Source organism: Streptococcus sp. 68, assembly GCF_013277415.1.
Taxonomy (GTDB): domain Bacteria; phylum Bacillota; class Bacilli; order Lactobacillales; family Streptococcaceae; genus Streptococcus.
Window position 1 is genome coordinate 69,143 of the sequence record NZ_VMMX01000003.1, and the last position, 57,671, is coordinate 126,813.

The window sequence follows — 57,671 nt, forward strand, 5'->3', positions numbered from 1 at the left end:
TAATGCACTCTTTCTAGCCCAGCAAGGTTTTGATGTGACGGCTGTGGATCAAAATGAACTGGCCCTTGAAATCTTACAAAGCATTGTGGAGCAGGAAGACTTGGACATGCCTGTTGGTCTTTACGATATCAATTCAGCTAGTATTGGACAAGAGTATGATTTCATCGTTTCGACAGTAGTTCTGATGTTTCTGCAAGCAGACCGCATTCCTGCAATTATCAAAAATATGCAGGAGCATACCACGGTCGGTGGCTATAATCTTATCGTCTGTGCCATGGACACGGAGGATTATCCTTGCTCAGTGAACTTCCCATTCACCTTTAAAGAGGGAGAATTGGCTGAATACTACAAGGATTGGGACTTGGTCAAGTACAATGAAAATCCAGGCCATTTGCACCGTCGCGATGAGAATGGTAATCGTATTCAACTACGCTTTGCGACCATGCTAGCTAAGAAAATTAAATAAACATGAATGAAGATTAGGAATTTTTCTGATCTTTTTTTTCTTTTTTTACGAATAGATAAGATAGAAGAATTGACAAAAATACGCATTATAAGTATAATTTTAGCTAGAAAGGTGACAATGAATGCCAATCACAGGTAAGGAAATGGTAAAATTAGCTCTTGCAAATGGATGGATTGAAGTTCGTAAGAGAGGAACTCATCATCATTTTAAGAAAGAAGGAGTTCCCTATCTTGTCACTATTCCAGTTCACGGTAATGATGATCTAGGAAAAGGGTTAGAGAGAAAAATATTAAAAGATTTGGGATTGTAGTTGATTTGGAAATTGTGGAGGTGTATTATGCTAAAATCTTATCCTGCTATTTTTCATAGAGAAGGCACTGGATACTGGGTTGAATTTCCTGAATTTGGAGGTGGGACAGAGGGAGCAACGCTTGAACTTGCAATGAAAAATGCTCGGGAAATGCTTGAGAGTGTTTTAGCTTCTTATATTGATGAAGGACTGGATTTGCCTACTCCTAGTGACATTTCTATGTTGAAAGCTCCTGATGGATTTGTGACTTTGATTCAAGTCAATCCCTTGCCTTTCGTGAAGAATAATAAAGCGATTAGAAAAAATGTTACGGTTCCAGAGTGGCTAGTCAGACTTGCAGATCGTGAGAAAGTGAACTATTCTGAAGTGTTGACACAAGCTCTTGAAAGTCGCTTGCAACTCTAAAATTATAGAATGATGAAGATTAGGAATTTTCCTGATCTTTTTTCTTTTTTTCGAATAATATAGAAAAGGAGGGAAATCATGTTTGTTGCGAGAGATGCTAGGGGAGAGTTGGTAAATGTGTTAGAGGCTAAGCTTGAGAAGCAAGAATACACCTGCCCAGCTTGTGGAGGGCAACTCCGTTTGCGTCAAGGACCAAGTGTCCGAACCCATTTTGCCCACAAATTCCTAAAAGACTGTGATTACTCCTTTGAAAATGAAAGTCCAGAACATCTGGCAAATAAAGAATCACTTTATCACTGGTTGGAAAAAGAGGCAGAGGTGCAATTAGAATACCCTCTTCCAAAGCTTAAACAGATTGCAGATGTATTTGTAAATGGCAATCTAGCTCTAGAAGTTCAGTGTAGTCCCTTGCCTCAAAAAATTCTTAAAGAGCGTAGTGAGGGCTATCGTAGTCAGGGTTACCAAGTACTGTGGTTGCTGGGTCAAAAACTGTGGCTCAAGGAGCGTTTGACTCGTCTGCAACAAGGTTTTCTCTATTTCAGTCAAAACATGGGATTTTATGTTTGGGAAGTAGACAAGGAAAAACAAGTTTTAAGGCTTAAATATCTCATCCACCAGGATCTCCGAGGCAGACTCTATTATCAAATCAAGGAATTTCCCTATGGTCAAGTTAGTCTACTGGAGATATTACGTCTTCCCTATAAGAAACAAAAAATATCTAGTTTTAGTGTTTCTCAGGATAAGGACATCTGTCGTTATATCCGGCAACAACTGTATTATCAAAATCCTATTTGGATGAAAGAACAAGCAGAAGCCTATCAAAAGGGGGAAAATCTCCTGACTTATGGGCTGAAAGAATGGTATCCACAAATTCGACCACTAGTAGGTGATTTTTGCCAAATTGAGCAAGATTTGACTAGCTATTATAAGCATTTTCAAACCTATTACCAACAAAATCCTCAAAATGATTGGCAAAAGCTTTATCCACCAGCCTTTTATCAGCAATATTTCTTAAAAAATATGGTAGAATAGAAAGGATGGAGGAATCTAATGGTATTACAAAGACATGAAATAAATGAAAAAGATACATGGGATCTATCAACGATTTACCCAACTGACCAGGCTTGGGAAGAAGCCTTAAAAGATTTAACAGAACAGCTGGAGACAGTAGCCAAGTATGAAGGCCATCTCCTGGATAGTGCGGATAGCCTACTCGAAATTACTAAATCTTCTCTTGAAATGGAACGCCAGATGGAGAAGCTTTACGTTTATGCTCATATGAAGAATGACCAAGACACACGTGAAGCCAAGTACCAAGAGTACTATGCCAAGGCCATGACTCTCTATAGCCAGCTAGATCAAGCTTTTTCATTCTATGAGCCTGAATTTATGGAGATTAGTGAAAAGCAGTATGCTGACTTTTTAGAAGCTCAACCAAAATTGCAGGTTTATCAACACTATTTTGACAAGCTCTTGCAAGGCAAGGATCACGTTCTTTCACAACGCGAAGAAGAATTATTGGCTGGCGCTGGAGAAATCTTTGGTTCGGCAAGTGAAACCTTCGCTATCTTGGACAATGCGGATATTGTGTTCCCTTATGTTCTTGACGATGATGGTAAGGAAGTGCAACTCTCTCATGGGACTTACACACGTCTGATGGAGTCTAAAAATCGAGAGGTTCGCCGTGGTGCCTATCAAGCACTTTATGCGACTTATGAACAATTCCAACACACCTATGCCAAAACCTTGCAAACCAATGTTAAGGTGCAAAATTACCGTGCTAAAGTTCGCAACTACAAGAGTGCTCGTCATGCAGCCCTCGCAGCGAATTTTGTTCCAGAAAGTGTTTATGACAATTTGGTAGCAGCAGTTCGCAAGCATTTGCCACTCTTGCATCGATACCTTGAACTTCGTTCAAAAATCTTGGGAATTTCAGATCTCAAGATGTACGATGTCTACACACCACTTTCTTCTGTTGAATATAGTTTTACCTACCAAGAAGCCTTGAAAAAAGCAGAAGAGGCCTTGGCAGTCTTGGGTGAGGATTACTTGAGCCGTGTTAAACGTGCCTTCAGTGAGCGTTGGATTGATGTTTACGAAAATCAAGGCAAGCGTTCAGGTGCCTATTCTGGTGGTTCTTACGATACCAATGCCTTTATGCTTCTCAACTGGCAGGACAATCTGGACAATCTCTTTACTCTTGTTCATGAAACAGGTCACAGTATGCATTCAAGCTATACTCGTGAAACGCAACCTTATGTTTACGGAGATTATTCGATCTTCTTGGCTGAGATTGCCTCAACGACTAATGAAAATATCTTGACGGAGAAATTATTGGAAGAAGTGGAAGACGACGCAACGCGCTTTGCTATTCTCAATAACTTCCTAGATGGTTTCCGTGGGACAGTTTTCCGCCAAACTCAATTTGCTGAGTTTGAACACGCTATCCACCAAGCAGACCAAAACGGGGAGGTCTTGACAAGCGATTTCCTAAATAAACTCTACGCAGACTTGAACCAGGAGTATTATGGTTTGAGTAAGGAAGACAATCCTGAAATCCAATACGAGTGGGCTCGGATTCCACACTTTTACTATAACTACTATGTATATCAATATTCAACAGGCTTTGCGGCGGCCTCAGCCTTGGCTGAAAAGATTGTCCATGGTAGTCAAGAAGACCGTGATCGCTATATCGATTATCTCAAGGAAGGTAAATCTGACTACCCACTCAATGTCATGAGAAAAGCTGGTGTTGATATGGAGAAGGAAGACTACCTCAACGATGCCTTTGCAGTCTTTGAACGTCGTTTGAATGAGTTTGAAGCTCTTGTTGAAAAATTAGGATTGGCATAAGATGGTTGAATCGTATAGTAAAAATGCCAACCATAACATGCGTCGCCCTGTCGTCAAGGAAGAAATTGTAGACTTGATGCGTCAGCGTCAAAAGCAAGTCACAGGTTCCTTGAAAGAATTGGAAGATTTTGCCCGTAAGGAAAATATTCCCATTATTCCCCATGAAACGGTTGCTTATTTCCGTTTTCTTATGGAAACCATGCAACCTAAAAACATTCTGGAAATTGGGACGGCTATCGGTTTTTCTGCCCTCTTGATGGCAGAACATGCGCCGAAGGCCAAGATTACAACCATTGACCGCAATCCAGAGATGATTGGTTTTGCCAAGGAAAATTTTGCCCAGTTTGACAATCGCAATCAAATTACGCTCCTAGAAGGAGATGCGGTAGATGTCTTATCAACCTTGACAGAGTCTTATGATTTTGTCTTTATGGATTCTGCCAAGTCTAAATACATCGTCTTTCTGCCAGAAATCCTCAAACATTTGGAAGTTGGAGGTGTGGTTGTCTTGGATGATATTTTTCAAGGTGGTGATGTTGCCAAGGACATTATGGAAGTTCGTCGTGGCCAGCGAACCATTTATCGAGGCCTTCAAAGACTATTTGATGCAACCTTAGACAATCCAGGACTCACCGCAACATTAGTACCTCTGGGGGACGGCATTCTCATGCTTCGTAAAAATGTAGCAAATGTTCAATTGCCTGACAGCGAATGATTTTCAGAAAAATTTAAGAAAAAATAGTAAAATAGATAGAGTAACACTTATCTCAAAGGAGTAGACATGAAGAAAAAACTATTGGCAGGTGCCATTACACTATTATCAGTAGCAACTTTAGCAGCTTGTTCAAAAGGTTCAGAAGGGGCAGATCTTATCAGCATGAAAGGTGATGTTATTACAGAACACCAATTTTATGAGCAAGTAAAAAGCAACCCTTCAGCCCAACAAGTCTTGTTAAATATGACCATCCAAAAAGTTTTTGAAAAACAATATGGCTCAGAGCTTGATGATAAAGAGGTTGATGATACTATTGCCGAAGAAGAAAAACAATATGGCGAAAACTACCAACGTGTCTTGTCACAAGCAGGTATGACTCTTGAAACACGTAAAGCTCAAATTCGTACAAGTAAATTAGTTGAGTTGGCAGTTAAGAAGGCAGCAGAAGCTGAATTGACAGATGAGGCTTACAAGAAGGCCTTTGACGAATATACTCCAGATGTAACGGCTCAAATCATCCGTCTTGATAATGAAGATAAGGCCAAAGAAGTTCTCGAAAAAGCCAAGGCAGAAGGTGCTGACTTTGCCCAATTAGCCAAAGATAACTCAACTGATGAGAAAACTAAAGCAAATGGTGGAGAAATCACCTTTGATTCTGCTTCAACAGAAGTACCTGAGCAAGTCAAGAAAGCCGCTTTCGCTTTAGATGTAAATGGCATTTCTGATGTGATTACAGCAACTGGCACACAAGCCTACAGTAGCCAATATTACATTGTAAAACTCATTAAGAAAACAGAAAAATCATCTAACATCGATGACTACAAAGAAAAATTAAAAACTGTTATCTTGACTCAAAAACAAAATGATTCAACATTTGTTCAAAGCATTATCGGAAAAGAATTGCAAGCAGCCAATATCAAGGTTAAGGACCAAGCCTTCCAAAATATCTTTACCCAATATATCGGTGGTGGAGATTCAAGCTCAAGCAGTTCATCAAAAGAATAGTCCAAATCAATGAGTCAGGGAAAAAACTCGACTTCAGGAAAAAATGAAGTAAATCTTCCCACAATAAAACGCATAGTACAAGGTTTTCAATACCTGATATTATGCGTTTTTTGGTTTTAAAGACTTTTTGACTAGCCTCATTTTTTTAACTTAATACTCAGTGAAAAGCAAAGATTAAACTAGGAAGCTAGCTGTAGGCTTCTCATAGAACAGCTTTGAGGTTGCAGATAAGACTTATGAGGTCACCAACATATATAATGTGAAGCTGACGTGGTTTGAATAGATTTTAGAAGAGTATGAGTTGGAAGTTTTAATGGATAATGCAAGATTCCATAGAATGGGTAAGCTAGAGTTCTTATGTGAAGAGTTTGGCCATAAACTTTTACCTCTTCCTCCCTACTCATCTTATACTCAATGAAAANNACGAAGTCAGTAACATATATACGGCAAGGCGACGTTGACGCGGTTTGAATTTGATTGTAGAAGAGTATTAGTATAGAAAAGTGAATCTGAACTAGTACATCACTGCTTCTAAAACATTCTTATAAATTGATTTAAATTCTCAAATCACATTATTCAGTTCTTATTTCATTTTGCTTTACAATCCTGTTGAGAAGACACGTGTTCATATCAAAAAGGTATTGGCAAGTTGCAATACCTTTTTACGAGGCTCTTTTGTCTTATTTTTGTTTCAACTGACTATATCTCCTATGGTTCTAGTTCAGAAGACTAGGCTATAATTATGATTGATAGGAAGTATCATTCCAAGTATCGAGAGTAAATGTTTCAAAATCATGGGTTTCTAGAATGGTTAGGCTGGCATTTGCTAGACCGCCATCTTTACGAAGAAGAGGTTCTTTATATCCTAGAAGAGTACGAAGACTGGCAGTAAGATTAGCACCGTGACCGACAATTAGAATACGCTCAGCTGGACTATCTTTTAATGATTTGATAAATTGGATAGTTCGTTGTGTTGTGCTATAGAGGGATTCAGCTCCGAACATTTGAGTGTCAAATTGAGCAAGATTTGAACGAAAAGCCTGGATTTGTTGCGGGTAAATAGCTTCCAAGGTTGCAATCTTTAAACCTTCTAACTTCCCCAGTTGCCATTCACGGAGATTCGGAACACTTTCTAAAGGACAGGGTGTCTTGAGTTGACTTTGGATAATCTCAGCAGATTTGACCGCTCGAGGTAAATCACTTGCATAAATCTGATCAAAAGGAATTTCCTTGAGATATTGGCCAAGTTGTTTTAGGGTTTCAATGGATTCAGGAAGAAGGGGAGAATCTCCACTAGCACCTTGAAAACGCCCTTCTTGGTTCCAGACGGTACGACCGTGGCGGACAAAGTAGAGTTTCATTACTTGCTGTCCTCCAAAATATCGGCAAAGTCTGCCTTTACAAAGCTAGCCAAGTCTTGTGGCGCGACGATAATGCTGTGACCAACTTCGCCAGCAGAGACAATCATTTGATCCAAGTCTAGAGCAATTTTATCGATAAAAATGGGATAATTGTGTTTCTGACGAATTCCGACAGGATTATTGGCTCCATGAATGTAACCTGTTGTTTTTTCCAAGTCCTTTTGTGGAATCATGCTCACTTTTTTATTGCCAGAAATTTTGGCTAGTTTCTTTTCAGACAAGTGTTGGTTGATAGGGACAATTCCGATAATCGGTCCTGTTTTATCTCCCAAAAGAGCCAAGGTTTTGAAAATCTGATCTTTTTCATAACCTTGAGGAAGTTCTCCTTCCAGGGCATTGATTTGAATCCCTTGATGTGGGATACCTGCTTTAGATAGGATTTGTTCCACCAATGTTTTTTTGATTTTAACTTTTTTTGCCATTATTTATACTTATCCTCCAATTGGCTCATCCAAATACCAAGCCAGATTCCCAGTGCAAAGAAGAAGGCGATGATGACATACCCAACAAGAGAAAGGCCAGTGTATTGGATACTTTCAGCGTTTCCTGCATTTGGAATCAAAATCAAAAGGGTACTTGAAAGGACGATACCGATGATGAAATGATAGACGCGTGAGTGGTAGTTGTTTAAGGCATAATCCATCAATTTTGAAAAAATAATGAGAGTTGCTCCTGCTCCGATTCCAATCGGGAAGAAGGTTCCCAAGAGGTCAAAGGTTTTAAAACCAGTCAACATAGGAGCATAGAGACCCAAAATCAAAAGTAGATTTGATGGACTGAGGCCAGGAACCAATACGCCAAGAGCCAGCAGTGCACCTGCTAGGACCAAATTAAGAAAGTTAGCACTTAAGGTTCCAACGACAAAATTTAAGGCATAGAGTCCTAATCCAGAAATGATAAAGGTTACCCAGAACCAAGCTAAATCAATCTTGTCTCGGTCAGATTCTCGAGTTGATTCTTTGAGGAGGCTAGGAACCGTACCAATGATGGCACCCGCAAAACTCCATAAGACAAAGACCTGATAATTTTCAAGCAGGTATTCAATCGGATAAGAAAATAGGCCAATTCCCAGAAGCATACCGATGGCAACTGGAATAAAGTACAAAACATTTTCTTTAAAGTCTTTAAAAGGATGAGCCAGAAAGCCAATCATCCGTTCATAAATGCCTAAGATTGCTGCTAGAACTCCTCCGGAAATTCCCGGTAAGATAAATCCAAGAGCAATCACAATCCCTTTAATAAGGCGTGCTAACCATGAGAGCATATATTTCCTCCAACTATTTCTATTTCAAAAAATCCTTACTATATTGTATCACAATCAAACACAAAAAGAAAAAGCAAATGCTAAACAAATGCTTTTAAGGTTTTAAAAAGAGTTTTCTAAAGGTTTCTTCTTTGTTTTTTAAGGGAGAGATGACGTTTATATCCAAATTGTGGTCAAAGCCGGCAATTTTTCCTTTAGATGTGTATTGGTGAATATCATAATCTAAATCAGTTTTAGGACTGCTCTCCAAAAATCCTGAGTCTGAGCCGTAGGACGGAATCCAAACAGAGGTAAACTTGCCTGTATCAATACTGTGTTCTTCCATGAAGTAGACCCCAACGTAGATTCCGATGTTTTTAGCACCTAGTGATGCTAGTTTTGCTCGAAAGGCTTCAACACCCTCGTTCATATTGGACATGGTTTTGTCTTCTACGTCTAGCCAATAGTAACTAGGGCTGTAAGGAGAGGCAGCATTGTAGAAAACTTCGGCAGCCTTTTCCATTTCTTGGACACTTTTTCCAGCTACATAAGCGTAGACCCCAACTGGGACATTCCGCTTTTGAAGTTCAGTGATATGACTCTTATAGGCCTTGTCTATTCCATTGATAAAGGAAGCATCATTTTCTTTTGTCGTTTGAGCACCACTGTGAACACGAACAATAGCGCCTGAAATATTTTGTGAGAGGGCATCGTAGTTGATTTCCTCAGGACGCTGCCAGCCAGAGAGGTCAATAATCGGTTTGTCTAAGTGTTTCAAAGCCTGTGCTTCAATCTGTGCTATATTGGATTTTGTTTTAAACGATTGGTTGTCATTAAGTGGGCGATTGATGATTAAAATGAAAATTATAATCCCAAAAAAACTAAATAAAATAAGTGGATGAATTTGTTTTCTCATATCTCATAATTTTACCCTAAAAATGAAAAAAATCAAAAAAATGGGTTAAGGAAAGGACTTTGGAGCATTTTTTCATTCAAGAGCGCGGAATGATTTGAAATATGGTATAATAAAAGGGAATTTCTACAGAAAAGAGAAGATTATGTCAAATTTTGCCATTATTTTAGCAGCGGGTAAAGGGACTCGCATGAAATCTGATTTGCCAAAAGTTTTGCACAAGGTTGCGGGTATTTCCATGCTGGAACATGTTTTCCGTAGTGTGGGAGCTATCCAACCTGAAAAGACAGTAACAGTTGTCGGACACAAGGCGGAATTGGTTGAAGAGGTCTTGGCTGGACAGACAGAATTTGTGACTCAATCTGAACAGTTGGGTACTGGCCATGCAGTTATGATGACAGAGCCTATCTTAGAAGGTTTGTCAGGTCACACCTTAGTCATCGCAGGAGATACTCCTTTAATCACAGGTGAAAGCTTGAAAAACTTGATTGATTTCCACATCAATCATAAAAATGTGGCGACTATCTTGACTGCTGAAACGGAAAATCCTTTTGGCTATGGACGAATTGTACGTAATGACAATGCTGAGGTTCTTCGCATCGTTGAGCAGAAGGATGCTACAGATTTTGAAAAACAAATCAAGGAAATCAACACTGGAACCTATGTTTTTGACAATGAGCGTTTGTTTGAGGCTTTGAAAAATATCAATACCAATAACGCTCAAGGCGAATATTACATTACAGATGTCATTGGCATTTTCCGTGAAGCTGGTGAAAAAGTTGGTGCTTATACTTTGAAAGATTTTGATGAGAGTCTTGGAGTCAACGACCGTGTAGCTCTTGCGACTGCTGAGTCAGTCATGCGTCGTCGCATCAATCATCAACACATGGTCAATGGTGTTAGCTTTGTCAATCCAGAAGCAGCTTATATCGATATTGATGTTGAGATTGCGCCTGAAGTTCAAATCGAAGCCAATGTTACCTTGAAAGGGCAAACGAAAATTGGTGCTGAGACTGTTTTGACAAACGGTACTTATGTAGTGGACAGCACTATTGGAGCAGGAGCTGTTATTACCAACTCTATGATTGAAGAAAGCAGTGTTGCAGACGGTGTAACTGTTGGGCCTTATGCCCACATTCGTCCAGGTTCAAGTCTGGGTGCCCAAGTCCATATTGGAAACTTTGTTGAGGTGAAAGGTTCTTCTATCGGCGAGAATACTAAGGCTGGTCATTTGACTTATATCGGAAACTGTGAAGTGGGTAGCAAGGTTAATTTTGGTGCAGGAACCATTACAGTCAACTATGACGGTAAAAACAAATACAAGACAGTCATCGGTAACAATGTCTTTGTTGGTTCAAATTCAACCATTATTGCGCCAGTTGAGTTAGGTGACAATTCCCTCGTTGGTGCTGGTTCAACTATTACCAAAGACGTGCCAGCAGATGCGATTGCTATTGGTCGTGGTCGTCAGGTCAACAAAGACGAATACGCAACACGTCTTCCTCACCATCCTAAAAATCAGTAGGAGCCTATCATGGAATTTGAAGAAAAAACACTTAGCAGAAAAGAAATCTATCAAGGACCAATATTTAAACTGGTCCAAGATCAGGTTGAATTACCAGAAGGTAAAGGAACTGCCCAACGGGATTTGATTTTCCACAATGGAGCTGTCTGTGTTTTAGCAGTAACGGATGAACAAAAACTCATCTTGGTCAAGCAGTACCGCAAAGCCATCGAGGCTGTCTCTTACGAAATTCCAGCCGGAAAATTGGAAGTAGGAGAAAATGCAGCCCCTGTAGCAGCAGCTCTGCGTGAATTAGAGGAAGAAACAGCCTATACAGGGAAATTAGAACTCTTGTACGATTTTTACTCAGCCATTGGCTTTTGTAATGAAAAGTTAAAACTATACCTAGCTAGCGATTTGACAAAGGTGGAAAATCCGCGCTCGCAGGACGAGGACGAGACCTTAGAAGTTCTTGAAGTGAGCCTAGAAGAAGCTAAGGAATTGATCCAATCAGGTCATATCTGTGATGCCAAGACAATTATGGCTGTTCAATATTGGGAATTGCACAAAAAATAGAGGAGGTCAGTATGGGTAAACCTTTATTAACGGATGAAATGATTGAAAGAGCTAATAGAGGCGAAAAAATTTCAGGTCCTCCTTTGCTAGATGATAATGAGGAGACTAAGATTTTACCAACCTCTTCTTCCCGTTTTGGTTATGCCAATCCTAAGGATCATGGATTTAGCCAGGAAACCTTGAAGATTCAGGTCGAACAATCTATTCATAAAAGCCGTCGCATTGAAAATACCAAGAGAAATGTCTTCAATTCTAAGTTGAATAAGATTTTATTTGCAGTCATCTTTCTCTTGATTTTGCTTGTCTTAGCAATGAAACTTTTGTAATGGAAAAGGAATTGAAATGAAAATAGGAATTATTGCGGCTATGCCAGAAGAACTGGCTTATTTGGTCCAGCATTTAGACAATGCCCAAGAGCAAGTTGTTTTAGGCAATACCTATCATACAGGAACCATTGCCTCTCATGAAGTCGTTCTTGTAGAAAGTGGAATTGGTAAGGTCATGTCTGCTATGAGTGTGGCGATTTTGGCTGATCATTTCCAGGTGGATGCTCTTATCAATACAGGTTCAGCTGGGGCAGTAGCAGAAGGTATTGCTGTTGGGGATGTCGTGATTGCTGACAAGTTAGCCTATCATGATGTGGATGTCACAGCTTTTGGCTATGCTTATGGACAAATGGCGCAACAACCGCTTTATTTCGAATCAGATAAAACCTTTGTTACCAAAATCCAAGAGAGTTTATCTCAATTGGATCAAAACGGGCATCTTGGTTTGATTGCTACAGGAGATAGTTTTGTTGCAGGAAATAACAAGATAGAAGCGATTAAGTCCCATTTCCCAGAAGTTCTAGCTGTTGAGATGGAGGGGGCAGCGATTGCTCAGGCAGCGCATGCTCTTAATCTTCCAGTCTTAGTCATCCGAGCTATGAGTGACAATGCCAACCATGAAGCAAACATCTCTTTTGATGAGTTTATTATTGAAGCTGGACGTCGCTCTGCTCAAGTCTTGTTAGCCTTTTTGAAGGCTTTAGATTAAGCGGAAATTTGACAGTTTTTCTAGCTTATGATAAGATTTAAGTAAAGAAAAGCTAGAAAACGTTTCAGAGGATATTATGAGTATTGAAATGACCGTCAGTGAGATTGCAGAGGTCTTAGGATTATCTCGCCAAGCAATCAATAACCGTGTCAAAGAATTACCAGAAGAAGACACAGATAAAAACGACAAAGGGGTAACAGTCGTTACCAGAAGTGGCTTGATTAAGCTAGAAGAAATCTATAAAAAAACGATTTTTGAAGATGAGCCTGTCAGTGAAGATGTCAAGCAACGTGAACTGATGGAGATTCTGGTTGATGAGAAGAATGCAGAAATTCTTCGTCTCTATGAACAATTAAAAGCCAAGGATCGTCAGTTATCAGAAAAAGACGAGCAGATGCGTATCAAAGACCGTCAGATTGCTGAGAAAGACAAACAACTGGATCAGCAGCAACAATTGACCCTTCAAGCCATGAAGGATCAAGAAAATCTTAAGCTAGAGCTGGACCAAGCAAAAGAAGAAGTCCAATCCACTAAGAAAGGCTTTTTTGCTCGTTTATTTAGAGGATAATCAAGGAGCTGTTTAGGTTAAATGCTAACCTGATGGCTTCTTTTATTTCTGAATAGTATAGTTGCTCAAGTAATACTCAATGAAAATCAAAGAGCAAACTAGGAAGCGAGCCGCAGGCTGCTCAAAGCACTGCTTTNNACATGTTTTTGAGGTTGCGGATAAAACTGACGAAGTCAGTAACTATATCTACGGTAAGGCGACGCTGAGTGGTTTGAAGAGATTTTCGAAGAGTATAAAATAACAGTATAGGAGAGGTAGAAAATGGAACGATTAGAAGATTACATTGCTTTCGATTTAGAATTTAATCAACACGAAGGACAAACACACTTGATTCAAGTATCGGCAGTGCGTTTTAGAGATGGTCAGGAAATCGATGCCTATGATTCCTATGTCCATACCAGTGTACCTCTAAAGAGTTTTATCAATGGTTTGACAGGGATTACAGCTGAGACCTTAAAAGATGCTCCCCCAGTGGAGGAAGTTATCAAAGAATTTCAAGAGTTTGTGGGTTCTTTGCCGATGGTTGGATACAATGCTGCTAAAAGTGATTTGCCTATTCTAGCAGAGCATGATTTAGATTATAGCCAGCAGTATAAGGTGGATTTGTATGATGAAGCTTTTGAACGCCGTAGTTCGGATTTACATGGTATTGCCAATCTCAAGTTGCAAACTGTTGCCTCATTTCTTGGATTTCAAGGTCAGTCCCATAATAGCTTGGAGGATGCTCGGATGACGGCGCGTGTGTATGAGTCTTTCCTAGAATCAGATCAAGCTAGAGAATTGTTAGAGACGGAAAGTAGCTTATCAAACAATCCTTTTGGTGGCTTGGACTTGTCTCAATTATTTGACTAGGAGTGCCTATGAAACCTGAAAAACCTAAAAAATTGGGTTTTAAACAGATTTATCTCAATCTTGATAAAATCCTCTTTCTCTTTTTCTTGATTTTTATGATAGTGGAGTATTTGTGGGTTCCATTCAATTCATGGTTGGCTAGCTTCTTATTAGATCAGACAGGTTATCTTTTTATTTCCTATAACAATGTCTTAGCCATCCTCACTCATTCTCCATTGATTAGTCTAGCTTTTTTGGCCTTGATTATCATTAACCTGCTGGTCGCTTATTTTCAAATAGGACTTCTCTTTATCGGAGCTCGCCATCTCCTCTATCATGAAAAGCGAAGGCTAATTGAGTATATCCGCAAGGTTTTCCATGAAAGTTTTGGATTTATGAAAAAGCTAACTTGCGCTAAAGCTTTGTTTATCTTTTTCTATATAGCTATGCTTTTTCCTTTTATACGGAAAATGCTGAAGATTTATTATCTCAATAAAATCGTCATTCCAGAGTTTATCCAAGATTATTTAGAAGATAAATATTGGATGTGGTGGCTGAGCATCCTACTTCTATCTCTTATCTTTCTCTATGTCTCTGTCAGATTGATGTTTGCCCTTCCGAAGATTGTATATGATCAGCTGACTGTTCGAGAAGCAGTGATGTTTAGCTTGGAGAAAACCAAGAAAAGAGTTGCTTTTTATGCTTGGAATTTATTTTATATCTTGCTCAAGGCAAATTTATTATTTTATCTTCCTTTGATTCCTTTGTTATTGGTTCAAACTTTGGTAGATGACATCACTCAGAGAGAGTCTCTGATTCTTGGTATTTTGAATTTTGTTGTGATTAAAAATCTTTATTATATGGCTCTGACTTACTTTTTGGTTAAATTTGTTTCATTTTTGACAGGAAAGGAGCTGGATATGCTTCCTCGGAGAGAAAAAGATCACATCATGCGATGGGGAGTCATGACTTGTGCCAGTCTTTTCTTTGCCTTAGAAGGTTATATTTATCTGGAGGTTCCCATGGTTCATCTACCTCAGCTTATTTCTCACCGAGGGGTTTCCAATGCAAATGGGATTCAAAATACAGTAGAATCCTTAGAAACTACAGCACAACTCAAACCAGACTTGGTGGAGACGGACGTGCAGGAAACAAAAGATGGGCAGTTTGTCATGATGCATGATGCTAACTTGAAAAATCTAGCAGGTATCAATAAAAGTCCTCAAGACTTAAACTTGGAGGAGCTTAAAGGGATTGATATTTTTGAAAATGGCTACCAGACTAAAATTTCAAGCTTTGAAGACTATCTCAGTCGAGCCAACGAACTTGGTCAAAAATTACTAATTGAAATTAAAACCAGTAAAAAAGATAGTCCAGACATGATGGACCGCTTTTTAGCCCGTTATGCTGCAAAGCTCAAGATTTATGGACATCAAATCCAGTCTTTAGACTACCATGTTGTTGAAAAAGTAAGACAGTATGATGCCGAACTGCCAGTTTATTTTATCATGCCCTACAATTCTGTCTTTCCTAAAACAAGGGCGACAGGATATACTATGGAGTACTCAACCTTGGATGAATATTTTGTAAGCAAACTATGGACAACGGACCAGAAACTTTATGTCTGGACTGTCAATGATTCAGAAGCTATTAGCAAATCTCTTCACTTAGGAGTAGATGGAGTGATTACAGATGATTTGGAAAAAGTTCAGTGGGAAATAGAAGTAGCCCAAGAAGATCCAGAATATACGGATTTGCTCTTGAAAAAAGCTCTGGAATTCTTTGAATTTTAGTAATAAAAAAGAGGAACAACTATTCCTCTCATGATAGGTAAGTATTCTTGTGAATGCTTGCTTTTTTGTGGTTGCAATTCGTTTACGATAAATGTATGTCTTGTTTTTATTTCAATCAACTTTATAGTAATTTGAGATTGGAATAGTACATTACAACTTCTAAAATGGTACTAAAAATTGGGAAAATTCCTTTATTCTCTATATCCATTAGAAAGAATTGATTAAAAATTAGGAGACTTTTAATTTCTTTTCCGAATAAATAGATAGAAGCATCAAATCTAGTAAATTAGATTAAAAAATGTGCTATAATGAGAGGAGAAGAAATATGACTGTACGTCATCCGGGCATCAGCCCAACTAATGACTTGGTTGCTAAGAAAATTTTCAGCAATCCAGAAATCACTTGTCAATTTATCCGCGATATGCTGGACTTGCCAGCAAAAAATGTGACGATTTTAGAGGGGAGCAACATTCATGTCTTGCCTCCCATGCCCTACTCGGCCCAGGACTTCTATACAAGTATAGATGTTTTAGCTGAACTAGATAATGGAACCCAAGTTATCATTGAGATTCAAGTCCATCATCAGAATTTTTTCATCAATCGCCTGTGGGCTTATCTGTGTAGTCAGGTCAATCAAAATCTTGAAAAAATTCGCCAACGAGAAGGTGATACACACCAGAGTTACAAACATATCGCACCAGTATATGCCATCGCAATCGTGGACAGCAATTACTTTTCAGATGACTTAGCTTTTCATAGCTTTAGTATGCGAGAAGATACGACAGGTGATGTTTTAACCATTACCAACAATGGTCAGGAAAACCATCTAGTCAAGATGGCATTCTTGGAATTAAAAAAATACAGAGAAACCAGCAAAGACGAGGTTCGCAAGCCATGGTTGGAGTTTTTCGGGAACAAACCCTTTACCCAGCAACCTGAGCGTGCCATCAGCCAAGCAGACCAACTGCTAGACTACAAGAGCTGGTCCGAGGAGGACAGGAAGATGTTTAGTCAACTACGTATGCGTGAAGAACAAGCCTTGTTGGCACAGGACTATGCCTTGGAACAAGCTGAGGAAAAAGGCTTAGAACGTGGTCGTGCAGAGGGTCGTGAACAAGGACGAGAAGAAGGCATTGAAGAGGGATTAAAAGTAGGTTTAGTAAATCTAGTACGCCAAGGTCTCCTGACTTCTGAGGTTGCCAGTGAGCAATTAGGCATGACCGTCGCTGAGTTTGAAGCGTTGTTGGCAAGACATGAGTGAGAAATCTGTAAATATTATACGATATGAAAACAATTAAAAAGAATAGCTAAATTTCTTGATGGAAAAGAGATTAGCTATCTTTTTTGTTAGGAAAGTTTGAACTTTTCAATTTCTTTTCCGAATAAATAGATAGAAGCATCAAATCTAGTAAATTAGATTAAAAAATGTGCTATAATGAAAGGAGAGAAAGAATGATTCTCAGACATCCGGGCATTAGCCCGACCAATGACTTGGTTGCTAAGAAAATCTTTAGCAATCCAGAAATCACTTGTCAATTTATTCGCGATATGCTGGACTTGCCAGCTAAAAATGTAACCATTTTGGAGGGGAGCAACATTCACGTCTTGCCTTCCCTGCCGTACTCAGCGCAGGATTTTTATACCAGTATAGACGTCTTGGCAGAGTTGGACAATGGCACTCAAGTTATCATTGAGATTCAGGTGCATCATCAGAATTTTTTCATCAATCGCCTGTGGGCTTATCTGTGTAGTCAGGTCAATCAAAATCTCGAAAAAATTCGTCAGCGAGAAGGTGATACCCACCAGAGCTATAAACACATCGCACCAGTTTATGCTATCGCAATTGTAGATAGCAACTACTTCTCAGATGACTTGGCTTTTCATAGTTTTAGTATGCGCGAGGACATGACAGGTGAGGTTTTAACCATCACCAATAATGGACAGGAACATCATCTAGTCAAGATGGCGTTCTTGGAATTAAGAAAATACAGAGAAACCAGCAAAGACGAGGTTCGCAAACCGTGGTTGGAGTTTTTCGGGAACAAACCCTTTACCCAACAACCTGAGCGAGCTATCAGTCAGGCGGACCAACTGCTAGACTACAAGAGCTGGTCCGAGGAGGACAGGAAGATGTTTAGTCAACTACGTATGCGAGAAGAACAAGCATTATTAGCACAGGACTATGCCTTGGAACAAGCAGAGGAAAAAGGTTTAGAGCGTGGTCTTGAACGCGGTCGTGCAGAGGGGATTGAACAAGGTTTAGAGCGTGGTCTTGAACGTGGTCGAGCTGAGGGTCTTGAACAGGGACTGGAGCGTGGGAAAGTCGAAGGAAGTTTGTCCATGCTACTAAATCTAGTCCGTCAAGGTATTCTAACTTCTGAGGTTGCCAGTCAGCAACTGGGCATGACTGTCTCTGAGTTTGAGACATTGTTGTAAAATCAGCACTAACATTCAGGAAAATCATCTGGTCAAGATAGGGTTCTTGGAACTAAAAGACAGGCAAGCGTTTTTGCTTTAGTCTCTTTATCCTTTATCTCTCCTTTGGCTTCTATGGTATTTGTAGGAATTTTGGAGAGACTTTGGGTATGATTTTGCTGTCGGCCTTTCTCTTTGCTTCTTTCCTATATTTATCTGGGCTTTTACGAGTCTGGCTATGGCTGATTTTTGTCATGGTTAGTCTACCTCTGCTACTCGACACAGCTGGGAGAGCCTACATCAAGTGATTTGGGATAGGAGTTATATCAAATAATATCTCAGGTTTTCTGATTTTTCGGAGAGCCTGTTTTTTTATTTGCTGAGTCTAGGATAGGTCTTTCTGGCGATAGATAGCAAGACGAACAGTTCCGTTCGAATGTCATATAAATTTAAAATTTCTGAAAATAATGAAAAATATACTAAATTTCCAAATAAGGAGCCTCTAAATCCTTTAAAATAAGCAGCATGCATATATATATATATATATATATATAATTATCGATTTTCTAAAACAAAGTGAGGTTGAAGGAAGGGAACTAAGTTGATATAATTAAGTGTTAGTAAATAATGGGCTTTTTGTCATTTGTTTAAGATGAAAAAGGTCATGTTTTCCTGTTTTTATTGCGAGTTGATGCCTGCATGAACATGGCTAGAGGAGCAAAGACAGGGTAGAAAGAAAGGAAAAACTATGAAACAGTTTAAAATGAATGAGCGCCAACGCTTTTCTATACGCAAGTTTTCAATCGGAGCAGCCTCAGTCTTGCTAGGGTCTGTCTTTTTTGTGGCTAATCCAGCGACAGAAGTGCAGGCGGCAGAAACGAGTACAGAAGTGATCGCTCAGGATGGAAATGGCAACACTGGGAATCCATCTGTCTTACCGCCATCAGATACAAGCAATCAAAATCTTAACGTAGAACAAGAAGGAGCTAAACCAAACACTCAAGCGACAGAGAGAAAAGAGCAAGACAGCCAAGCTAAAGTTGAGAAAACGAGTACTGAAGGCAACTCTAAATTAGAATTAAATAAAGAGATAGCAGAAAAACAAGATCAACCAAAAACAGATATTGAACTTAGTAGACAACTAAATACTCAGAACTTAGAATCGCTATTAACTGAAATTGATGCCATAAAAACAGAAAACTACACAGAAGAATCAGTAGCAGCCTTAAAAGCAAAAACCGAAGAAGCGAGACAAGTCCTTGCAACGGCGCAAAATCAAACAGAAGTAGATGCAGCCTTTAGAACATTAGTAAGTTATAAAAACACTGGCTTAAAACGTGTTAAGAAGGATGTAGAACCTAAGGCTCCTAAACTTGATACAACAAATGGTAAAGCAACGGTCGGTCTAAAGGCAGAAAATACTGAACCAAACGGTATCAACATCGCAGGGCATAACCATAGCTTAGCTGGAACTACACTGCCTGAAGGTAGTGGGTTGAGGACGACGCCGGAAGGGTCTAGTTTGAAAGTAGGAGCTGCAAAAGGGAGAAGTGATAATCCTATATTTTCGAATGAAACAATTATCCCTACAGATGGTCACCCTATAGGAAACAATATTCGTTTATTAGCGGAATCATCAAGTGGTAAAGGAATAAGAAGTATTACAGTAAAAGCTTATGATCCACAAGCGAATAGTGGACAAGGTGGATTCACAGAAGCTGCTGTTAAAAATAAGTTAGGTTTGACAACTTCGGGATTAAAAGGAAGTGGAAGTAAAAGATGGGTAGATTTAACTGGAGATATACCAAGTAATAGATTCGGAATAAATAATATCGTTGTCGAAGCTGAAGATTCGTCAGGACATAAAGAAACAACTACAGTTAGAGTTACCAGACCTTTACCTCAAGCTAGCTTTATAACAAAAACAGAAGAATTGAATGGAGCAGCAAATAAAACAGGCAACGAACGTCCAATTGTTAGCGGTAAAATACCTTTTCCGATTGAAACTAATAATATTCCGAATGATGCAGATTTAAAGGCTTATTTAGTGACTGGTGGGAGAGTTGATAACGATCGTTACATTCCTGGAGCATCAGACTATACTACTATAGCTGTTACACGAGTAAAAGCTGATGGAACATTTACATTTGATCCAAGTACATATAATAAAAATACTATAGGGACAAACGAACTTAGACTTGTTGTAAAATATGCAAGAAAAGGAACAAATGACACTTATTATGAAGGGCTAGAATCGTTATTTTCAGCTGATAGCCGTCGAGCGACAGAGCCGGAGGTGAATAAGCAAGCTCTTCAAGATTTAGTAAATGGTGCAGAAGCAAAACGCAAGACGCATGACTACTACAATGCAGAGCCAGGTAAGAAAACAGCGTATGATGACGCGATTACTAAAGCAGACGCAGTGTTGAAAAAAGCGGGTGTCACTCAAGCTGAAATTAACGCAGAAAAAACCAAAGTCGAAACAGCTCTCCAAGGTTTACAAGGAGCAGAGACTAATAAATCTGAACTTCAAACGCTAGTAGATGAAGCAACCAACACGGTTCTAAGTTACAAGTATCACAATGCTGACAAAGATAAGAAAGATACTTTCGATAAAGCGATAGAAAAAGCTAAGGCTGTTTTAGCTGATTTATATGCTTCTCAAAAAGCAGTTGATGACGTTAGGGATAATCTAAAACTAGCTAAGGAGTCTTTAAATGGAATTTACATACCACCGTATACTCCGCAAGCAGATCAACCTCAACCTTCTACCCCTACTAAGCCAGACCAAGGAGGCACAGAGACTCCAACAAGTCCATCTGAGCCAGCTCCACAACCGTCTCAACCAGCTGCTCCGGGTCAACCTGCAAGTTCTGCTCCAGCTCCAAGTTCAGCTCCGACTCAAGCACCTAGAGTGGCAGCAAGTCCTTCAGCTAGCTCAACGAGCACGCAAGCTCCAGCTCAAGAGCAAGTTGACAAGTCTGAACTTCGTGCCTTGACTCAAGAGTTAGACCAACGCTTGAAAGCTTTGGTAACAGTATCTGATCCGAAAATCGATGCAGCCAAGGCGGTCCTCCTAGATGCTCAAAAAGCTCTGGAAGATAGTGCCTTGACAGAGCAAGGTCTACGTACTGCAGTAGAGTCTGTGAAGGCTGCCTTGGACTCTCTCAAAGATGTGAAAGCAAATGCTAGCGACAGCAAGCCTGCACAGGACAAGAAGGATACTAAGCAAGGAACGGAAGATAGTAAGGATTCAGATAAGATGACTGAAACAAACTCAGTTCCAGCAGGAGTGATTGTAGTCGGTCTACTCGCCCTTCTAGGCGTGATTGCCTTCTGGTTGGTTCGCCGTAAGAAAGAGTCAGAAATCCAGCAATTAAGCACGGAATTGACAAGAGTTCTTGGACAGCTAGATGCAGAAAAAGCGGATAAAAAAGTCCTTGCCAAAGCCCAAAACCTTCTCCAAGAAACCCTTGATTTCGTGAAAGAGGAAAATGGCTCAGCAGAGACAGAAGCTAAACTAGTAGAGGAGCTTAAAGCAATCCTTGCCAAACTCAAGTAAAACATGATTTATGAAATGTCAGACCTAAAAGACATTTCCGTTCACAAAAGCAGCGACGAGTAACCTTGTCGTTGCTTTTTGGCTATTTTGGGGATAAGATCCGCCTTGACTAGCGAAAGAAAAGATTAGTCCAATAGTGCCCGATACGATTTTGCGTAGCAGAAAGCTTACAAATAAAATTGAATATAGTAAAATAGGATTAGAAATCTTAAGAAAGTTGGTCCTTTATTGGAAACGATAGTATTTTCAATCTCCGTTTTTTTAGCAGGGATTTTGTCCTTCTTTTCCCCTTGCATTTTTCCTCTGTTACCTGTTTATGCTGGGATTTTATTGGATGATCAGGAAAGCGCAAAAAGTTTTTCTTTGTTTGGGAGAAAGGTTCTCTGGTCAGGTTTGATTCGAACACTTTGCTTTATCGCAGGTATCTCTCTCATTTTCTTTATTCTAGGCTTTGGTGCAGGTTACTTTGGTAATATTCTCTATGCAAATTGGTTTCGATATGTTATGGGAACAATTATTATCATTTTGGGACTTCACCAGATGGAAATTTTTCATTTTAAGAAATTAGAGGTTCAAAAAAGCTTTACTTTTAAGAAATCAGAAGCCAATCGTTATTGGTCAGCCTTTTTACTCGGTATTACCTTTAGCTTTGGTTGGACGCCTTGTATCGGTCCAGTTTTAAGTTCTGTTTTAGCACTTGCGGCTTCTGGAGGAAATGGCGCTTGGCAAGGAGCTATCTATACTCTCATTTACACTCTGGGCATGGCCCTTCCTTTCTTGGTTTTGGCTCTAGCTTCTGGTGTAGTCATGCCTTATTTTAGTAAAATCAAGCGTCATATGATGCTACTAAAGAAAATTGGTGGTTTCCTCATTATTTTAATGGGAATTTTGTTAATACTAGGACAAGTAAATGTTCTAGCTGGAATTTTTGAATAAAGGAGAAAAAGATGAAAAAAGTAATGTTTGCTGGCTTAAGTCTCTTGTCATTAGTTGTATTGATGGCCTGTGCTGAGGAAGAGACTAAAAAAACTCAAGCTCCACAACAGCCAAAACAAGAAACGACTGTACAACAAATAGCAGTTGGAAAAGAGGCTCCAGACTTTACCTTACAATCCATGGATGGTAAAGAAGTTAAGTTATCTGATTTTAAGGGTAAAAAGGTTTACTTGAAGTTTTGGGCTTCATGGTGTGGTCCATGTAAGAAAAGTATGCCTGAGTTGATGGAATTAGCTGCAAAACCAGATCGTGATTTTGAAATTCTTAGTGTCATTGCACCAGGAATTCAAGGTGAAAAAACTGTTGAGCAATTCCCACAATGGTTCCAAGATCAAGGCTATAAGGATATTCCCGTTCTTTATGATACTAAAGCAACCACCTTCCAAGCTTATCAAATTAGAAGCATTCCTACAGAATATCTGATTGATAGTCAAGGGAAGATTGGAAAGATTCAATTTGGTGCTATCAGCAATGCGGATGCAGAAGTAGCCTTTAAAGAAATGAACTAGAATCGATAAAATCTGATTACAAGATGTAGTCAGATTTTTTTAGGAAAATGTTTTATAAATATTCACAAATCTCCTATATTTATGGTAAAATAGAATCATCATTTGATTTTGGAGAAAAAGATGAATATATTTAGAACAAAGAATGTAAGTTTGGATAAAACGGAGATGCACAGGCATTTGAAGTTATGGGATTTGATTTTGCTGGGTATCGGAGCCATGGTAGGGACAGGTGTCTTTACAATTACAGGTACTGCAGCTGCTACGCTTGCTGGTCCAGCCCTAGTGATTTCAATCGTCATTTCTGCCTTGTGCGTGGGATTATCAGCCCTCTTTTTTGCAGAATTTGCTTCACGAGTACCTGCTACAGGTGGTGCCTACAGTTATCTCTATGCTATTTTAGGAGAATTTCCAGCTTGGTTGGCTGGCTGGTTAACCATGATGGAATTCATGACAGCTATATCTGGTGTGGCTTCGGGTTGGGCAGCTTATTTTAAAGGCTTGCTTTCTCAATACGGGATAGCTCTTCCTCAGGCATTAAATGGTACCTTTAATCCTCAAGCAGGAACGTTTGTTGATTTATTGCCTATTCTTGTCTTGGTATTGGTGACCTCGCTTGTTTTACTCAATGCTAAAGCAGCCTTACGCTTTAATTCTATTCTAGTTATTTTGAAATTCTCGGCTTTAGCTCTCTTTGTTTTAGTAGGAATTTGGCATATCAAACTTGATAATTGGAGTAATTTTGCTCCTTATGGTTTTGGACAAATCTATGGTGCTAGTACTGGTATTATGGCTGGTGCCTCCTTAATGTTCTTCGGTTTTTTGGGATTTGAATCCATCTCTATGGCTGTAGATGAGGTCAAGACTCCTCAAAAAAATATTCCTAGAGGGATTGTCTTATCGCTTTCTATCGTAACCATTCTTTATGCCTTGGTGACGCTTGTCTTGACTGGTGTGGTTCACTATAGTCATCTAAATGTCGATGATGCCGTTGCCTTTGCCCTTCGTAGTGTTGGGATTAGTTGGGCAGCCAACTATGTGTCATTAGTGGCTATCTTGACCTTGATTACAGTTTGTATTTCGATGACCTATGCCCTATCGCGTATGATTTACAGTTTAGCGCGTGACGGCTTAATGCCTGCTGCCTTTAAAGAACTGACCAAAACAAGCAAGGTACCCAAAAATGCGACTATCTTGACAGGTCTAGCTTCAGCAGTAGCAGCAGGAATGTTCCCACTAGCTAGTATTGCAGCCTTCTTAAATATTTGTACCTTGGCCTACTTGATTATGCTGGCTTACGGTCTGATTCGCTTACGGAAAGAAAAAGGAATGCCAAAAGCTGGGGAATTTAAAACTCCCTTGGTACCCCTGTTACCGATTTTATCAATCATCATTTGTTTATCCTTTATGTTACAGTATAATATGGAAACCTGGATTGCTTTCTTGATTGCCTTGTTGATAGGAAGTATTATTTACTTCACTTATGGTTATAAGCATTCTACCATAGAAGAATAATACTCTTCGAAAATCTCTTCAAACTACGTCAGCTTCGCCTTGCCGTATGTATGGTTACTGACTTCGTCAGTTTCATCTACAACCTCAAAAACNNCTATCTGCAACCTCAAAGTCGTGCTTTGAGCAGCCTGCGGCTAGCTTCCTAATTTGCTCTTTGATTTTCATTGAGTATATAAAGTGAAAATCTGTTGAGTTGTTGAAACTCAGCAGATTTTTATATGTGAAAGAAATTTCAATTTTTTTCTAAAAATATCTTGACAGATTAAATTTTTAGGAGTAGAATGTTTACTAGTTAATTAAACGGTTAAGGAGTTGTTCATGAAGAAACAAAATTTATTTTTAGTCTTGTTAAGTGTTTTTCTTTTATTGCTAGGAGCCTGTAGTCAAAAGGAAAGCCAGACAGGAAAGGGGATGAAAATTGTGACCAGTTTTTATCCTATCTACGCTATGGTTAAGGAAGTATCTGGTGACTTGAATGATGTTCGGATGATTCAGTCAAGTAGTGGGATTCACTCCTTTGAACCTTCAGCGAATGACATCGCAGCCATCTATGACGCGGATGTCTTTGTTTACCATTCGCATACGCTAGAATCTTGGGCAGGAAGTTTAGATCCCAATCTAAAAAAATCTAAAGTGAAGGTTTTAGAGGCTTCTGAGGGAATGACCTTGGAACGTGTCCCTGGACTAGAGGAAGTGGAAGCAGGGGATGGAGTTGATGAAAAAACGCTCTATGACCCTCACACTTGGCTAGATCCTGAAAAAGCTGGCGAAGAAGCTCAGATTATCGCTGATAAACTTTCAGAGGTGGATAGTGAGCATAAAGAAACTTACCAGAAAAATGCGCAAGCTTTTATCAAAAAAGCTCAAGAATTGACTAAGAAATTCCAGCCTAAATTTGAAAAAGCGACTCAGAAAACATTTGTAACACAACATACGGCCTTTTCTTATCTAGCGAAGAGATTTGGGCTTAATCAACTTGGTATTGCAGGCATCTCTCCTGAACAAGAACCAAGTCCAAGACAACTAACAGAAATTCAGGAATTTGTTAAAACCTATAAGGTTAAAACAATTTTTACGGAAAGTAATGCTTCTTCAAAAGTAGCTGAAACTCTTGTCAAATCAACAGGTGTGAGTCTTAAAACTCTAAATCCTTTAGAGGCAGACCCACAAAATGACAAGACTTATTTAGAAAATCTGGAAGAAAATATGAGTGTTCTAGCAGAAGAATTGAAATGAGGAAAGAATGAAAATCAATAAAAAATATGTAGCAGGTTCAGTGGCAGTCCTTGCCCTAAGTGTTTGTTCCTATGAACTTGGTCGTTACCAAGCTGGTCAGGCTAAGAAAGAGTCTAATCGAGTTGCTTATATAGACGGTGATCAGGCTGGTCAAAAGGCAGAAAATTTGACACCAGATGAAGTCAGTAAGAGAGAGGGAATCAACGCCGAACAAATTGTTATCAAGATTACGGATCAAGGTTATGTGACCTCTCATGGAGACCATTATCATTACTATAATGGCAAGGTTCCTTATGACGCTATCATCAGTGAAGAACTGCTGATGAAAGATCCGAATTATCAGTTGAAGGATTCAGACATTGTCAATGAAATCAAGGGTGGTTATGTTATTAAGGTAAACGGTAAATACTATGTTTACCTTAAAGATGCGGCTCATGCGGACAATATTCGGACAAAAGAAGAGATTAAACGTCAGAAGCAGGAACACAGTCATAATCATAATTCAAGTACAGATAATGCTGTTGCTGCAGCCAGAGCCCAAGGACGCTATACAACGGATGATGGTTATATCTTTAATGCCTCTGATATTATAGAAGATACGGGTGATGCCTATATCGTTCCTCATGGCAATCACTTCCACTATATTCCGAAGAGTGATTTGTCTGCCAGTGAATTAGCTGCTGCCCAAGCCTTCCTATCTGGAAAAGGCGGTCAATTAAGTACGGTTGAATATCGTTCTAGCAGGGGAGAAACAAGATCTAGTGTGAGAACGAGTCAATATGGAACTCCTCAAAATCCTGCAACAGATTCTGAAAGTCAAAGTGAGGATTTAGCTAGTCTCCTTCAAGAATTGTACGCTTTGCCACTTAGCCAACGTCATGTGGAGTCTGATGGATTAGTATTTGACCCAGCACAGATTACAAAACGTACTGCAAATGGGGTCGCAGTTCCTCACGGGGATCATTTCCATTTCATCCCTTATTCGCAAATGTCTGCCTTGGAAGAAAAATTGGCTCGAAATCTACCAATTGGAGCTCAGCCAGTTCAAAAGCATTCTGATAATACGAAACCAAGCAGTACAGATAAACTAAGTTCAACACCAAGTTCAATCATTAAACCAAACTTTAATCTCAATACGCAAGCATCGAATCGAGGAACTGGAGGCGCCTATACAACGGATGATGGATATGTATTTAGTCCGACAGATGTGATTGAAGATACAGGAGACGCTTTTATTGTACCGCATGGCAATCATTTCCACTATATACCAAAAGGCGCTTTGTCTGCAGGGGAATTGGCTGCAGCCCAAGCCTATTGGAATGGGAAGCAGGGGTCTCGTCCTTCTTCAAGTTTTAGTCATAATGCAAATCCAGCTCAACCAAGCTTGTCAGAGAACCACAATCTAACTGTCACTCCAACTTATCATCAGAATCAAGGGGAAGATATTTCAAGCCTTTTACGTGAATTGTATGCCAAACCTTTGTCAGAACGACATGTGGAATCGGATGGCTTGGTATTCGACCCAGCACAAATAACAGATCGTACAGCAAATGGTGTTGCTGTGCCTCACGGAAATCATTATCACTTTATCCCTTATTCACAAATGTCTGATTTAGAGCAGAAGATTGCAAGAATGATTCTGTTAAAAGGGCAAAATGGTGCAGTCGTGCCAGGAATGCATTATTTGAAACCAGCACCAAAACCGCAAGCTCAACCGTCAACTGAGAAAAAACAAACTAATTTTGCAGTAGAACAGGTTGTTAGAAAAGTTGGAAAAGGCTATGTTGTGGAAATTGCTGGTGTCAGTCACTATGTTTTTGCTAAAGACTTGGCTAAGGATAAGATTGATGCTATTGAAAATCTCTTGTCTAAGAAAACTCAAGAGACACATGCTCTAGTTGCGAAGAAAGAAAACGTCTCTTCTCGTGACAAAGAATTTTATGATAAAGCTTATAATCTGTTAACCCAGGCTCATAAAGCCTTGTCTGAAAATAAGGGGCGTGCTGTTGATTTCCAAGCCTTAGACAAATTAGCAGAACGCTTGAATAATGAATCTTCTAATAATAAAGTAAAATTGGTAGATGATTTATTGGCATTTCTAGCACCAATTACCCACCCAGAACGCCTTGGCAAACCAAATGCTCAAATTGCCTATACAAACGATGAAATTAAATTAGCGAAATTAGCAGGTAAATATACAACCTCAGATGGCTACATTTTTGACGAACATGATATTGAAAGTGATGCAGGAAATGCCTACGTCACTCCACACTTGAACCATAGCCACTGGATTAAAAAAGACAGCTTATCTGAAGCTGAAAGGGCAGCAGCTCAGGCTTATGCTAAAGAAAAAGGCTTACAAGCTCCAAATTCTACTGAAGCAAAACCAGAGGCAACAGGGACAGAAGCTATCTATAACCGCGTAACAGCTGAGAACAAGGTACCATTAGAAAAAATACCAAATCATTTACAGTATACTGTAGCTGTACAGAATGGTTACTTTATAATTCCTCACTTTGATCACTATCATAATCTTAAGTTTGCATGGTTTGACGAAGGACTCTATAAGGCACCTGAGGGTTATACCTTAGAAGATTTATTTGCGACTGTAAAATACTACGTTGAACATCCGGACCAACGTCCTCATTCAGATAATGGTTGGGGTAATGCTAGCGACCATGTTCGTAAAAATAAGGCAGACCAAGACGGTAAACCTGATGAAAATAAGGAACATGATGAAGTAAGTGAGCCAACTCGCCCTGAATCTGATGAAAAAGAGAATCACGCTGGTTTAAATCCTTCAGCAGATAATCTTTATAAACCGAGCACTGATGAAGACGAGACAGAGGAAGAAGCTGAAGATACTACAGAAGAGCCAGAAGTCCATCAAGTAGAGACTGAAAAAGTGGAAGCCAAACTCAAAGAAGTAGAAGCTCTACTTGATACAGTAACCGATGCTAGTTTGAAAGCTACTGCGACTGAAACCCTGGCTAGTTTACGAGGTAACTTGAGCCTGCAAACCATGGATAATAATGGAATCATGGCAGAAGCAGAAAAATTACTTGCTTTGTTAAAAGGTAGTGAGTCAGTTACGACGAAACCAGAAGCATAAGTTTATCCTATTAAATCAAGATGATGTAAGAGTCAGTAGCAATACTGGCTTTTATTTTTTTAAATGATATAAAAATCTTGACAGATAAGTTTAAAAAAGGTAAACTATTTACTGGTTAATTAAATGGTTAAATAACCAGTTTAGAAAAAATTGTTTAACCGAGAAAAAGAAGTTAAGAAAAAGCTTCATTATTTATTGAAATGAGGGATTTATGAAATTCAGTAAAAAGTATATAGCAGCTGGATCAGCTGTTATCGTATCCTTGAGTCTATGTGCATATGCACTAAACCAGCATCGTTCGCAGGAAAATAAGGACAATAATCGTGTCTCTTATGTGGATGGCAGTCAGTCAAGTCAGAAAAGTGAAAACTTGACACCAGACCAGGTCAGCCAAAAAGAAGGAATTCAGGCTGAGCAAATTGTCATTAAGATTACAGATCAGGGCTATGTAACGTCACACGGTGACCACTATCATTACTATAATGGGAAAGTTCCTTATGATGCCCTTTTTAGTGAAGAACTCTTGATGAAGGATCCAAACTATCAACTTAAAGACGCTGATATTGTCAATGAAGTCAAAGGTGGTTATATCATCAAGGTCGATGGAACATATTATGTCTACCTAAAAGATGCAGCTCATGCTGATAATGTTCGAACTAAGGATGAAATCAATCGTCAAAAACAAGAACATGTCAAAGATAATGAGAAGGTCAGCTCTGATGTTGCTGTAGCAAGGTCTCAGGGACGCTATACGACAGATGATGGTTATGTCTTTAATCCAGCTGATATTATCGAAGATACGGGTGATGCTTATATCGTTCCCCACGGAGGTCACTATCACTACATTCCAAAAAGTGATTTGTCTGCTAGTGAATTAGCAGCAGCAAAAGCTCATCTAGCTGGCAAAAATACGCAACCAAGTCAGCTAAGCTATTCTTCAACAGCTAGTGACAATAACACGCAATCTGTAGCACAAGGCTCAACTAGCAAGCCAGAAAGCAAAGTTGAAAATCTCCAAAGTCTATTGAAAGAACTCTATGATTTACCTAGCGACCAACGTTACAGTGAGTCAGATGGTCTGGTTTTTGACCCTGCTAAGATTATCAGCCGTACGCCAAATGGAGTTGCGATTCCGCATGGCGACCATTATCACTTTATTCCTTATAGCAAACTTTCTGCTTTAGAAGAAAAGATTGCTAGAATGGTGCCTATCGGTGGAACTGATTCTACGGTCTCTACAAATGAAAAACCTCATGAAGTAGCGTCTAGTCCATCTACTTTGAATCATGCCTCATTACTCACAAATAAGCCTATCTCTTCAACATCTGATGGCTATATTTTTAATCCAAAAGATATTGTTGAGGAAACAGCAACAGCTTATATCGTAAGACATGGTGATCATTTCCATTACATTCCTAAGTTGAATCAAATTGGACAACCGACTCTTCCAAGTAATAGTCTAACAACACCTTCGCCATCTCTTCCAATCAATCCAGGAACTTCACATGAGGAACATGAAGAAGATGGTCACGGCTTTGATGCTAATCGTATTATCGCTGAAGATGAATCAGGATTTATCATGACTCATGGTAATCACAATCATTACTTCTTCAAGAAAGATTTGACAGCAGACCAAATTAAGGCAGCGCAAGACCACTTGAAAGGGGCAAATACAGCAACACCAAATCCAGCTCATGATGACGATCACGATGACGATCACGATGAAGATCATCATGGACACCATCATGATGAAGACCATGATCACAGTTTTGATGCCGATCGTGTCATTAGTGAGGATGATCAAGGCTTTGTCATGACTCATGGTAACCACAATCATTACTTCTTCAAGAAGGACTTGACAGCTGATCAAATTAAGGAAGCTCAGGATCATTTGAAAGCACATCATGATGCAGAGCCTGTTCAACCTCTTGCTAAAACAGTAGAGTCTTTCTCAAGAGATGCTAGTGATGAAGAAAAGATTGCTTACATTTCTAAGACCTATGGTGTTCCACTTGAAGCTATTAGAATTTCAAACGGATTCTTTGTCTTTGGAAATCCAGACCAAGCCTACGATCCAACTCATATCCACCCATATGCTGTTCGTAAGGAACATGTTCGACTTCCACTCCAAACTGGCAATACAGAGCTTGATTTCCTAAATGAACTTTATACGACTGCCTTACGTGATGGTGTGTCTCCTTATAGTTTGCAGGTAGAAAATGGTAGTTTTGTGATTCCTCATGGCGACCACAATCACTATATCAAGGTTCAAACGAAGGGATATGAAGTGGCTTTGAAAAACAAGATTCCAGCCCTACAATCCAATTATCAACCTGGAGCCTTTGATGAGAAGGCAGTCTTGGAAAAAGTAGATCAACTTCTAGCTGATAGCAGAAGTATCTATAAAGACAAACCTATCGAACAAAGACAGATTGAGTTAGCTTTAGGTCAGTTTACTGAAAATATGAAGAAACTGGCAACCAACTCTACTGTGGGCTATCTAAAAACACTTGACCTCTTTGATAAACAATACATCCATATTGATGAAAGTGTCAAACCTGTTGAAACAAGTGCTTTAGATAAGAAATATCAATCCTTGATTGATAAAATCAATACACTAGATACAGACTCTTATGGGCTTCCTAAGAAAGACCTTCTCGTTCGACTCCAAGAAGCTAAATTGGCAAAAGATGAGGCTGGTTTAGTAGCGGTTGAATCACAACTTCAAGCCTTGCAAGATTTTAATGACCGAACAGGTGTTACAACTGTGGAATACATCAAGTATTTCTACGAACACGTAAATGACGGTCGTTTGAGTGATGAACTTCGAAATAAAGTAGCTCAGTTGACTTGGACCTTGTATCAATCTCAATCCTTCCTTAAGGCAGCAGAATTGAACAAATTATTCCCAAGCATCTATCAGGCAAAACAAGAAGTAGAAGAGGCTTTGAAAAATCAGCCAGCTTCTACAAAAGTAAATGAAACAGTTTTAGATAAAGAAACAGTTGATAACCAATCTGCTAAGCAAGCGATTTATGAATTTTTGAAAGATCTTTATCCTGATCTTAAAAAAGAAGAGCATGTCAATCATGTTAGCAAGGAAGAAGTAGAAAGTCTTTTGAGCAAGGCAACTCAACTCTTGGAGCAAATCCAAGAAGAAGGAATCAGACAATCCTTGGCAGAAGAAGTAGAAAATCTCAAAGCTGCTACAAACAAGGCTGATGCAGACTTGGATGAAGTAAACAGCCAGGTGAAAGATGTCTTGACTCGTATCGCTAGCGCCCTTCAACAGGAAAAGGAAAATGCTGAGCAAGATCCTCAGACACTTGTACTCTATCAAAAACTCTACGATATTCTCATATCGCTTCACTCTTATTTAGAAAGTAATAATGGATCTGATGCGGACTTTGATAAAGTGGATGCATTACTAGATCAACTTTCTGCTAAGAGTAAAGACAAAGCAGCTTTACTTGAATTGACAAAAGCTATTCTAGTTTTGAATCACCAAATCCAGTCAAAAGCTAGCGCAAGTGAAGAAACAAGTCCAGCAAGAAATGCTGAAGCAAATGGTGATAACACCAGTGCTGAGAACCAACCAAACGCAACTGCAGAATCTAACAGTGAAACTGCTAGCGACGAAAACAAACCGAGCAACGCAAGAGATTCTAAACCTGCTGAACCAGCTTCAGAAAAGGTAACAACAGAATCTACAACAAGTGCTGGAAATTAAGAAAAACCAGCATAATCATAACCACCCGTCAAACGGGTGGTTTGTCTCAGGGATATAAGCCCAAATTACCAGCCAGCGCCTAAAGACGCTGGCTTTCACTTTGTTCAAGCCTCATTGCTCTTGACTCGTCACTTGCCTCTTAAAGAGGCTTTAGTATTACTTACCACTATCCCTAAAGGGATCCTCATATTCTTTTACACTCAATTTATCTAGTGCTATATCATGCTTTTCCTGTTCTTGGATATATTTCTTAATTGTGGCTTCATTAAGCCCTACTGTACTTACATAATAACCTTCTGCCCAGAAATGCCGATTTCCAAACTTGTACTTGAGATTGGCGTGTTTGTCAAACATCATGAGTGCACTTTTTCCTTTTAAATAACCCATGAAACTCGAAACACTTATCCTTGGTGGAATACTTACTAACATGTGTACATGGTCTGGCATTAAGTGACCCTCGATAATTTCAACTCCTTTATAACTACACAAGCGATGAAATATTTCGCCTAAACTACTTCGATATTGATTATAGATAACTTTTCGTCTATACTTAGGGGTGAACACAATGTGATACTTACAATGCCACTTTGTGTGCGATAAACTATGAGCCTTTTGTGCCATATTTTTCTCCTTTCGCTTTACAATTGGCTTGAACACCTTTATTGTATCGCGTTCGGAGTTTTTTTGGTATAACCTTCGACGCGCACCCGCATAGCGGGTGGTTTTTTTGTCTCGCACCTAACGGAGCGAGACGGACTAATAGTCACATAATAAAAAGAAAGGCGAAGTAGCTAAGCTACCTCGTCTTTTTAGCCTTTATAAGCTACGATACCAATGATGGTATCAACTGCGCGTTCCATAGTCTGAAGGCTGACGTATTCAAAACGTCCGTGCATATTTTCGCCACCAGCAAAGATATTCGGAGTTGGGATTCCCATAAAGGAAATCTTAGAGCCGTCTGTCCCTCCACGAATTGGTTCGATAATAGGAGTGATACCCAGATCTTCCATAACGGCTTTAGCAATGGTAATTGGAGTCATATCTTTTTCAATGACTTCTTTCATATTGTAGTACTGGTCTGTCAAGTTGAGAGTGACACGGTCGCTACCAAGTTCTTGATTCATCTGATCAGCGATAGACTGCATAGCTGCTTTACGCGCTTCAAAGGCATCTTTTTCAAAATCACGAATGATGTAGCTTGCACGCGCCTCCTCAACGCTTCCATCCATATCCATAAGATGATAAAAACCTTGGTAGCCATCCGTTAACTCAGGTCTGTCATTCTCTGGAAGTTGATTGTGAAAATCAATTGCTAGCTGAAGGGCGTTGACCATCTGACCTTTGGCAGTACCAGGATGGACATTGCGTCCTTGGAAATGCAATTCAGCACCAGCTGCTGAGAAGGTCTCGTACTGAAGTTCGCCCAGTGGACCACCATCAACAGTGTAGGCAAAATCCACATCAAAATCATCTGCATCAAATTTATTAGCACCAACACCGATTTCCTCATCTGGACCAAAACCAACACGAATCTCACAGTGTTTGATTTCAGGGTGAGCAGTTAGATATTCAATAGCAGTCATAATTTCAGCAATACCAGACTTGTCATCAGCCCCTAGCAAGGTTGTTCCATCGGTTGTGATGAGCGTTTGTCCTGGATATTTTTCAAGACTCTTGAAGTCGGCTGGATCTAGTTTAAAACCAGAATTTCCTAGTTCAATCACACCACCATCGTAGTTTTCAATCACCTGCGGATTAACTCCTTCGGCATTAAAGTCAGCAGTATCCATGTGGGAGATAAAGCCAATCTTACGCGTTAAAGATGGATCATTGGCTGGTAAGGTCCCAATTGCAAAACCATTTGGCAGATAATAAACATTTTGCAGTCCAACACGTTTCATTTCAGGGATAAGAACATTGGTTGCGAAGTCAACCTGACTCTGTGTACTAGGAGTAGTAGTAGAGTGTTCATCAGAGCGCGTGTTGACCTTAACGTAGGTTAAGAAGCGGTCCAAGAGATTGGGGTAAGTCATAAAAAACTCCTTTTGAATTCATTTTTTCCATTGTATCATAGAAAGAAAAGAAAAACAAAAGACAGAAGTTAAGGAAATTCACTATGTTGGCGTTTACTTATTAATAGATAAATGATAAAATAAACTTGATAAAAATATCACAAGGAAGCAGTTATGAAAAAAAGCAATTTTAATGATGACATTCGGTTCGCCAGAAGAGATTACCTTTGAAGGTGTGGCTGATTTTTTCACAAATATTTGTCGCGGAGTGAGACCTCAAGACCACGAGATTCAAACACTCTATGATAATTATGTACGAATTGGAGGTACGCCTCTGCAAAGAATTACCCGTGAAGAGGTTGCCTTAGTAGAAGCTAGACTGGGGAATGAGTATAGTGTTTATTTTGCTAATAAATTTTCTAGACCTTTTATCCCAGATGTGATTGGTCAGATGGAAGCAGACGGTATTGAGCAGTGTATTTGCTTGATTTTAGAACCTCATTATTCTTTCTACTCTGTCATGGGCTATGAAAAATTTTTAGAAAGCAAGCAAATTCAATTTTTAGTCATTAAGGACTGGTATCAGGAAGAAGCACTCTTAAACTATTGGGCAGATGAAATTGGTAAAATTTTAAAAGAAGAAGTAAAGCGGGATAGCTTTAAAGTCATCTTTTCAGCCCACAGTGTGCCCATTTTTGCCTTGGATTTTGGAGATCCTTATATCGATCAAATTTTCGAAAATAGCAAGTTAGTCGCTGAAAAACTAGGTTTGAGTTCCGAACAATATACAAATACTTGGCAAAGTGAGAGTGATATTGGGATTCCATGGATTAAGCCAGATGTATTAGAATATCTCAGAGAACAGACAGAACATCCAGACCATTATATTTTTGTTCCTATCAGCTTCATTAGCGAGCATATTGAAGTCTTGTTTGATAATGATGTGGAATGTTATGACTTGTGTCAAGAATTGGGTGTCAACTACCATCGTCCCCCAATGCCAAATACGGATTCTCGTTTGATTGATGCTTTGGTCAATACAGTTAGAGTCAATGCACATCAGGAGTTTAAGGAATTTCTCCCAGAAGAAGAAACCTTTGATGAATTAGTTCCTTCAGATGAGACGAAAAACATTTTGGCTGAATCTCAAGATTTACAAATGCCTGAATTTGTGAAAAAACTAATTGAGAAAAAAAGTCGGGAGAATGTCAAGATGCCTTATCTTATCAAGAAGATGCTAGAAAAAGCAGGCAAGTTACCCAAAGAGTAAAGAAAAAAGGATTTAGCTTTGTGCTAGATCCTTTTAAACGATTATTTTTTCTCAAGAAGAGCTTTGATTTCTTGAAGGACTTCCAATTCGGTTGGTTTTTTTTCGTCAGTTTTTTCTTCCTTTATGCCAGTCAGTTTCTGTGCTTTTTCAATACCCTTGATAATAAAGAAGAGGGCGGTACCCACAAAGATAAAATTGATAATAGCACTTAAAAAGTTACCATAGCCGACTCCATGCCAAGAAAGTTGAGCGATACGTTCGACTTTAGCAGCTTTCAAAGCTGGATTTAAAATAAGAGGAGTGATAATGTCGTTTACAAGTGAAGTAACGATAGCACCAAAAGCAGAGGCAATGACAACACCGACAGCAAGGTCAATAACATTTCCTCGAAGCAAGAATGATTTTAGATTTTTTAACATACTGTTTTCCTTTCAACGTTTCGTGTTTCATTGTATCCTAAATCATTATAGAAGGCAATTAAAAGGCTCATAAATGGAACATTATTTTCTAAAAATATAGACCTTGCTCAAGATATAATTGATGATAATAATGAGTATTTGTGCAATTATTGTTTCAATAGCATTTATCTTATCAATGTTTTCATTTACGAATTGCCCTATGATATGAGGGAATTGAGTCACAAACAGAAAAGTAAAGAGCAAATCTAACAGAAAAGTAGAAAGGCGGGCAAGAAAAAATTTCACTAAACGGATAAGTCGACTCTTCCTTGCTTGCTTAAATACAATCGTATCATTTGTGATAAAGGCAAATAGGATACCAATAATATTTGCTAGGGCGGTAGCAAGGAGTTCCTGATGACTTAGTTGATAAATGACTAGTCGTGAGAGAATCGAAACTAGAGTTGTTGCAAGGCCAAAAAAGAGATAGGCTAAGATTTCATTGTTAAAAAATTTTTGAATAGGTTTTTTCATGCTTTAAGTATAGCATAAAGCAGGCTATTGTGCTATACTAGTAAGGTTGAATAAAGCAACCCTTGGTGCTTAGCTTCTTTCACCAAGCATATTACACGCGGATAACCGCCAAAGGAGAAAAGATGAAAAAATTAACTATTCGTGATGTTGCAGATATTGCAATCGTCGCTGCTATCTACGTCGTTTTGACTGTCACACCGCCCCTAAATGCCATCAGCTATGGTGCTTATCAGTTTCGTATTTCAGAAATGATGAACTTTATGGCTTTTTACAATCCTAAGTACATCATCGGAGTTACTATCGGTTGTATGATTGCTAATTTCTTTAGCTTCGGACTGCTAGATGTTTTTGTTGGTGGTGGATCAACCTTGGTATTCCTCAGTTTAGGTGTTTGGCTTTTTGCAAAATACAGCAAGGATTACCTCTTTAACGGATTGATTCGAAAAGATCATTTCTTCTTTTCAATCCTCTTTTCAATTTCCATGTTTACCATCGCTGCAGAGTTAAATATTGTAGCAGAATTACCATTCTTCCTTACTTGGTTTACAACAGGAATTGGTGAATTTGCTTCATTGATTATTGGAGCGATTATTATTGGTAAAATTGGTCGTCGAATTGATTTAAGCAAATAGAATAGGACAAGCTAGGTAGCCTTTACCTGGCTTTTTCTTATGGAAAATTTCTAAGGAAACTTGACAAGCTTTTCTGATTATAGTATACTTCTTAAGTAAGCTGATTTAGCTCAGTTGGCAGAGCGCATCCATGGTAAGGATGAGGTCGCCGGTTCAATCCCGGCAATTAGCATGATATAGACAAAATGACCTTGGGAGATCAAGGTTTTTCTTATCGACCTGTATAAATGAAGTTAAAGCGTTTCGTTTGTTGACAAAAGTCATTCTCTTTAGTAGAATAGAAGATGCGATGAGTCGATAGGTAGTCTTCGGGCTACTATTGAGCATAAGGAGGTCATAACGCAGGAGCGGACCTTGATGAGTTGTGTGAACCTGCTCATCACATGAAGATGCCTCTTAGTCCCTAGTCTAGCGATTGGGGATTTTTATTTTTCAAAAAATGATGAAAAAGCTTTGCAATTCATGAAAAAAGTAGTATAATACATCTATTATAGAAATTTTTAGAAAATTCCGAAAGAGGTTATTTATGGGATATACAGTTGCTGTAGTCGGCGCGACAGGTGCTGTCGGAGCTCAGATGATAAAAATGTTGGAAGAATCAACACTTCCAATCGATAAAATTCGTTTACTTGCTTCTGCACGTTCAGCGGGTAAGACTTTGAAATTTAAAGACCAAGATATTACGATTGAAGAAACGACTGAAACAGCTTTTGAAGGAGTTGATATTGCTCTCTTTTCAGCAGGTGGTTCTACATCAGCTAAGTATGCACCATACGCAGTTAAAGCTGGAGCGGTAGTAGTAGATAATACATCTTACTTCCGTCAAAATCCAGATGTTCCTTTGGTTGTTCCAGAGGTCAATGCTCATGCACTTGATGCCCACAACGGGATCATTGCCTGCCCTAACTGTTCAACAATTCAAATGATGGTGGCGCTTGAGCCAGTTCGCCAAAAATGGGGCTTGGACCGTATCATTGTTTCAACTTACCAAGCAGTTTCAGGTGCTGGTATGGGAGCGATTCTTGAAACACAACGTGAACTTCGTGAAGTTTTGAATGATGGTGTGAAACCACGTGATTTGCATGCGGAAATCTTACCTTCAGGCGGTGACAAGAAACATTATCCTATCGCCTTTAACGCTCTTCCACAAATCGATGTCTTCACTGATAATGATTACACTTACGAAGAGATGAAGATGACCAAGGAAACTAAGAAAATCATGGAAGATGATAGTATTGCAGTATCTGCAACATGTGTACGTATTCCAGTCTTGTCAGCTCACTCTGAGTCTGTTTACATCGAAACAAAAGAAGTGGCTCCAATCGAAGAAGTCAAAGCAGCTATCGCGGCCTTTCCAGGTGCTGTCCTTGAAGATGATGTTGCTCATCAAATCTATCCGCAAGCCATCAATGCAGTGGGTTCGCGTGATACCTTTGTTGGTCGTATCCGTAAAGACTTGGATGCTGAAAAAGGAATCCACATGTGGGTTGTTTCAGACAACCTGCTCAAAGGTGCTGCTTGGAACTCAGTTCAGATTGTAGAAACTCTTCACGAACGTGGATTGGTTCGTCCAACAGCTGAATTGAAATTTGAATTAAAATAGCCATAACGTTTAGGAGTTCATATGAACTCCTTCTTTGAAATAGAGAGGTGTTTTCATGTCTTATCAAGATTTAAAAGAGTGTAAAATCATCACAGCCTTTATTACTCCCTTCCACGAGGATGGTTCCATTAACTTTGATGCCATTCCAGCCTTGATTGAGCATTTATTGGCCCATCATACGGATGGAATTCTTCTCGCAGGGACCACTGCTGAGAGTCCGACCTTGACCCACGATGAAGAGTTGGAACTCTTTGCGGCTGTACAAAAGATTGTCAATGGACGTGTTCCTTTGATTGCGGGTGTAGGTACCAATGATACGCGTGACTCGATCGAGTTTGTCAAAGAAGTAGCGGAATTTGGCGGTTTTGCAGCTGGACTTGCTATTGTTCCTTACTACAACAAACCTTCTCAAGAAGGAATGTATCAGCACTTTAAAGCTATTGCAGATGCTTCTGACTTACCTATTATTATCTATAACATTCCAGGTCGTGTGGTTGTCGAATTAACTCCAGAAACCATGCTTCATTTGGCTGACCATCCAAATATTATTGGTGTCAAAGAATGTACTAGCTTGGCCAATATGGCTTACTTGATTGAGCACAAGCCTGAAGAATTCTTAATTTATACAGGTGAGGATGGAGATGCTTTCCATGCCATGAACCTTGGTGCGGATGGGGTTATTTCTGTTGCCTCTCATACAAATGGGGATGAAATGCACGAGATGTTTACTGCCATTGCAGAAAGCGATATGAAGAAAGCTGCATCTATTCAGCGTAAATTCATTCCTAAAGTCAATGCCCTCTTCTCTTATCCAAGTCCTGCTCCTGTCAAGGCCGTTCTCAACTATATGGGATTTGAAGCTGGTCCAACTCGATTACCTCTTGTTCCAGCACCAGAAGAAGATGCCAAACGCATTATCAAGGTTGTTGTAGATGGCGACTACGAAGCGACCAAGGCAACTGTAACAGGGGTTTTAAGACCAGATTACTAATAAGACAATAAAATCCATGACCGAATGAAGGATCATGGATTTTTCTTATTTTCCTAAACAGAATTGGCTAAAGAGTTGGGTAATGAGTTCATCAGGAGCAGCATCCCCAGTGATTTCTCCGAGGATTTCCCAAGTACGAGTCAAGTCAACTTGAAGCAAGTCAACTGGCATACCCAGTTCAAGACCTTGGTTAACAGCTTGTAGGCTTTCAACGGCCTTCTCAATCAAGGAAATGTGACGTGCGTTAGACAAGTAAGTAGCATCTTGCTCGACTAGACCAGCATTTTCAAAGAAGAGGTTATTGATACGCTCTTCAATCTTATCGATATTTTGATTTTTAAGGACTGAAATACGGATAACGTCTTCAGGTAGTTCCGAAGTTTCAATCGTTTCAGGCAGGTCGGTTTTATTTAGAAGTATAATGCGGTTTGTATCTTGGCTAATCTCAAGAAGTTGTCGATCTTGGGCGGTTAGTGGTTCACTGGCATTTAGCACCAGTAGAACCAAGTCGGCTTCCTTGAGGGCTTTTTTCGAACGCTCAACTCCAATTTGTTCCACGATGTCATCCGTTTCACGAATACCTGCTGTGTCAATCAATTTTAGGGGAACACCGTTGATGTTGACGTATTCTTCAATGACATCACGTGTGGTACCAGCAATGTCAGTCACGATAGCCTTGTCCTCACGCAAGAGGTTGTTGAGGAGGCTGGATTTTCCAACGTTAGGACGGCCGATGATGGCAGTGGAAATTCCTTCTCGAAGAATTTTACCTCGACGGGCTGTTCTAAGAAGATTGGTTAGCAATTGCTCAAACTCCATAGTCTTCTCACGGACAACAGCAGTAGTCGCTTCCTCAACATCGTCATACTCAGGATAGTCGATATTGACCTCAACTTGGGCAAGTGTATTGAGGATTTCTTGACGGGTATTATTGATAAGATCAGAAAGGGAACCATCAAGTTGTTTGACCGCAATGTTCATGGCCTTGTCTGTTTTAGCACGGATGATGTCCATAACGGCTTCAGCCTGAGTCAAGTCAACACGTCCATTTAGGAAGGCACGTTTAGTAAATTCACCAGGTTCAGCCAATCGAGCTCCTTCACGGATAGCTAGCTGGAGAATCTCATTGGTCACCGCAATCCCACCGTGGGTGTTAATCTCGATAATATCTTCACGAGTAAAGGTTTTTGGAGACTTCATGGCTCCCACCATGACCTCGTCCATGACTTTACCAGTCAGAGGATCAACAATGTGACCGTAGTTGAGAGTGTGGCTGGCAACCTGACTCAAGTCTTTTCCTTTAAAAATCTTTTGCGCAATAGCAAAACTTTCTGTTCCGCTCAGGCGGACAATACCAATAGCCCCTTCACCTAGGGGAGTAGAGATAGCAGCGATGGTATCAAATTCACGTGTAATCATAATGTTTCCTTTAATAAATAGCTCTTTTCTTGGAAATTTTTCCAAGTATCCTTTCAAATTGTAACAAATTTAGGCTATTTCTTCAATGGATGCTACTTGGAGATTGAAAAAGCCTAAGCAATTCTGCTTAAGCTAGCTTATTTGGTGCGCATTTCCCCTTGTGGGAAATAAGTTCCTTCTGGCATGTCGTTGATGATGACATGGACAGCAGATTGAGGAGCTCCAGTGTTGCGAACAACAGCTTCCGTTACTTCCTTAGCAAGAGCTTTCTTTTGCTCGAGCGTGCGTCCTTCAAATAAATCGATGCGTACAAATGGCATAATAGCTTCCTCCACTAGTTTTTATTTCTTCTATTTTACCACATTTTGCCGTTTAAAGCTTAAGAAAATTATGATATACTAGAATGTAGCAAAAATTTAGAAATGGACGTGAAGCAAGAAACATGGCACAGTTGTATTATCGTTATGGGACCATGAACTCTGGTAAGACGATTGAGATTCTCAAGGTGGCCTATAACTATGAGGAGCAAGGAAAAGGTGTTGTGATTATGACCTCGGCTCTGGATACGCGTGACGGTGTTGGCTATGTGTCGAGTCGGATTGGTATGAAACGCCCTGCCATTGCGATTGAGGAAACGACGGATATCTTCGGCTATATCCGAGACCTACCAGAAAAACCTTACTGTGTGTTGGTCGATGAGGCTCAGTTTCTCAAGCGTTACCATGTTTACGACCTAGCTCGTGTTGTTGATGAGTTAGATATACCTGTCATGACTTTTGGTTTGAAAAATGACTTTCGCAATGAACTGTTCGAAGGTTCCAAATATCTCTTGCTTTTAGCAGACAAGATTGACGAAATCAAGACCATCTGTCAGTATTGTAAGAAAAAGGCAACTATGGTTTTGCGTACACAGGATGGACTGCCAGTCTATGATGGTGAGCAGATTCAAATCGGTGGCAATGAAACCTATATCTCGGTTTGCCGTAAACATTATTTTGCGCCTGAAATCAATAAGGAGAATGAAGAAAAATGAACATCTATGATCAACTACAAGCTGTAGAAGACCGTTATGAAGAATTAGGAGAATTGCTGAGTGACCCGGATGTGGTCTCTGACACCAAACGTTTTATGGAGCTTTCAAAAGAAGAAGCTTCAACTCGTGATACAGTAACAGCCTACCGTGAGTACAAACAAGTCCTTCAAAACATCGTTGACGCTGAAGAAATGATTAAGGAATCAGGTGGAGATGCTGACTTGGAAGAAATGGCCAAGCAAGAACTCAAAGATGCCAAGGCTGAAAAAGAAGAATACGAAGAAAAACTGAAAATCTTGCTCCTTCCAAAGGATCCAAACGATGACAAAAATATCATCCTTGAAATCCGTGGAGCAGCTGGTGGAGACGAAGCGGCACTTTTCGCTGGAGACCTTCTAACTATGTATCAAAAGTATGCGGAAGCCCAAGGTTGGCGCTTTGAAGTCATGGAATCCTCTATGAATGGTGTCGGTGGTTTTAAAGAAGTCGTTGCCATGGTTTCAGGTCAATCTGTATACTCTAAACTCAAGTATGAATCGGGTGCCCACCGTGTACAGCGTGTCCCTGTGACAGAAAGCCAAGGCCGTGTTCATACTTCGACAGCGACAGTTCTTGTTATGCCTGAAGTAGAAGAAGTTGAATACGATATTGATTCAAAAGACCTTCGTGTCGACATCTATCACGCCTCTGGTGCTGGTGGACAGAACGTCAACAAGGTTGCGACTGCGGTTCGTATCGTTCACTTGCCAACCAATATCAAGGTTGAGATGCAGGAAGAACGTACCCAGCAGAAAAACCGTGAGAAAGCCATGAAAATCATCCGTGCGCGTGTTGCTGACCACTTTGCACAAATTGCTCAGGATGAACAAGACGCTGAGCGTAAGTCAACAATCGGTACTGGTGACCGTTCAGAACGAATCCGTACTTATAATTTCCCACAAAACCGTGTCACAGATCACCGTATCGGCTTAACCCTCCAAAAACTAGATACGATTTTATCTGGTAAATTGGACGAAGTTGTAGATGCCTTGGTGCTTTATGACCAAACACAAAAATTAGAAGAATTAAACAAATAATGAAATTAGCTCAATTATTTTCAGATTTTGAAGAAGAGTTGATAAGACAAGGAGAGGAAGCTGAAAGCCTCTCTTTTGTCTATCGTAGCCTGAAAAATCTCTCTTTTACTGACTTTGTCTTTGCTCTTCAGCAGGAAGTGACGGAAGAGGAAGAAGTATTTGTAAAAGAAATTTTCCAACAGTTAGTAGCTCATAAACCAGCCCAGTACATCATCGGTCATGCAGACTTCTTTGGTATGCAGTTAACAGTTGATGAGCGGGTTTTGATTCCTCGTCCAGAGACAGAGGAGTTAGTGGAGCTTATCCTATCTGAAAATCCTGAGGAAAATCTTTCAGTTTTGGATATTGGAACAGGTAGTGGAGCTATTGCTCTCGCTCTAGCAAAAAACAGACCAGATTGGTCAGTGACAGCAGCAGATATTTCCCAAGATGCTTTAGATGTAGCTAACGAAAATGCTAAAAATCAAAATCTTCAAATATTTTTAAAAAAATCTGACTGTTTTACAGAAATTTCTGAAAAATATGATATAATTGTTTCCAATCCACCCTATATCTCTCGTGAAGATGAGTCAGAGGTCGGCTTGAATGTCTTGCATTCGGAGCCTCATCTAGCTCTCTTTGCAGACGAGGATGGCCTAGCTATTTACCGTAGAATTGCGGAAGATGCAAAAGACTATCTCAAAGATGGTGGTAAGATTTACCTTGAAATTGGATACAAGCAAGGTCAAAGTGTTCCTGAACTTTTTAGGAAACATCTTCCTGAACAGCGAGTTCGAACACTCAAGGACCAATTTGGTCAAGATAGGATGGTCGTGGTTGATGATGGACAGGATTAGACAAGAGTTGGAAAATGGTGGAGCTGTCGTTCTGCCTACAGAGACGGTTTACGGTCTTTTTGCCAAGGCTCTAGACGAAAAAGCGGTTAATCATGTATACCAACTTAAACGTCGTCCAAGAGACAAGGCGCTTAACCTCAATATCGCCTCTCTAGAGGACATCTTGCACTTTTCTATGAATCAGCCAACTTATCTACAAAAACTTGTAGAGACCTTTTTACCAGGTTCCTTGACCATTATCCTTGAAGCCAATGACCGAGTTCCCTATTGGGTCAATTCTGGCCTCGCGACTGTTGGATTTCGGATGCCCAGTCATCCGATTACCCTTGATTTGATTCGAGAGACAGGTCCCTTGATTGGGCCGTCTGCCAATATTTCAGGTCAGGCAAGTGGAGTAACCTTTGAACAAATTCTGAAGGATTTTGACCAAGAGGTTCTGGGTCTAGAAGACGATGCTTTTCTAACTGGACAGGATTCAACGATTTTGGATTTGTCTGGAGATAAGGTGAAAATCTTACGCCAAGGGGCCATTAAGCGAGAAGATATACTTGCTAGGTTGCCAGAGATTTCTTTTGAGGAGGCATGAAATGCTAAGAGATTTAAGAGAAACTGATGTGAAATCCATTTGTGAAATTAACCAAGAAGCCTTAGGCTATTCTTTTAGTCCAGAGGACACAGCTAGTCAACTAGCTAGATTATCTCAGGATTCACATCATTTCCTTCTTGGCTATGAGGATGCAGCTAGTCATGTCTTACTTGGATATGTCCACGCTGAGGTCTATGAATCACTTTATTCTAAAGCAGGATTTAATATCTTAGCCTTAGCAGTTTCACCTCAAGCGCAAGGTCAAGGTATTGGTAAAAGTTTACTACAAGGGTTGGAAGAAGAAGCAAAAAGACGTGGTTATGGGTTTATCCGCTTAAATTCTGCCGATCATCGTCTGGGAGCTCATGCATTTTATGAAAAAGTTGGTTATACTTGTGATAAAGTGCAGAAACGGTTTATTCGCATCTTTTAGTTTATTTTCTTATTGTAAAATCAAACTAATGGACTAGTCACACAATAAAGGAGAAGACCTATGATTTTTGACAAAGATGATTTTAAAGTATACGATGCTGATCTCTGGAATGCTATTGCCAAAGAAGAAGAACGCCAACAGAATAATATCGAGTTGATTGCTTCGGAAAACGTAGTTTCCAAGGCTGTTATGGCAGCTCAAGGGTCTATCTTGACAAACAAATATGCCGAGGGTTACCCAGGACACCGTTATTATGGTGGAACGGATGTAGTAGATGTGGTAGAATCTCTAGCCATTGAACGCGCAAAAGAAATTTTCGGCGCTAAATTCGCTAATGTCCAACCTCACTCAGGCAGCCAAGCCAACTGTGCGGCTTACATGGCCTTGATTGAGCCAGGTGATACCGTCATGGGGATGGATTTGGCAGCAGGTGGACACTTGACCCACGGAGCTCCTGTCAGCTTCTCAGGTCAAACCTACAACTTTGTTTCTTACAGTGTTGACCCTGAAACGGAACTCTTGGATTTTGATGCTATCTTGAAACAAGCCCAAGAAGTAAAACCAAAATTGATCGTAGCAGGTGCTTCAGCCTATTCTCAAATTATCGACTTTTCAAAATTCCGTGAAATTGCGGATGCTGTTGGGGCTAAACTCATGGTAGATATGGCTCATATTGCTGGTTTGGTTGCTGCTGGTCTACATCCAAGCCCAGTGCCATACGCTCACATCACGACAACAACGACCCACAAAACCCTTCGTGGCCCTCGTGGTGGTTTGATTTTGACCAATGATGAAGACTTAGCTAAGAAAATCAATTCAGCTATTTTCCCTGGTATTCAGGGTGGTCCTTTGGAGCATGTTGTGGCCGCTAAGGCTGTTTCCTTTAAAGAGATATTAGATCCGGCTTTCAAGGAATACGCTGCCAATGTCATCAAAAACAGCAAGGCTATGGTAGAAGTCTTCTTGCAAGATCCTGATTTCCGTATCATTTCTGGTGGGACTGAAAACCATCTCTTCCTAGTGGATGTGACTAAGGTTGTAGAAAACGGAAAAGTTGCTCAAAACTTGCTGGATGAAGTCAATATTACCCTAAATAAAAATTCAATTCCTTACGAAACCTTGTCACCATTCAAGACAAGTGGAATTCGTATCGGAGCAGCAGCCATTACTGCACGTGGATTTGGTGAAGAAGAAAGTCACAAAGTGGCTGAACTCATCATTAAAACCCTTAAGAATGCAGAAAATGAAGCTGTCTTAGAAGAAGTGAGAAGTGCTGTCAAAGAATTGACAGATGCCTTCCCATTATACGAGGACTAAAACTTTTATGGACATTTATATTAAGAAAGCTATTATTCATCAGTTCAGTCCGGATGATACCGAGCTGTTCCTAGCGGATAAGTTTCTCAATATTACTCCAAAAATCGAAGAATACTTGCGTAAAAAAATTGAACGTGTCTATTCAGATGAAGCCAAGACTGGGATTTTCGAGGAAGAAAATCCCTTCTTCAATCATATCACAGACGATTTGTTGGAGACATCAGTAACGCTGGCTAATCTCTGGAAAGAAGAGTTTAGTATTTCAGAAAATCTCAAGACCAATGACTTGATTTTTGTGCAATTTTCTAAAGAAGGTGTAGAACATTTCGCTTTCTTGCGAATTGCCCTGCGGGAGACCCTGACCCACCTCGGTGGAGAAGTTGAGAATCCAATCAAGCTGACTCAGAATAACTTGCCTGGATTTGGAACGGGTGCTGATGAGGCCTTGGTGGTCAATCTTCAGAGTCGCAAGTACCATCTGATTGAAAAACGAATCAAGTACAACGGGGCTTTCTTGAACTATTTTTCAGAAAATCTTCTTGCCGTCGCCCCTAAGATTTCACCTAAGAAATCCATCAAGGAACTGGAAAAAACAGCCCAGAGAATTGCTGAAACTTTTAATACAGACGATTTTCAATTTCAATCTAAGGTCAAATCAGTGATTTTCAACAACCTAGAAGAAAGCAATGAATTGTCACCAGAAAAATTGGCCAATGACCTTTTTGATAATAATCTGACAGCTCGTCTAAGCTTTATTGACCAAGTCAAAGAAGCCGTACCAGATCCTGTTCAATTTGATGAAATTGATGCCAGTCGCCAATTAAAGAAATTTGAAAATCAAAAACTCTCCTTGTCAAATGGAATTGAGCTCATCGTTCCCAATAACGTCTATCAAGACGCCGAGTCTGTTGAGTTTATCCAAAATGACAATGGAACCTACTCTATCTTAATCAAAAATATCGAGGATATTCAAAGTAAATAATGTTTAAACGAATTCGAAGAGTGCTTGTACTGGCAGTCTTCCTTTTTGCTGGCTATAAAGCTTACCGCATTCACCAAGATGTCAAGCAAGTCATGACCTATCAACCCATGGTGCGAGAAATCTTGAGTGAAAAAGACACCCCAGCAAACGAAGAGCTTGTGCTCGCTATGATTTATACCGAAACAAAAGGAAAAGAAGGCGATGTTATGCAGTCTAGTGAGTCTGCAAGTGGTTCCACCAACACCATCAATGATAATGCCTCTAGCATTCGGCAAGGCGTTCAAACTCTGACAGACAATCTCTATCTAGCCCAGAAGCAGGGGGTAGATGTCTGGACAGCTGTTCAAGCCTATAATTTTGGTCCTGCCTATATCGATTTTATCGCACAAAATGGCAAGGAAAATACCTTGGCTCTGGCCAAACAGTACTCTCGTGAGACTGTTGCCCCCTTGCTTGGCAATACCACTGGAAAGACTTATAGTTATATTCACCCCATTTCCATTTTTCATGGAGCCGAACTCTATGTAAATGGAGGAAACTATTATTATTCTAGACAAGTGCAACTCAACCTATATATCATCAAATGTTTCACTCTCTTTTCAACATCTGGCTAGCCCAGGTGTTTTTGTTATAAGTTTTCTTTAAGATAGATATATTACTCTAGAAAGGTAAAGGAGGAAATTCCCTATGAGAAAGAAACTCTTTCTGACTAGTGCTGCGGTCTTGTGGGCAGTAACAGCTATGAATAGCGCCCATGCAGCAACAGATGTTCAAAAAGTCATCGATGAAACCTATGTTCAACCTGAATATGTCCTAGGTTCATCATTGTCTGAAGATCAAAAAAATCAAACCCTAAAAAAACTAGGTTACAATGCCTCAACAGACACCAAAGAACTCAAGACCTTGACACCTGATGTCTATTCTAAGATTATGAATGTTGCCAATGACTCTAGTTTACAGTTGTATTCATCAGCCAAGATTCAAAAGCTAGGGGACAAATCGCCACTTGAGGTCAAGATTGAAGCACCAGAAAACATTACTAAGGTGACTCAGGATATGTACCGAAATGCAGCCGTAACTTTGGGTGTGGAACACGCCAAAATCACTGTAGCAGCACCTATTCCAGTTACAGGTGAGAGTGCCTTAGCCGGGATTTACTATTCGCTGGAAGCTAATGGAGCCAAGGTGCCACAAGCCAACAAAGACTTGGCTCAAGAAGAGCTAAAGGCTTTGTCAGATATCAATGCTGAAAACAAGGACAAAACAGGCTATGATGCTAATAAATTAAACGTTGCTTTAGCAGATATTAAGTCAGGACTCGCCAAAGCTAAAGAAAGCAAGGGAAATCTGACAGAGGAAGATGTCCGTAAAATCGTTGAAGATACCTTGAAAAATTACAAACTTGATCAGGTGATAACAGGAAACCAGATCAATATCATCATCAATTTTGCTTTAAATCTCTCAAAGAGTGATATCCTCAGCAATGCAGATTTCACTAAAACCCTAAATGACCTTAAACAAAGTATTGTTTCACAAGCTGGCGACAGTTTTAAAAATATCAACCTTAACTTTGATGCTGATAAGGCGCTAGAGGACGGCGGTAATTTCCTAAGCGCCCTCTGGCAAGCCATTGTCAACTTCTTCAAGAGTTTTGGTTCTTAAGAAATTTCATGGTATAATAGATGGTAACCGTAACGTTGCCGTCTTTTTTGTCGGCCAATAGAAAGAGAAGAGAATGTTAAAGAAAAATGATATTGTAGAAGTTAAAATTGTTGACTTGACCCACGAAGGTGCAGGAGTTGCCAAGGTGGATGGTTTGGTCTTTTTTGTAGAGAATGCTTTACCGAGTGAAAAAATCCTCATGCGTGTCCTTAAGGTTAATAAAAAGATTGGTTTTGGGAAGGTTGAAGAATACCTTATCCAGTCACCACACCGTAACCAAGACGTAGATTTGGCTTACCTGCGTTCAGGAATCGCGGATTTAGGACATCTTGCCTATCCAGAACAGCTCAAGTTTAAAACCAAGCAAGTCAAGGATAGTCTATACAAGATTGCTGGGATTGCTGATGTAGAGGTTGCTGAGACGCTTGGTATGGAAAATCCAATCAAGTACCGCAACAAGGCACAGGTCCCTGTTCGTCGAGTAAATGGTGTCTTGGAAACTGGGTTTTTCCGTAAGAATTCCCACGATCTCATGCCACTGGAAGATTTCTTTATCCAGGATCCTGTAATTGACGAGCTAGTAGTAGCCCTACGCGACTTGCTCCGCCGTTATGATTTGAAACCTTATGATGAAAAGGAGCAGTCTGGCTTGATTCGTAATCTTGTGGTGCGTCGCGGACACTATTCAGGTCAAATTATGGTTATTTTGGTAACAACTCGTCCCAAAGTTTTTCGTGTTGACCAATTGATTGAACAACTGATTAAGCAGTTCCCAGAGATTGTGTCTGTTATGCAAAATATCAACGACCAGAATACCAATGCGATTTTTGGTAAGGAATGGCGCACACTTTATGGACAAGACTATATTACGGATCAGATGTTGGGAAATGACTACCAGATCGCTGGACCAGCATTTTACCAAGTCAATACTGAAATGGCTGAAAAACTCTATCAAACAGCCATTGACTTTGCTGAATTAAAAGAAGATGATGTGGTCATTGATGCCTATTCTGGTATCGGGACGATTGGCCTCTCCGTTGCGAAACATGTCAAAGAAGTTTATGGTGTTGAAGTCATTCCAGAAGCGGTTGAAAATAGCAAGAAAAATGCTAGCTTGAACGGCATTACTAACGCCTACTATGTCTGCGACACAGCTGAAAATGCTATGAAAAATTGGCTCAAGGAAGGAATTCAACCAAGCCTTATCCTAGTGGATCCACCAAGAAAAGGACTCACCGAGAGTTTTATCAAAGCTAGTACCCAAACAGGAGCTGATCGCATCGCCTATATCTCCTGCAATGTCGCAACCATGGCGCGTGATATCAAACTCTACCAAGAATTGGGATATGAGTTGAAGAAAGTACAGCCGGTTGACCTATTTCCCCAGACGCATCATGTCGAATGTGTAAGTTTGTTAGAGAAACGTAGTTAATCCTCAAAAGGTTCCCCAAACCTTTTGAGTTCCGCAGACTTACCATGTTGAGGCAGTATCACTGCTTGTACAAGCTGAGGTATCAGCGAAGTAGAAGTAAATGTTCTCCCATTCGATAGGACTCGTAGAATGAAGAGGAAAACCGACGAAACGATACGGTAAGTCCGAAACGCTCAGTGTGTAAGCTTGTTGCTAAAAGCGTAAAAACCTTTGAACGAAAGGAATAATAGACTTTCTGCGAAACAAAATATAATACAATAAAACTATGAATTCTGAAGCAAGTCAGCAATTAAGCGATAGCCGTTTCAAGAGCCTTGTAGGTGTTCAGCGCACGACTTTTGAAGAGATGTTAGCTGTGTTAAAAACAGCTTATCAACGTAAACGCGCAAAAGGTGGACGGAAACCCAAATTAAGCCTAGACTATCTCCTCAAGGTAACTATTCAATACATGCGAGAATAGCGCACTTATGAACAAATTGCGGCTGATTTTAGTATTCACGAAAGCAACTTAATTAGTCGGAGTCAATGGGTTGAAGAAACTCTTATTCAAAATGGTTTTACGATTTCAAATTCTGCCTTAATTCTGTAAAAACAGTAAAATTCGAAGGATTGTAAGGTAAGAGTTTTTTTCTTTCTGAAAAAATGGTATAATAGCAATCAAAACTAGAAAATAAAACGGAATTTGGAACAGATTTGTCTGTATCCTAGTAGAGTGGTGATACTATGAAGATTAGTAAGAGGCACTTATTAAATTATTCCATCTTGATTCCCTACTTGCTTTTATCTATTTTGGGCTTGATTGTGGTTTATTCGACCACCAGCGCTATTTTAATTGAAGAAGGCAAGAGCGCCTTGCAATTGGTTCGAAACCAAGGAATCTTTTGGATTGTTAGTTTGATACTGATTGCCTTAATTTATAAATTGAGACTAGATTTTTTGAGAAATGAGCGACTAATCATTTTAGTTATATTGATAGAAATGCTTTTATTGTTCTTGGCTCGTTTTATTGGTATTTCCGTAAACGGGGCATACGGTTGGATTTCGGTTGCAGGAGTAACTATTCAGCCAGCTGAGTACTTAAAAATCATTATTATTTGGTATTTGGCTCACCGATTCTCCAAACAGCAAGAAGAAATAGCTATTTATGATTTTCAAGTTTTGACTCAAAATCAATGGCTTCCTCGTGCTTTTAATGATTGGCGATTCGTTCTCCTAGTTCTGATTGGAAGTTTGGGAATTTTCCCTGATTTAGGGAATGCGACTATTTTAGTCTTGGTTTCCTTGATTATGTATACAGTTAGTGGAATCGCTTATCGCTGGTTTTCAACCATTCTGGCGCTCGTATCTGCCGCTTCTGTCTTTTTCTTGACCACTATCAGCCTAATCGGTGTTGAGACCTTTTCAAAAATTCCAGTATTTGGCTATGTAGCCAAGCGCTTTAGTGCCTTTTTTAATCCTTTTGCCGATCGTGCTGATGCGGGTCACCAGTTATCTAATTCTTATTTTGCCATGGTCAATGGCGGTTGGTTTGGTCTAGGTCTTGGAAACTCGATTGAAAAACGAGGTTATTTACCAGAAGCTCATACAGACTTTGTCTTTTCTATCGTGATTGAAGAATTTGGCTTTGTTGGTGCCAGCCTTATTTTAGCTCTCTTGTTTTTCATGATTTTGCGGATTATCTTGGTCGGTATCCGAGCGGAGAATCCTTTCAATGCCATGGTTGCACTCGGTGTCGGAGGGATGATGTTGGTTCAGGTATTTGTCAATATCGGAGGGATTTCGGGCTTGATTCCATCTACAGGAGTAACCTTTCCCTTCTTATCCCAGGGTGGAAATAGCCTTCTAGTCTTATCAGTGGCAGTGGCCTTTGTCTTAAATATTGACGCCAGTGAAAAACGCGCTAAGTTGTACCGAGAATTGGAAAATCAACCAATGAACCTTCTGTGAAGTAGAATAAAGAAAGGATAGTCTATGTCTCTTCAAAAATTAGAAAATTATAGTAATAAAAGTGTTGTGCAAGAAGAAGTATTGATTCTAACAGAATTATTGGAAGATATTACTAAAAATATGCTTGCCCCAGAGACCTTTGAAAAAATCATGCAGTTGAAAGAATTATCAACGCAGGAAGATTATCAAGGTCTAAACCGTCTAGTGACTAGCTTATCAAATGATGAAATGGTCTATATTTCACGCTATTTTTCAATCTTACCTCTTTTAATTAATATTTCAGAGGATGTGGATTTAGCTTATGAAATCAATCATCAAAATAATATTGATCAGGACTACTTAGGTAAATTATCTACAACGATTAAATTGGTAGCAGAAAAGGAAAATGCCGTTGAGATCCTAGAACACTTGAATGTTGTCCCTGTTTTGACAGCCCATCCAACACAAGTGCAACGCAAAAGTATGTTGGATTTAACAAATCATATTCATAGTCTTTTGCGTAAATACCGTGATGTTAAGTTGGGGTTGATCAATAAAGAAAAATGGCACAATGATTTGCGTCGTTACATCGAAATTATCATGCAGACAGACATGATTCGTGAGAAAAAATTAAAAGTGACTAACGAAATCACGAATGCTATGGAATATTACAACAGCTCCTTTTTGAAAGCTGTACCTCACTTGACGACAGAGTATAAGCGCTTAGCGCAAGTGCATGGTCTGGATTTAAAACAAGCTAAACCAATCACCATGGGTATGTGGATAGGTGGTGACCGTGATGGAAATCCATTTGTTACAGCAGAGACCTTGAAGCAGTCTGCACTCACTCAGTGTGAAGTCATCATGAACTACTATGATGAAAAGATTTACCAACTTTATCGTGAATTTTCTCTTTCAACTAGCATTGTCAACGTCAGCAAGCAAGTCAGAGAAATGGCTCGTCAATCCAAGGATAACTCGATTTACCGCGAAAAAGAGCTTTACCGTCGTGCCTTGTTTGATATTCAATCAAAAATCCAAGCAACTAAAACCTATCTGATTGAGGATAAGGAAGTTGGGACTCGCTATGAAACTGCCAATGATTTCTACAAGGATTTGATTGCCATTCGAGATTCTCTACTAGAAAATAAGGGCGAGTCCTTGATTTCAGGTGATTTTGTGGAATTATTGCAGGCAGTAGAGATATTTGGTTTTTACCTAGCATCAATTGATATGCGACAAGACTCTAGCGTCTATGAAGCCTGTGTGGCAGAACTCTTGAAATCAGCAGGAATTCATTCTCGTTATAGCGAGTTGAGCGAAGAAGAAAAATGTGACCTTCTCTTGAAAGAGTTAGAAGAAGATCCCCGAATTCTTTCTGCTACTCACGCAGAAAAATCAGAATTATTAGCAAAAGAACTAGCTATTTTTAAGACGGCTCGTGTTTTGAAAGATAAGTTGGGAGATGATGTCATCCGCCAAACCATTATTTCGCATGCTACCAGCCTTTCTGATATGCTAGAATTAGCTATTCTATTAAAAGAAGTAGGACTGGTGGATACGGAAAGGGCGCGTGTTCAGATTGTTCCCCTTTTTGAAACAATTGAAGACTTGGATCATTCAGAGGAAACAATGAGACAATATCTTTCTCTTCCTCTTGCCAAAAAATGGATTGCTTCACGCAATAACTACCAAGAAATCATGCTTGGTTACTCTGATAGTAATAAAGATGGCGGTTACTTATCATCATGTTGGACCCTTTACAAGGCTCAACAACAATTGACTGCTATTGGAGATGAATTTGGCGTTAAGGTTACCTTCTTCCATGGCCGTGGTGGGACTGTCGGTCGTGGTGGTGGACCAACCTATGAAGCTATCACTTCTCAACCGCTCAAGTCTATCAAGGATCGTATCCGCTTGACGGAGCAGGGTGAAGTAATTGGGAATAAATACGGTAACAAAGATGCTGCCTACTATAACCTTGAAATGCTAGTATCTGCAGCCATTAACCGTATGATTACTCAGAAGAAGAGCGATACCAATACCTCAAATCGTTATGAAGCCATTATGGATCAAGTAGTGGACCGTAGTTACGATATCTACCGTGATTTGGTCTTTGGTAATGAGCATTTTTATGACTATTTCTTTGAGTCAAGTCCAATCAAGGCTATTTCAAGCTTTAATATTGGTTCTCGTCCAGCAGCTCGTAAGACGATTACTGAAATCGGTGGTTTGCGTGCCATCCCTTGGGTATTCTCATGGTCACAGAGTCGTGTTATGTTCCCTGGATGGTACGGGGTTGGTTCAAGCTTCAAGGAATTTATCGATAAAAATCCAGAGAATATTGCTATTTTACGAGATATGTACCAAAATTGGCCTTTCTTCCAATCGCTTCTTTCAAATGTTGATATGGTTTTATCAAAATCAAATATGAATATTGCTTTTGAATATGCTAAACTTTGTGAAGACGAGCAAGTTAAGGCCATCTATGAGACTATTTTAAATGAATGGCAAGTTACTAAGAACGTTATCTTGGCTATTGAAGGACATGACGAACTCTTAGCTGACAATCCATATCTAAAAGCTAGTCTGGATTACCGTATGCCTTACTTTAATATTCTCAACTATATTCAGTTGGAGTTGATTAAACGCCAACGCCGTGGAGAATTGTCAAGTGATCAAGAACGATTGATTCATATCACCATCAACGGAATTGCGACAGGATTGCGTAATTCAGGCTAATCATTTTCAAAAGTGAAGATGAAAAAAATTCTAATAGACTATTGACAAGTAGTTGAAAAATGATATAATTTAACCATTCAGAAAAGTAATCATACAAACTTTTTAGAGAGTCTGTGGTAGCTGAAAACAGATAAGTGGCGATGATGAAAATTGGGCTGAATGTTATTTAGAATTTGAAATCATAAAAATTCGGTGAGCACACCTTACAGTGCATCTCGTTATTGCGAGACAGAGCGATAGGGAAATTCCCTATAATTGAGGTGGTACCGCGCATCGACGTCCTCACACAAGTTTTTTGTGTGAGGATTTTTTGATGGGGGTTAGTATGGAAAGAAAACGATGGCGTCGCTTGTTTATACTCAATGAAAATCAAAAAGCAAACTAGGAAGCTANNTCATATACCTACGGTAAGGTGACGCTGACGTGGTTTGAAGAGATTTTCGAAGAGTATTAGATAAGTGAAATATGTTAAAGGAAATAAAAAGGAGAAACAGAATGAAAAATAAACGTTTAATTGGAATTATTGCTGCATTAGCAGTCTTAGTAGCAGGAAGCTTGATTTATTCTTCAATGAATAAACCAGAAGCTAAGAATAATAAGGATGAGAAGAAAATAACCAAGATTGGTGTGCTTCAATTTGTGAGCCATCCATCTCTTGACTTGATTTATAAAGGGATTCAAGCTGGACTTGCTGAAGAAGGATATAAAGATGATCAAGTTAAAATCGATTTTATGAACTCAGAAGGTGATCAAAGTAAGGTTGCGACAATGAGTAAACAATTGGTTGCAAATGGCAATGACCTTGTGGTTGGTATTGCGACACCAGCTGCTCAAGGTTTGGCTAGTGCCACAAAAGACCTACCGGTTATCATGGCCGCTATTACAGACCCAATCGGTGCTAACTTGGTTAAAGATTTGAAAAAACCAGGTGGCAACGTTACAGGGGTATCTGACCACAATCCAGCTCAACAACAAGTTGAACTCATCAAGGCTCTGACACCGAATGTGAAAACAATCGGAGCTCTTTACTCAAGTAGCGAAGACAATTCAAAAACACAGGTCGAAGAATTTAAGGCTTATGCTGAAAAAGCAGGTCTGACAGTGGAAACATTTGCAGTTCCTTCAACAAATGAAATCGCCTCAACTGTCACTGTTATGACTAGCAAGGTAGATGCTATTTGGGTTCCAATTGATAACACTATTGCATCAGGATTTCCAACGGTTGTCTCTAGCAATCAAAGTTCTAAGAAACCAATTTATCCAAGTGCCACAGCTATGGTAGAAGTAGGTGGTTTGGCATCCGTTGTAGTTGACCAACATGACCTTGGTGTGGCAACTGGAAAAATGATTGCGCAAGTCTTGAAAGGTGCGAAACCAGCTGATACCCCAGTCAATGTCTTTTCAACTGGTAAGTCAGTCATCAATAAAAAAATAGCACAAGAACTAGGTATTACTATTCCTGAGTCTGTTCTCAAAGAAGCAGGACAAGTCATTGAATAAATAAGGTAGGGAGGAGGAGACTCTTCCCATTTTTTAAAAAGATGAATATAGAAAGGATTAAATAAAATATGATTGTCTCTATTATTTCTCAAGGATTTGTCTGGGCTATTTTAGGTCTGGGGATCTTTATGACATTTAGGATTTTAAATTTTCCAGATATGACAACAGAAGGTTCCTTCCCTCTTGGGGGAGCTGTTGCTGTCACTCTGATAACCAAAGGCGTGAACCCCTTTTTAGCGACACTTGTTGCTGTAGGAGCAGGTTGTTTGGCTGGAATGGTAGCAGGACTTCTTTATACAAAAGGGAAGATTCCAACCTTGCTCTCAGGGATTTTGGTGATGACTTCTTGTCACTCTATCATGCTCTTGATCATGGGGCGTGCCAATTTAGGCTTACTTGGAACCAAGCAAATTCAGGATGTTTTGCCTTTTGATTCGGATTTGAATCAACTCTTGACAGGTCTCATCTTTGTCAGTCTTGTCATTGTTCTCATGCTCTTTTTCTTGGACACTAAACTCGGACAAGCCTATATTGCTACAGGTGACAATCCTGATATGGCTAGAAGTTTCGGGATTCA

At 39.7% G+C, this 57,671-nt stretch carries 51 protein-coding genes, 1 tRNA gene, 3 pseudogenes, 1 riboswitch and 1 other annotated feature (2 of these 57 running past the window's edge); of the genes and pseudogenes, 45 read left to right on the forward strand and 10 right to left on the reverse strand.

The window, feature by feature from the left end; genetic code table 11:
• From tehB to HT720_RS01185, 8 genes and pseudogenes are all read left to right on the forward strand, one after another.
• Window positions 1–466 carry the 3' portion of an SAM-dependent methyltransferase TehB gene (gene tehB / locus HT720_RS01150; RefSeq protein WP_173274462.1) on the forward strand. It extends 395 nt beyond the left edge of the window, so 466 of the gene's 861 nt are visible here — the last part of the coding sequence; its start codon lies beyond the left edge, outside the window; the stop codon is at window positions 464–466.
• A gap of 121 nt (window positions 467–587) precedes the next feature.
• The gene (locus HT720_RS01155; protein WP_166731323.1) at window positions 588–776 is read left to right on the forward strand and encodes a type II toxin-antitoxin system HicA family toxin; all 189 of its coding nucleotides are present in this window, start codon (window positions 588–590) and stop codon (window positions 774–776) included.
• A gap of 27 nt (window positions 777–803) precedes the next feature.
• Window positions 804–1,181, forward strand: a complete 378-nt coding sequence (locus HT720_RS01160; protein WP_173274463.1) for a type II toxin-antitoxin system HicB family antitoxin — start codon at window positions 804–806, stop codon at window positions 1,179–1,181.
• Window positions 1,182–1,259: 78 nt separating this feature from the next.
• Window positions 1,260–2,213: a competence protein CoiA family protein gene (locus HT720_RS01165; RefSeq protein WP_173252977.1), complete on the forward strand. Its 954-nt coding sequence runs from the start codon at window positions 1,260–1,262 to the stop codon at window positions 2,211–2,213.
• A gap of 18 nt (window positions 2,214–2,231) precedes the next feature.
• The gene (pepF, locus tag HT720_RS01170) at window positions 2,232–4,034 is read left to right on the forward strand and encodes an oligoendopeptidase F (protein ID WP_173274464.1); all 1,803 of its coding nucleotides are present in this window, start codon (window positions 2,232–2,234) and stop codon (window positions 4,032–4,034) included.
• A gap of 1 nt (window position 4,035) precedes the next feature.
• Window positions 4,036–4,749, forward strand: a complete 714-nt coding sequence (locus HT720_RS01175; RefSeq protein WP_173252975.1) for an O-methyltransferase — start codon at window positions 4,036–4,038, stop codon at window positions 4,747–4,749.
• A gap of 66 nt (window positions 4,750–4,815) precedes the next feature.
• Window positions 4,816–5,754, forward strand: a complete 939-nt coding sequence (gene prsA / locus HT720_RS01180; protein WP_173252974.1) for a peptidylprolyl isomerase PrsA — start codon at window positions 4,816–4,818, stop codon at window positions 5,752–5,754.
• A gap of 307 nt (window positions 5,755–6,061) precedes the next feature.
• Window positions 6,062–6,157: pseudogene (locus tag HT720_RS01185) on the forward strand (IS630 family transposase); the annotation flags it as partial.
• Between the two features lie 337 nt (window positions 6,158–6,494).
• Here HT720_RS01185 and HT720_RS01190 read toward each other — a convergent pair.
• The 4 genes from HT720_RS01190 to HT720_RS01205 all read right to left on the reverse strand — a co-directional run bounded on the left by HT720_RS01190 (window position 6,495) and on the right by HT720_RS01205 (window position 9,334).
• Entirely contained in the window at window positions 6,495–7,115 is a 621-nt protein-coding gene (locus HT720_RS01190) for a histidine phosphatase family protein (protein ID WP_173274465.1), read from the reverse strand.
• Window positions 7,115–7,597: an aminoacyl-tRNA deacylase gene (locus HT720_RS01195; protein ID WP_173274466.1), complete on the reverse strand. Its 483-nt coding sequence runs from the start codon at window positions 7,595–7,597 to the stop codon at window positions 7,115–7,117. The genes HT720_RS01190 and HT720_RS01195 overlap by 1 nt, the downstream gene beginning before the upstream one ends.
• The gene (locus HT720_RS01200; protein WP_173274467.1) at window positions 7,597–8,439 is read right to left on the reverse strand and encodes a DUF368 domain-containing protein; all 843 of its coding nucleotides are present in this window, start codon (window positions 8,437–8,439) and stop codon (window positions 7,597–7,599) included. Before HT720_RS01200 ends, HT720_RS01195 begins: the two co-directional genes overlap by 1 nt.
• Before the next feature lie 94 nt (window positions 8,440–8,533).
• On the reverse strand, window positions 8,534–9,334 hold the full coding sequence (locus HT720_RS01205) for a glycoside hydrolase family 25 protein (protein ID WP_061423877.1): 801 nt from the start codon (window positions 9,332–9,334) through the stop codon (window positions 8,534–8,536).
• Between the two features lie 142 nt (window positions 9,335–9,476).
• Here HT720_RS01205 and glmU point away from each other — a divergent pair, with 142 nt between their 5' ends.
• The 17 genes and pseudogenes from glmU (at window position 9,477) to HT720_RS01300 (ending at window position 32,710) form a co-directional block, all read left to right on the forward strand.
• Window positions 9,477–10,856 carry a bifunctional UDP-N-acetylglucosamine diphosphorylase/glucosamine-1-phosphate N-acetyltransferase GlmU gene (gene glmU, locus HT720_RS01210; RefSeq protein ID WP_173274468.1) on the forward strand — a complete coding sequence of 460 codons (1,380 nt, stop codon included), beginning with the start codon at window positions 9,477–9,479 and terminating at the stop codon, window positions 10,854–10,856.
• 9 nt (window positions 10,857–10,865) lie between these two features.
• Window positions 10,866–11,411, forward strand: a complete 546-nt coding sequence (locus HT720_RS01215; protein WP_173274469.1) for an NUDIX hydrolase — start codon at window positions 10,866–10,868, stop codon at window positions 11,409–11,411.
• 11 nt (window positions 11,412–11,422) lie between these two features.
• Window positions 11,423–11,737 (forward strand): cell wall synthase accessory phosphoprotein MacP, encoded by a 315-nt coding sequence (gene macP, locus HT720_RS01220; RefSeq protein ID WP_173274470.1) that lies wholly within the window; start codon window positions 11,423–11,425, stop codon window positions 11,735–11,737.
• A gap of 16 nt (window positions 11,738–11,753) precedes the next feature.
• On the forward strand, window positions 11,754–12,446 hold the full coding sequence (locus HT720_RS01225) for a 5'-methylthioadenosine/adenosylhomocysteine nucleosidase (RefSeq protein WP_173274471.1): 693 nt from the start codon (window positions 11,754–11,756) through the stop codon (window positions 12,444–12,446).
• Window positions 12,447–12,522: 76 nt separating this feature from the next.
• The gene (gene rocS / locus HT720_RS01230) at window positions 12,523–13,014 is read left to right on the forward strand and encodes a chromosome segregation protein RocS (RefSeq protein WP_119946776.1); all 492 of its coding nucleotides are present in this window, start codon (window positions 12,523–12,525) and stop codon (window positions 13,012–13,014) included.
• Window positions 13,015–13,275: 261 nt separating this feature from the next.
• The gene (locus tag HT720_RS01235) at window positions 13,276–13,866 is read left to right on the forward strand and encodes a 3'-5' exonuclease (RefSeq protein ID WP_173274472.1); all 591 of its coding nucleotides are present in this window, start codon (window positions 13,276–13,278) and stop codon (window positions 13,864–13,866) included.
• An 8-nt stretch (window positions 13,867–13,874) separates the two neighbouring features.
• Window positions 13,875–15,638, forward strand: coding sequence for a glycerophosphodiester phosphodiesterase (locus HT720_RS01240; RefSeq protein ID WP_173274473.1), 1,764 nt, complete (start codon window positions 13,875–13,877; stop codon window positions 15,636–15,638).
• A 325-nt stretch (window positions 15,639–15,963) separates the two neighbouring features.
• Window positions 15,964–16,899, forward strand: coding sequence for an Rpn family recombination-promoting nuclease/putative transposase (locus HT720_RS01245; RefSeq protein ID WP_173274474.1), 936 nt, complete (start codon window positions 15,964–15,966; stop codon window positions 16,897–16,899).
• A 191-nt stretch (window positions 16,900–17,090) separates the two neighbouring features.
• Window positions 17,091–18,074 carry an Rpn family recombination-promoting nuclease/putative transposase gene (locus HT720_RS01250; protein WP_173274475.1) on the forward strand — a complete coding sequence of 328 codons (984 nt, stop codon included), beginning with the start codon at window positions 17,091–17,093 and terminating at the stop codon, window positions 18,072–18,074.
• Window positions 18,075–18,816: 742 nt separating this feature from the next.
• Window positions 18,817–20,760, forward strand: a pseudogene (locus tag HT720_RS10145) (YSIRK-type signal peptide-containing protein); the annotation flags it as partial.
• 438 nt (window positions 20,761–21,198) lie between these two features.
• The gene (locus tag HT720_RS01270; protein ID WP_173274574.1) at window positions 21,199–21,615 is read left to right on the forward strand and encodes an LPXTG cell wall anchor domain-containing protein; all 417 of its coding nucleotides are present in this window, start codon (window positions 21,199–21,201) and stop codon (window positions 21,613–21,615) included.
• A gap of 228 nt (window positions 21,616–21,843) precedes the next feature.
• Window positions 21,844–22,551, forward strand: coding sequence for a thiol-disulfide oxidoreductase-associated membrane protein CcdA2 (ccdA2, locus tag HT720_RS01275; RefSeq protein WP_173274476.1), 708 nt, complete (start codon window positions 21,844–21,846; stop codon window positions 22,549–22,551).
• Window positions 22,552–22,562: 11 nt separating this feature from the next.
• Complete coding sequence (gene sdbB, locus HT720_RS01280; protein WP_173274477.1) at window positions 22,563–23,120, forward strand: thiol-disulfide oxidoreductase-associated lipoprotein SdbB; 558 nt, start codon at window positions 22,563–22,565, stop codon at window positions 23,118–23,120.
• Window positions 23,121–23,240: 120 nt separating this feature from the next.
• The gene (locus tag HT720_RS01285) at window positions 23,241–24,632 is read left to right on the forward strand and encodes an amino acid permease (RefSeq protein ID WP_173274478.1); all 1,392 of its coding nucleotides are present in this window, start codon (window positions 23,241–23,243) and stop codon (window positions 24,630–24,632) included.
• Between the two features lie 318 nt (window positions 24,633–24,950).
• A complete protein-coding gene (gene adcAII, locus HT720_RS01290; protein ID WP_173274479.1) occupies window positions 24,951–25,868 on the forward strand; it encodes a zinc-binding lipoprotein AdcAII in 918 nt (305 codons plus the stop codon).
• A 7-nt stretch (window positions 25,869–25,875) separates the two neighbouring features.
• Window positions 25,876–28,980 carry a pneumococcal-type histidine triad protein gene (locus HT720_RS01295; RefSeq protein WP_173274480.1) on the forward strand — a complete coding sequence of 1,035 codons (3,105 nt, stop codon included), beginning with the start codon at window positions 25,876–25,878 and terminating at the stop codon, window positions 28,978–28,980.
• A gap of 211 nt (window positions 28,981–29,191) precedes the next feature.
• Window positions 29,192–32,710, forward strand: coding sequence for a pneumococcal-type histidine triad protein (locus HT720_RS01300; protein WP_173274481.1), 3,519 nt, complete (start codon window positions 29,192–29,194; stop codon window positions 32,708–32,710).
• Window positions 32,711–32,866: 156 nt separating this feature from the next.
• Here HT720_RS01300 and tnpA read toward each other — a convergent pair whose 3' ends face one another.
• Together tnpA and pepT are read right to left on the reverse strand one after the other, a co-directional pair.
• Entirely contained in the window at window positions 32,867–33,331 is a 465-nt protein-coding gene (gene tnpA / locus HT720_RS01305; protein ID WP_000057429.1) for an IS200/IS605 family transposase, read from the reverse strand.
• Window positions 33,332–33,519: 188 nt separating this feature from the next.
• Window positions 33,520–34,743, reverse strand: a complete 1,224-nt coding sequence (gene pepT / locus HT720_RS01310; protein ID WP_173274482.1) for a peptidase T — start codon at window positions 34,741–34,743, stop codon at window positions 33,520–33,522.
• Window positions 34,744–34,915: 172 nt separating this feature from the next.
• On the opposite strand from pepT, the gene hemH reads away from it, so the two are divergent.
• Window positions 34,916–35,992, forward strand: coding sequence for a ferrochelatase (gene hemH / locus HT720_RS01315; RefSeq protein ID WP_173274483.1), 1,077 nt, complete (start codon window positions 34,916–34,918; stop codon window positions 35,990–35,992).
• A 41-nt stretch (window positions 35,993–36,033) separates the two neighbouring features.
• On the opposite strand, the gene mscL is transcribed toward hemH, so the two are convergent.
• Both mscL and HT720_RS01325 read right to left on the reverse strand, forming a co-directional pair.
• Complete coding sequence (gene mscL / locus HT720_RS01320; protein ID WP_000916792.1) at window positions 36,034–36,411, reverse strand: large conductance mechanosensitive channel protein MscL; 378 nt, start codon at window positions 36,409–36,411, stop codon at window positions 36,034–36,036.
• A gap of 81 nt (window positions 36,412–36,492) precedes the next feature.
• Window positions 36,493–36,924 (reverse strand): GtrA family protein, encoded by a 432-nt coding sequence (locus tag HT720_RS01325; protein ID WP_173274484.1) that lies wholly within the window; start codon window positions 36,922–36,924, stop codon window positions 36,493–36,495.
• A gap of 28 nt (window positions 36,925–36,952) precedes the next feature.
• Window positions 36,953–37,049: riboswitch (PreQ1 riboswitch) on the forward strand.
• On the opposite strand from HT720_RS01325, the gene HT720_RS01330 reads away from it, so the two are divergent.
• The 4 genes from HT720_RS01330 (at window position 37,047) to dapA (ending at window position 40,150) form a co-directional block, all read left to right on the forward strand.
• Complete coding sequence (locus HT720_RS01330) at window positions 37,047–37,556, forward strand: QueT transporter family protein (protein WP_000737071.1); 510 nt, start codon at window positions 37,047–37,049, stop codon at window positions 37,554–37,556. It overlaps the preceding riboswitch by 3 nt.
• Before the next feature lie 99 nt (window positions 37,557–37,655).
• Window positions 37,656–37,728: transfer RNA gene (locus HT720_RS01335), tRNA-Thr, on the forward strand.
• 354 nt (window positions 37,729–38,082) lie between these two features.
• Entirely contained in the window at window positions 38,083–39,159 is a 1,077-nt protein-coding gene (locus HT720_RS01340) for an aspartate-semialdehyde dehydrogenase (RefSeq protein WP_045606849.1), read from the forward strand.
• Window positions 39,160–39,214: 55 nt separating this feature from the next.
• Window positions 39,215–40,150 (forward strand): 4-hydroxy-tetrahydrodipicolinate synthase, encoded by a 936-nt coding sequence (dapA, locus tag HT720_RS01345; protein ID WP_173274485.1) that lies wholly within the window; start codon window positions 39,215–39,217, stop codon window positions 40,148–40,150.
• 45 nt (window positions 40,151–40,195) lie between these two features.
• Here the strand turns inward: dapA and mnmE are convergent, their stop codons facing one another.
• Window positions 40,196–41,569 (reverse strand): tRNA uridine-5-carboxymethylaminomethyl(34) synthesis GTPase MnmE, encoded by a 1,374-nt coding sequence (gene mnmE / locus HT720_RS01350; RefSeq protein ID WP_173274486.1) that lies wholly within the window; start codon window positions 41,567–41,569, stop codon window positions 40,196–40,198.
• Between the two features lie 137 nt (window positions 41,570–41,706).
• Window positions 41,707–41,889, reverse strand: a complete 183-nt coding sequence (locus HT720_RS01355; protein WP_001117401.1) for a 4-oxalocrotonate tautomerase — start codon at window positions 41,887–41,889, stop codon at window positions 41,707–41,709.
• Window positions 41,890–42,011: 122 nt separating this feature from the next.
• Here HT720_RS01355 and HT720_RS01360 point away from each other — a divergent pair, with 122 nt between their 5' ends.
• From HT720_RS01360 to HT720_RS01430, 15 genes and pseudogenes are all read left to right on the forward strand, one after another.
• Complete coding sequence (locus HT720_RS01360; RefSeq protein ID WP_173274487.1) at window positions 42,012–42,602, forward strand: thymidine kinase; 591 nt, start codon at window positions 42,012–42,014, stop codon at window positions 42,600–42,602.
• Window positions 42,599–43,678 carry a peptide chain release factor 1 gene (gene prfA, locus HT720_RS01365; RefSeq protein WP_173274488.1) on the forward strand — a complete coding sequence of 360 codons (1,080 nt, stop codon included), beginning with the start codon at window positions 42,599–42,601 and terminating at the stop codon, window positions 43,676–43,678. Before HT720_RS01360 ends, prfA begins: the two co-directional genes overlap by 4 nt.
• Window positions 43,678–44,514: a peptide chain release factor N(5)-glutamine methyltransferase gene (gene prmC / locus HT720_RS01370; RefSeq protein ID WP_173274489.1), complete on the forward strand. Its 837-nt coding sequence runs from the start codon at window positions 43,678–43,680 to the stop codon at window positions 44,512–44,514. The genes prfA and prmC overlap by 1 nt, the downstream gene beginning before the upstream one ends.
• Window positions 44,498–45,100 (forward strand): L-threonylcarbamoyladenylate synthase, encoded by a 603-nt coding sequence (locus tag HT720_RS01375; protein ID WP_173274490.1) that lies wholly within the window; start codon window positions 44,498–44,500, stop codon window positions 45,098–45,100. The genes prmC and HT720_RS01375 overlap by 17 nt, the downstream gene beginning before the upstream one ends.
• Before the next feature lies 1 nt (window position 45,101).
• Window positions 45,102–45,533 (forward strand): GNAT family N-acetyltransferase, encoded by a 432-nt coding sequence (locus HT720_RS01380; RefSeq protein ID WP_000942968.1) that lies wholly within the window; start codon window positions 45,102–45,104, stop codon window positions 45,531–45,533.
• A gap of 60 nt (window positions 45,534–45,593) precedes the next feature.
• Entirely contained in the window at window positions 45,594–46,850 is a 1,257-nt protein-coding gene (gene glyA / locus HT720_RS01385) for a serine hydroxymethyltransferase (protein WP_173274491.1), read from the forward strand.
• Between the two features lie 7 nt (window positions 46,851–46,857).
• On the forward strand, window positions 46,858–47,832 hold the full coding sequence (locus HT720_RS01390) for a nucleoid-associated protein (protein WP_173274492.1): 975 nt from the start codon (window positions 46,858–46,860) through the stop codon (window positions 47,830–47,832).
• Window positions 47,832–48,446, forward strand: a complete 615-nt coding sequence (gene pmp23, locus HT720_RS01395) for a cell wall hydrolase Pmp23 (protein WP_078464058.1) — start codon at window positions 47,832–47,834, stop codon at window positions 48,444–48,446. Before HT720_RS01390 ends, pmp23 begins: the two co-directional genes overlap by 1 nt.
• A 73-nt stretch (window positions 48,447–48,519) precedes the next feature.
• The gene (locus HT720_RS01400; protein WP_173274493.1) at window positions 48,520–49,494 is read left to right on the forward strand and encodes a DUF1002 domain-containing protein; all 975 of its coding nucleotides are present in this window, start codon (window positions 48,520–48,522) and stop codon (window positions 49,492–49,494) included.
• A 73-nt stretch (window positions 49,495–49,567) separates the two neighbouring features.
• Entirely contained in the window at window positions 49,568–50,926 is a 1,359-nt protein-coding gene (rlmD, locus tag HT720_RS01405; RefSeq protein WP_173274494.1) for a 23S rRNA (uracil(1939)-C(5))-methyltransferase RlmD, read from the forward strand.
• A 265-nt stretch (window positions 50,927–51,191) separates the two neighbouring features.
• Window positions 51,192–51,506, forward strand: a pseudogene (locus HT720_RS01410) (transposase family protein); the annotation flags it as partial.
• Window positions 51,507–51,649: 143 nt separating this feature from the next.
• Window positions 51,650–52,873: an FtsW/RodA/SpoVE family cell cycle protein gene (locus HT720_RS01415; RefSeq protein ID WP_000703356.1), complete on the forward strand. Its 1,224-nt coding sequence runs from the start codon at window positions 51,650–51,652 to the stop codon at window positions 52,871–52,873.
• A gap of 24 nt (window positions 52,874–52,897) precedes the next feature.
• Window positions 52,898–55,594 carry a phosphoenolpyruvate carboxylase gene (gene ppc / locus HT720_RS01420; protein WP_173274495.1) on the forward strand — a complete coding sequence of 899 codons (2,697 nt, stop codon included), beginning with the start codon at window positions 52,898–52,900 and terminating at the stop codon, window positions 55,592–55,594.
• Window positions 55,595–55,663: 69 nt separating this feature from the next.
• Window positions 55,664–55,881 (forward strand) — a binding site (T-box leader).
• A gap of 208 nt (window positions 55,882–56,089) precedes the next feature.
• Window positions 56,090–57,094 carry a tryptophan ABC transporter substrate-binding protein gene (gene trpX, locus HT720_RS01425; protein ID WP_173274496.1) on the forward strand — a complete coding sequence of 335 codons (1,005 nt, stop codon included), beginning with the start codon at window positions 56,090–56,092 and terminating at the stop codon, window positions 57,092–57,094.
• A 68-nt stretch (window positions 57,095–57,162) separates the two neighbouring features.
• On the forward strand, window positions 57,163–57,671 hold the 5' portion of the coding sequence (locus tag HT720_RS01430) for an ABC transporter permease (RefSeq protein WP_173274497.1). 358 nt of this gene lie beyond the right edge of the window; only the first 509 of its 867 coding nucleotides appear in the window; it begins with the start codon at window positions 57,163–57,165; the stop codon falls past the right edge of the window.

What these genes read in the sequence shown, in the direction of transcription:
- HT720_RS01155 (WP_166731323.1), top strand. Translation starts at nt 588, where the DNA reads ATGCCAATCACAGGTAAGGAAATGGTAAAATTAGCTCTTGCAAATGGA.
- HT720_RS01160 (WP_173274463.1), top strand. Translation starts at nt 804, where the DNA reads ATGCTAAAATCTTATCCTGCTATTTTTCATAGAGAAGGCACTGGATAC.
- HT720_RS01165 (WP_173252977.1), top strand. Translation starts at nt 1,260, where the DNA reads ATGTTTGTTGCGAGAGATGCTAGGGGAGAGTTGGTAAATGTGTTAGAG.
- pepF (WP_173274464.1), top strand. Translation starts at nt 2,232, where the DNA reads ATGGTATTACAAAGACATGAAATAAATGAAAAAGATACATGGGATCTA.
- HT720_RS01175 (WP_173252975.1), top strand. Translation starts at nt 4,036, where the DNA reads ATGGTTGAATCGTATAGTAAAAATGCCAACCATAACATGCGTCGCCCT.
- prsA (WP_173252974.1), top strand. Translation starts at nt 4,816, where the DNA reads ATGAAGAAAAAACTATTGGCAGGTGCCATTACACTATTATCAGTAGCA.
- HT720_RS01190 (WP_173274465.1), bottom strand. Translation starts at nt 7,115, where the DNA reads ATGAAACTCTACTTTGTCCGCCACGGTCGTACCGTCTGGAACCAAGAA.
- HT720_RS01195 (WP_173274466.1), bottom strand. Translation starts at nt 7,597, where the DNA reads ATGGCAAAAAAAGTTAAAATCAAAAAAACATTGGTGGAACAAATCCTA.
- HT720_RS01200 (WP_173274467.1), bottom strand. Translation starts at nt 8,439, where the DNA reads ATGCTCTCATGGTTAGCACGCCTTATTAAAGGGATTGTGATTGCTCTT.
- HT720_RS01205 (WP_061423877.1), bottom strand. Translation starts at nt 9,334, where the DNA reads ATGAGAAAACAAATTCATCCACTTATTTTATTTAGTTTTTTTGGGATT.
- glmU (WP_173274468.1), top strand. Translation starts at nt 9,477, where the DNA reads ATGTCAAATTTTGCCATTATTTTAGCAGCGGGTAAAGGGACTCGCATG.
- HT720_RS01215 (WP_173274469.1), top strand. Translation starts at nt 10,866, where the DNA reads ATGGAATTTGAAGAAAAAACACTTAGCAGAAAAGAAATCTATCAAGGA.
- macP (WP_173274470.1), top strand. Translation starts at nt 11,423, where the DNA reads ATGGGTAAACCTTTATTAACGGATGAAATGATTGAAAGAGCTAATAGA.
- HT720_RS01225 (WP_173274471.1), top strand. Translation starts at nt 11,754, where the DNA reads ATGAAAATAGGAATTATTGCGGCTATGCCAGAAGAACTGGCTTATTTG.
- rocS (WP_119946776.1), top strand. Translation starts at nt 12,523, where the DNA reads ATGAGTATTGAAATGACCGTCAGTGAGATTGCAGAGGTCTTAGGATTA.
- HT720_RS01235 (WP_173274472.1), top strand. Translation starts at nt 13,276, where the DNA reads ATGGAACGATTAGAAGATTACATTGCTTTCGATTTAGAATTTAATCAA.
- HT720_RS01240 (WP_173274473.1), top strand. Translation starts at nt 13,875, where the DNA reads ATGAAACCTGAAAAACCTAAAAAATTGGGTTTTAAACAGATTTATCTC.
- HT720_RS01245 (WP_173274474.1), top strand. Translation starts at nt 15,964, where the DNA reads ATGACTGTACGTCATCCGGGCATCAGCCCAACTAATGACTTGGTTGCT.
- HT720_RS01250 (WP_173274475.1), top strand. Translation starts at nt 17,091, where the DNA reads ATGATTCTCAGACATCCGGGCATTAGCCCGACCAATGACTTGGTTGCT.
- sdbB (WP_173274477.1), top strand. Translation starts at nt 22,563, where the DNA reads ATGAAAAAAGTAATGTTTGCTGGCTTAAGTCTCTTGTCATTAGTTGTA.
- HT720_RS01285 (WP_173274478.1), top strand. Translation starts at nt 23,241, where the DNA reads ATGAATATATTTAGAACAAAGAATGTAAGTTTGGATAAAACGGAGATG.
- adcAII (WP_173274479.1), top strand. Translation starts at nt 24,951, where the DNA reads ATGAAGAAACAAAATTTATTTTTAGTCTTGTTAAGTGTTTTTCTTTTA.
- HT720_RS01295 (WP_173274480.1), top strand. Translation starts at nt 25,876, where the DNA reads ATGAAAATCAATAAAAAATATGTAGCAGGTTCAGTGGCAGTCCTTGCC.
- HT720_RS01300 (WP_173274481.1), top strand. Translation starts at nt 29,192, where the DNA reads ATGAAATTCAGTAAAAAGTATATAGCAGCTGGATCAGCTGTTATCGTA.
- tnpA (WP_000057429.1), bottom strand. Translation starts at nt 33,331, where the DNA reads ATGGCACAAAAGGCTCATAGTTTATCGCACACAAAGTGGCATTGTAAG.
- pepT (WP_173274482.1), bottom strand. Translation starts at nt 34,743, where the DNA reads ATGACTTACCCCAATCTCTTGGACCGCTTCTTAACCTACGTTAAGGTC.
- hemH (WP_173274483.1), top strand. Translation starts at nt 34,916, where the DNA reads ATGATGACATTCGGTTCGCCAGAAGAGATTACCTTTGAAGGTGTGGCT.
- mscL (WP_000916792.1), bottom strand. Translation starts at nt 36,411, where the DNA reads ATGTTAAAAAATCTAAAATCATTCTTGCTTCGAGGAAATGTTATTGAC.
- HT720_RS01325 (WP_173274484.1), bottom strand. Translation starts at nt 36,924, where the DNA reads ATGAAAAAACCTATTCAAAAATTTTTTAACAATGAAATCTTAGCCTAT.
- HT720_RS01330 (WP_000737071.1), top strand. Translation starts at nt 37,047, where the DNA reads ATGAAAAAATTAACTATTCGTGATGTTGCAGATATTGCAATCGTCGCT.
- HT720_RS01340 (WP_045606849.1), top strand. Translation starts at nt 38,083, where the DNA reads ATGGGATATACAGTTGCTGTAGTCGGCGCGACAGGTGCTGTCGGAGCT.
- dapA (WP_173274485.1), top strand. Translation starts at nt 39,215, where the DNA reads ATGTCTTATCAAGATTTAAAAGAGTGTAAAATCATCACAGCCTTTATT.
- mnmE (WP_173274486.1), bottom strand. Translation starts at nt 41,569, where the DNA reads ATGATTACACGTGAATTTGATACCATCGCTGCTATCTCTACTCCCCTA.
- HT720_RS01355 (WP_001117401.1), bottom strand. Translation starts at nt 41,889, where the DNA reads ATGCCATTTGTACGCATCGATTTATTTGAAGGACGCACGCTCGAGCAA.
- HT720_RS01360 (WP_173274487.1), top strand. Translation starts at nt 42,012, where the DNA reads ATGGCACAGTTGTATTATCGTTATGGGACCATGAACTCTGGTAAGACG.
- prfA (WP_173274488.1), top strand. Translation starts at nt 42,599, where the DNA reads ATGAACATCTATGATCAACTACAAGCTGTAGAAGACCGTTATGAAGAA.
- prmC (WP_173274489.1), top strand. Translation starts at nt 43,678, where the DNA reads ATGAAATTAGCTCAATTATTTTCAGATTTTGAAGAAGAGTTGATAAGA.
- HT720_RS01375 (WP_173274490.1), top strand. Translation starts at nt 44,498, where the DNA reads ATGATGGACAGGATTAGACAAGAGTTGGAAAATGGTGGAGCTGTCGTT.
- HT720_RS01380 (WP_000942968.1), top strand. Translation starts at nt 45,102, where the DNA reads ATGCTAAGAGATTTAAGAGAAACTGATGTGAAATCCATTTGTGAAATT.
- glyA (WP_173274491.1), top strand. Translation starts at nt 45,594, where the DNA reads ATGATTTTTGACAAAGATGATTTTAAAGTATACGATGCTGATCTCTGG.
- HT720_RS01390 (WP_173274492.1), top strand. Translation starts at nt 46,858, where the DNA reads ATGGACATTTATATTAAGAAAGCTATTATTCATCAGTTCAGTCCGGAT.
- pmp23 (WP_078464058.1), top strand. Translation starts at nt 47,832, where the DNA reads ATGTTTAAACGAATTCGAAGAGTGCTTGTACTGGCAGTCTTCCTTTTT.
- HT720_RS01400 (WP_173274493.1), top strand. Translation starts at nt 48,520, where the DNA reads ATGAGAAAGAAACTCTTTCTGACTAGTGCTGCGGTCTTGTGGGCAGTA.
- rlmD (WP_173274494.1), top strand. Translation starts at nt 49,568, where the DNA reads ATGTTAAAGAAAAATGATATTGTAGAAGTTAAAATTGTTGACTTGACC.
- HT720_RS01415 (WP_000703356.1), top strand. Translation starts at nt 51,650, where the DNA reads ATGAAGATTAGTAAGAGGCACTTATTAAATTATTCCATCTTGATTCCC.
- ppc (WP_173274495.1), top strand. Translation starts at nt 52,898, where the DNA reads ATGTCTCTTCAAAAATTAGAAAATTATAGTAATAAAAGTGTTGTGCAA.
- trpX (WP_173274496.1), top strand. Translation starts at nt 56,090, where the DNA reads ATGAAAAATAAACGTTTAATTGGAATTATTGCTGCATTAGCAGTCTTA.